56 protein-coding genes and 3 pseudogenes (2 of these 59 running past the window's edge) are annotated in these 57,671 nt (G+C 26.7%); 12 read left to right on the top strand and 47 right to left on the bottom strand.

Going from position 1 to position 57,671, the window contains the following annotated elements; genetic code table 11:
* The 3 genes from ACUN06_RS04240 to ACUN06_RS04230 all read right to left on the bottom strand — a co-directional run.
* Nucleotides 1–1,183, bottom strand: partial view of an ABC transporter permease subunit gene (locus ACUN06_RS04240; protein WP_301953577.1) — the 5' portion only. It extends 905 nt beyond the left edge of the window; only the first 1,183 of its 2,088 coding nucleotides appear in the window; its start codon is at nucleotides 1,181–1,183; its stop codon lies off the left edge, out of view.
* Nucleotides 1,184–1,223: 40 nt separating this feature from the next.
* Nucleotides 1,224–1,685: a hypothetical protein gene (locus ACUN06_RS04235; RefSeq protein ID WP_302541963.1), complete on the bottom strand. Its 462-nt coding sequence runs from the start codon at nucleotides 1,683–1,685 to the stop codon at nucleotides 1,224–1,226.
* Between the two features lie 208 nt (nucleotides 1,686–1,893).
* On the bottom strand, nucleotides 1,894–3,207 hold the full coding sequence (locus ACUN06_RS04230) for a sugar ABC transporter substrate-binding protein (protein WP_294161111.1): 1,314 nt from the start codon (nucleotides 3,205–3,207) through the stop codon (nucleotides 1,894–1,896).
* A 584-nt stretch (nucleotides 3,208–3,791) separates the two neighbouring features.
* On the opposite strand from ACUN06_RS04230, the gene ACUN06_RS04225 reads away from it, so the two are divergent.
* Nucleotides 3,792–3,953, top strand: coding sequence for a hypothetical protein (locus ACUN06_RS04225; protein WP_449390132.1), 162 nt, complete (start codon nucleotides 3,792–3,794; stop codon nucleotides 3,951–3,953).
* A 408-nt stretch (nucleotides 3,954–4,361) separates the two neighbouring features.
* On the top strand, nucleotides 4,362–4,793 hold the full coding sequence (locus ACUN06_RS04220) for a hypothetical protein (protein ID WP_294368754.1): 432 nt from the start codon (nucleotides 4,362–4,364) through the stop codon (nucleotides 4,791–4,793).
* Between the two features lie 33 nt (nucleotides 4,794–4,826).
* Here the strand turns inward: ACUN06_RS04220 and ACUN06_RS04215 are convergent, their stop codons facing one another.
* Nucleotides 4,827–5,078 (bottom strand): hypothetical protein, encoded by a 252-nt coding sequence (locus tag ACUN06_RS04215; protein WP_294368756.1) that lies wholly within the window; start codon nucleotides 5,076–5,078, stop codon nucleotides 4,827–4,829.
* 334 nt (nucleotides 5,079–5,412) lie between these two features.
* Here ACUN06_RS04215 and ACUN06_RS04210 point away from each other — a divergent pair, with 334 nt between their 5' ends.
* Both ACUN06_RS04210 and ACUN06_RS04205 read left to right on the top strand, forming a co-directional pair.
* Nucleotides 5,413–5,907, top strand: coding sequence for an HdeD family acid-resistance protein (locus tag ACUN06_RS04210; RefSeq protein ID WP_291733544.1), 495 nt, complete (start codon nucleotides 5,413–5,415; stop codon nucleotides 5,905–5,907).
* A 168-nt stretch (nucleotides 5,908–6,075) separates the two neighbouring features.
* Nucleotides 6,076–7,302, top strand: coding sequence for a glycosyltransferase family 2 protein (locus tag ACUN06_RS04205; protein WP_294383135.1), 1,227 nt, complete (start codon nucleotides 6,076–6,078; stop codon nucleotides 7,300–7,302).
* Nucleotides 7,303–7,364: 62 nt separating this feature from the next.
* Here ACUN06_RS04205 and ACUN06_RS04200 read toward each other — a convergent pair whose 3' ends face one another.
* Nucleotides 7,365–7,631, bottom strand: a complete 267-nt coding sequence (locus ACUN06_RS04200) for a hypothetical protein (RefSeq protein WP_412345019.1) — start codon at nucleotides 7,629–7,631, stop codon at nucleotides 7,365–7,367.
* 179 nt (nucleotides 7,632–7,810) lie between these two features.
* Between ACUN06_RS04200 and ACUN06_RS04195 the strand changes: the two genes are divergently transcribed.
* Nucleotides 7,811–8,188: a hypothetical protein gene (locus ACUN06_RS04195; protein ID WP_294383132.1), complete on the top strand. Its 378-nt coding sequence runs from the start codon at nucleotides 7,811–7,813 to the stop codon at nucleotides 8,186–8,188.
* 85 nt (nucleotides 8,189–8,273) lie between these two features.
* Here the strand turns inward: ACUN06_RS04195 and ACUN06_RS04190 are convergent, their stop codons facing one another.
* The 9 genes from ACUN06_RS04190 to ACUN06_RS04150 all read right to left on the bottom strand — a co-directional run bounded on the left by ACUN06_RS04190 (nucleotide 8,274) and on the right by ACUN06_RS04150 (nucleotide 18,053).
* Entirely contained in the window at nucleotides 8,274–8,927 is a 654-nt protein-coding gene (locus ACUN06_RS04190) for a zinc-ribbon domain containing protein (RefSeq protein WP_294383130.1), read from the bottom strand.
* A gap of 268 nt (nucleotides 8,928–9,195) precedes the next feature.
* Nucleotides 9,196–9,501 carry a multicopper oxidase domain-containing protein gene (locus ACUN06_RS04185; RefSeq protein WP_449390131.1) on the bottom strand — a complete coding sequence of 102 codons (306 nt, stop codon included), beginning with the start codon at nucleotides 9,499–9,501 and terminating at the stop codon, nucleotides 9,196–9,198.
* 134 nt (nucleotides 9,502–9,635) lie between these two features.
* Nucleotides 9,636–11,192, bottom strand: coding sequence for an ABC-F family ATP-binding cassette domain-containing protein (locus ACUN06_RS04180; RefSeq protein ID WP_294124762.1), 1,557 nt, complete (start codon nucleotides 11,190–11,192; stop codon nucleotides 9,636–9,638).
* Between the two features lie 214 nt (nucleotides 11,193–11,406).
* Nucleotides 11,407–11,964 carry a DUF3867 domain-containing protein gene (locus tag ACUN06_RS04175; protein WP_291734454.1) on the bottom strand — a complete coding sequence of 186 codons (558 nt, stop codon included), beginning with the start codon at nucleotides 11,962–11,964 and terminating at the stop codon, nucleotides 11,407–11,409.
* 157 nt (nucleotides 11,965–12,121) lie between these two features.
* Nucleotides 12,122–13,594, bottom strand: a complete 1,473-nt coding sequence (locus ACUN06_RS04170; RefSeq protein ID WP_449390130.1) for a glycoside hydrolase family 32 protein — start codon at nucleotides 13,592–13,594, stop codon at nucleotides 12,122–12,124.
* Between the two features lie 96 nt (nucleotides 13,595–13,690).
* Nucleotides 13,691–15,148 (bottom strand): sucrose-specific PTS transporter subunit IIBC, encoded by a 1,458-nt coding sequence (locus ACUN06_RS04165; protein WP_294398919.1) that lies wholly within the window; start codon nucleotides 15,146–15,148, stop codon nucleotides 13,691–13,693.
* Nucleotides 15,149–15,322: 174 nt separating this feature from the next.
* Nucleotides 15,323–16,303 carry a LacI family DNA-binding transcriptional regulator gene (locus tag ACUN06_RS04160; RefSeq protein ID WP_294124770.1) on the bottom strand — a complete coding sequence of 327 codons (981 nt, stop codon included), beginning with the start codon at nucleotides 16,301–16,303 and terminating at the stop codon, nucleotides 15,323–15,325.
* Between the two features lie 161 nt (nucleotides 16,304–16,464).
* A complete protein-coding gene (locus ACUN06_RS04155) occupies nucleotides 16,465–17,520 on the bottom strand; it encodes an ABC transporter substrate-binding protein (RefSeq protein WP_291734464.1) in 1,056 nt (351 codons plus the stop codon).
* Between the two features lie 155 nt (nucleotides 17,521–17,675).
* Nucleotides 17,676–18,053 carry a RidA family protein gene (locus ACUN06_RS04150; protein ID WP_291734467.1) on the bottom strand — a complete coding sequence of 126 codons (378 nt, stop codon included), beginning with the start codon at nucleotides 18,051–18,053 and terminating at the stop codon, nucleotides 17,676–17,678.
* Between the two features lie 225 nt (nucleotides 18,054–18,278).
* Here ACUN06_RS04150 and ACUN06_RS04145 point away from each other — a divergent pair, with 225 nt between their 5' ends.
* Nucleotides 18,279–19,304, top strand: a complete 1,026-nt coding sequence (locus ACUN06_RS04145) for a branched-chain amino acid aminotransferase (protein WP_302738890.1) — start codon at nucleotides 18,279–18,281, stop codon at nucleotides 19,302–19,304.
* Nucleotides 19,305–19,352: 48 nt separating this feature from the next.
* Here ACUN06_RS04145 and ACUN06_RS04140 read toward each other — a convergent pair whose 3' ends face one another.
* The 3 genes from ACUN06_RS04140 to ACUN06_RS04130 form a co-directional block, all read right to left on the bottom strand.
* Nucleotides 19,353–19,526 carry a (2Fe-2S)-binding protein gene (locus ACUN06_RS04140; RefSeq protein WP_291734471.1) on the bottom strand — a complete coding sequence of 58 codons (174 nt, stop codon included), beginning with the start codon at nucleotides 19,524–19,526 and terminating at the stop codon, nucleotides 19,353–19,355.
* A gap of 32 nt (nucleotides 19,527–19,558) precedes the next feature.
* Entirely contained in the window at nucleotides 19,559–19,744 is a 186-nt protein-coding gene (locus tag ACUN06_RS04135; protein ID WP_291734473.1) for a ferredoxin, read from the bottom strand.
* 162 nt (nucleotides 19,745–19,906) lie between these two features.
* On the bottom strand, nucleotides 19,907–20,683 hold the full coding sequence (locus ACUN06_RS04130; protein WP_291734479.1) for a formate/nitrite transporter family protein: 777 nt from the start codon (nucleotides 20,681–20,683) through the stop codon (nucleotides 19,907–19,909).
* 486 nt (nucleotides 20,684–21,169) lie between these two features.
* On the opposite strand from ACUN06_RS04130, the gene ACUN06_RS04125 reads away from it, so the two are divergent.
* Together ACUN06_RS04125 and ACUN06_RS04120 are read left to right on the top strand one after the other, a co-directional pair.
* Entirely contained in the window at nucleotides 21,170–21,448 is a 279-nt protein-coding gene (locus ACUN06_RS04125; RefSeq protein ID WP_294398933.1) for a CD3324 family protein, read from the top strand.
* A gap of 189 nt (nucleotides 21,449–21,637) precedes the next feature.
* Nucleotides 21,638–22,291 (top strand): FusB/FusC family EF-G-binding protein, encoded by a 654-nt coding sequence (locus ACUN06_RS04120; RefSeq protein ID WP_294368800.1) that lies wholly within the window; start codon nucleotides 21,638–21,640, stop codon nucleotides 22,289–22,291.
* Between the two features lie 173 nt (nucleotides 22,292–22,464).
* On the opposite strand, the gene ACUN06_RS04115 is transcribed toward ACUN06_RS04120, so the two are convergent.
* From ACUN06_RS04115 to metA, 18 genes and pseudogenes are all read right to left on the bottom strand, one after another.
* A complete protein-coding gene (locus tag ACUN06_RS04115; protein ID WP_291733696.1) occupies nucleotides 22,465–23,235 on the bottom strand; it encodes an ABC transporter ATP-binding protein in 771 nt (256 codons plus the stop codon).
* A 79-nt stretch (nucleotides 23,236–23,314) separates the two neighbouring features.
* On the bottom strand, nucleotides 23,315–24,298 hold the full coding sequence (locus tag ACUN06_RS04110; RefSeq protein WP_294124779.1) for a FecCD family ABC transporter permease: 984 nt from the start codon (nucleotides 24,296–24,298) through the stop codon (nucleotides 23,315–23,317).
* Nucleotides 24,288–25,301, bottom strand: coding sequence for a FecCD family ABC transporter permease (locus ACUN06_RS04105; protein WP_291733700.1), 1,014 nt, complete (start codon nucleotides 25,299–25,301; stop codon nucleotides 24,288–24,290). The genes ACUN06_RS04110 and ACUN06_RS04105 overlap by 11 nt, the downstream gene beginning before the upstream one ends.
* A gap of 28 nt (nucleotides 25,302–25,329) precedes the next feature.
* The gene (locus tag ACUN06_RS04100) at nucleotides 25,330–26,283 is read right to left on the bottom strand and encodes an ABC transporter substrate-binding protein (RefSeq protein WP_291733701.1); all 954 of its coding nucleotides are present in this window, start codon (nucleotides 26,281–26,283) and stop codon (nucleotides 25,330–25,332) included.
* Nucleotides 26,284–26,457: 174 nt separating this feature from the next.
* Nucleotides 26,458–27,246 (bottom strand): sirohydrochlorin cobaltochelatase, encoded by a 789-nt coding sequence (locus ACUN06_RS04095; RefSeq protein ID WP_412192510.1) that lies wholly within the window; start codon nucleotides 27,244–27,246, stop codon nucleotides 26,458–26,460.
* A gap of 153 nt (nucleotides 27,247–27,399) precedes the next feature.
* The gene (hemL, locus tag ACUN06_RS04090) at nucleotides 27,400–28,674 is read right to left on the bottom strand and encodes a glutamate-1-semialdehyde 2,1-aminomutase (protein WP_449390129.1); all 1,275 of its coding nucleotides are present in this window, start codon (nucleotides 28,672–28,674) and stop codon (nucleotides 27,400–27,402) included.
* The gene (hemB, locus tag ACUN06_RS04085; protein WP_294368811.1) at nucleotides 28,674–29,648 is read right to left on the bottom strand and encodes a porphobilinogen synthase; all 975 of its coding nucleotides are present in this window, start codon (nucleotides 29,646–29,648) and stop codon (nucleotides 28,674–28,676) included. The genes hemL and hemB overlap by 1 nt, the downstream gene beginning before the upstream one ends.
* The gene (cobA, locus tag ACUN06_RS04080; protein ID WP_291733706.1) at nucleotides 29,641–31,122 is read right to left on the bottom strand and encodes a uroporphyrinogen-III C-methyltransferase; all 1,482 of its coding nucleotides are present in this window, start codon (nucleotides 31,120–31,122) and stop codon (nucleotides 29,641–29,643) included. The genes hemB and cobA overlap by 8 nt, the downstream gene beginning before the upstream one ends.
* Before the next feature lie 28 nt (nucleotides 31,123–31,150).
* On the bottom strand, nucleotides 31,151–32,023 hold the full coding sequence (gene hemC / locus ACUN06_RS04075; protein WP_294368813.1) for a hydroxymethylbilane synthase: 873 nt from the start codon (nucleotides 32,021–32,023) through the stop codon (nucleotides 31,151–31,153).
* A gap of 5 nt (nucleotides 32,024–32,028) precedes the next feature.
* The gene (locus ACUN06_RS04070; RefSeq protein ID WP_291733710.1) at nucleotides 32,029–32,709 is read right to left on the bottom strand and encodes an NAD(P)-dependent oxidoreductase; all 681 of its coding nucleotides are present in this window, start codon (nucleotides 32,707–32,709) and stop codon (nucleotides 32,029–32,031) included.
* Complete coding sequence (hemA, locus tag ACUN06_RS04065; RefSeq protein ID WP_291733712.1) at nucleotides 32,670–33,872, bottom strand: glutamyl-tRNA reductase; 1,203 nt, start codon at nucleotides 33,870–33,872, stop codon at nucleotides 32,670–32,672. Before hemA ends, ACUN06_RS04070 begins: the two co-directional genes overlap by 40 nt.
* 169 nt (nucleotides 33,873–34,041) lie before the next feature.
* Nucleotides 34,042–34,803 carry a hypothetical protein gene (locus ACUN06_RS04060; protein ID WP_302738873.1) on the bottom strand — a complete coding sequence of 254 codons (762 nt, stop codon included), beginning with the start codon at nucleotides 34,801–34,803 and terminating at the stop codon, nucleotides 34,042–34,044.
* 66 nt (nucleotides 34,804–34,869) lie between these two features.
* Nucleotides 34,870–35,367, bottom strand: a complete 498-nt coding sequence (nrdG, locus tag ACUN06_RS04055) for an anaerobic ribonucleoside-triphosphate reductase activating protein (RefSeq protein WP_291733720.1) — start codon at nucleotides 35,365–35,367, stop codon at nucleotides 34,870–34,872.
* 141 nt (nucleotides 35,368–35,508) lie between these two features.
* Nucleotides 35,509–35,766 (bottom strand): annotated as a pseudogene (locus tag ACUN06_RS04050) (zinc ribbon domain-containing protein); the annotation flags it as partial.
* A 327-nt stretch (nucleotides 35,767–36,093) separates the two neighbouring features.
* Complete coding sequence (nrdD, locus tag ACUN06_RS04045) at nucleotides 36,094–36,372, bottom strand: anaerobic ribonucleoside-triphosphate reductase (RefSeq protein ID WP_366002318.1); 279 nt, start codon at nucleotides 36,370–36,372, stop codon at nucleotides 36,094–36,096.
* A gap of 116 nt (nucleotides 36,373–36,488) precedes the next feature.
* A complete protein-coding gene (ltrA, locus tag ACUN06_RS04040; RefSeq protein WP_294398945.1) occupies nucleotides 36,489–38,321 on the bottom strand; it encodes a group II intron reverse transcriptase/maturase in 1,833 nt (610 codons plus the stop codon).
* A 670-nt stretch (nucleotides 38,322–38,991) separates the two neighbouring features.
* Nucleotides 38,992–40,860 (bottom strand): anaerobic ribonucleoside-triphosphate reductase, encoded by a 1,869-nt coding sequence (gene nrdD / locus ACUN06_RS04035; protein WP_331892036.1) that lies wholly within the window; start codon nucleotides 40,858–40,860, stop codon nucleotides 38,992–38,994.
* 432 nt (nucleotides 40,861–41,292) lie between these two features.
* The gene (metA, locus tag ACUN06_RS04030; protein ID WP_291734034.1) at nucleotides 41,293–42,207 is read right to left on the bottom strand and encodes a homoserine O-acetyltransferase MetA; all 915 of its coding nucleotides are present in this window, start codon (nucleotides 42,205–42,207) and stop codon (nucleotides 41,293–41,295) included.
* Nucleotides 42,208–42,430: 223 nt separating this feature from the next.
* On the opposite strand from metA, the pseudogene ACUN06_RS04025 reads away from it, so the two are divergent.
* Nucleotides 42,431–42,661 (top strand): annotated as a pseudogene (locus ACUN06_RS04025) (adenine deaminase C-terminal domain-containing protein); the annotation flags it as partial.
* Nucleotides 42,662–42,785: 124 nt separating this feature from the next.
* Here ACUN06_RS04025 and yidA read toward each other — a convergent pair.
* Nucleotides 42,786–43,592: a sugar-phosphatase gene (yidA, locus tag ACUN06_RS04020; RefSeq protein WP_449390128.1), complete on the bottom strand. Its 807-nt coding sequence runs from the start codon at nucleotides 43,590–43,592 to the stop codon at nucleotides 42,786–42,788.
* A gap of 174 nt (nucleotides 43,593–43,766) precedes the next feature.
* Entirely contained in the window at nucleotides 43,767–44,060 is a 294-nt protein-coding gene (locus ACUN06_RS04015) for an ATP cone domain-containing protein (protein WP_291734040.1), read from the bottom strand.
* 172 nt (nucleotides 44,061–44,232) lie between these two features.
* On the opposite strand from ACUN06_RS04015, the gene ACUN06_RS04010 reads away from it, so the two are divergent.
* The gene (locus ACUN06_RS04010; protein ID WP_449390127.1) at nucleotides 44,233–44,745 is read left to right on the top strand and encodes a L,D-transpeptidase; all 513 of its coding nucleotides are present in this window, start codon (nucleotides 44,233–44,235) and stop codon (nucleotides 44,743–44,745) included.
* A gap of 98 nt (nucleotides 44,746–44,843) precedes the next feature.
* Here ACUN06_RS04010 and ACUN06_RS04005 read toward each other — a convergent pair whose 3' ends face one another.
* The 3 genes and pseudogenes from ACUN06_RS04005 to ACUN06_RS03995 form a co-directional block, all read right to left on the bottom strand.
* Nucleotides 44,844–45,509, bottom strand: coding sequence for a peptidylprolyl isomerase (locus ACUN06_RS04005; RefSeq protein ID WP_294368834.1), 666 nt, complete (start codon nucleotides 45,507–45,509; stop codon nucleotides 44,844–44,846).
* 109 nt (nucleotides 45,510–45,618) lie between these two features.
* Nucleotides 45,619–45,705, bottom strand: a pseudogene (locus ACUN06_RS04000) (clostri-philic family protein); the annotation flags it as partial.
* A 141-nt stretch (nucleotides 45,706–45,846) separates the two neighbouring features.
* On the bottom strand, nucleotides 45,847–46,263 hold the full coding sequence (locus tag ACUN06_RS03995; RefSeq protein ID WP_449390126.1) for a DUF3785 family protein: 417 nt from the start codon (nucleotides 46,261–46,263) through the stop codon (nucleotides 45,847–45,849).
* 229 nt (nucleotides 46,264–46,492) lie between these two features.
* On the opposite strand from ACUN06_RS03995, the gene ACUN06_RS03990 reads away from it, so the two are divergent.
* Both ACUN06_RS03990 and ACUN06_RS03985 read left to right on the top strand, forming a co-directional pair.
* Complete coding sequence (locus ACUN06_RS03990) at nucleotides 46,493–47,101, top strand: hypothetical protein (RefSeq protein WP_291734050.1); 609 nt, start codon at nucleotides 46,493–46,495, stop codon at nucleotides 47,099–47,101.
* Nucleotides 47,102–47,263: 162 nt separating this feature from the next.
* Nucleotides 47,264–47,764, top strand: a complete 501-nt coding sequence (locus ACUN06_RS03985; protein WP_291734051.1) for a ferritin-like domain-containing protein — start codon at nucleotides 47,264–47,266, stop codon at nucleotides 47,762–47,764.
* Nucleotides 47,765–47,856: 92 nt separating this feature from the next.
* On the opposite strand, the gene ACUN06_RS03980 is transcribed toward ACUN06_RS03985, so the two are convergent.
* From ACUN06_RS03980 to ACUN06_RS03950, 7 genes are all read right to left on the bottom strand, one after another.
* A complete protein-coding gene (locus tag ACUN06_RS03980; protein ID WP_449390125.1) occupies nucleotides 47,857–49,158 on the bottom strand; it encodes a homoserine dehydrogenase in 1,302 nt (433 codons plus the stop codon).
* Nucleotides 49,159–49,358: 200 nt separating this feature from the next.
* Nucleotides 49,359–51,200: an asparagine synthase (glutamine-hydrolyzing) gene (gene asnB / locus ACUN06_RS03975; RefSeq protein WP_449390124.1), complete on the bottom strand. Its 1,842-nt coding sequence runs from the start codon at nucleotides 51,198–51,200 to the stop codon at nucleotides 49,359–49,361.
* Nucleotides 51,201–51,356: 156 nt separating this feature from the next.
* Nucleotides 51,357–51,455 (bottom strand): MetS family NSS transporter small subunit, encoded by a 99-nt coding sequence (locus tag ACUN06_RS03970; protein ID WP_291734058.1) that lies wholly within the window; start codon nucleotides 51,453–51,455, stop codon nucleotides 51,357–51,359.
* 2 nt (nucleotides 51,456–51,457) lie between these two features.
* A complete protein-coding gene (locus ACUN06_RS03965; protein WP_331892947.1) occupies nucleotides 51,458–52,969 on the bottom strand; it encodes a sodium-dependent transporter in 1,512 nt (503 codons plus the stop codon).
* Between the two features lie 370 nt (nucleotides 52,970–53,339).
* On the bottom strand, nucleotides 53,340–54,164 hold the full coding sequence (locus tag ACUN06_RS03960) for an HAD family hydrolase (protein WP_291734061.1): 825 nt from the start codon (nucleotides 54,162–54,164) through the stop codon (nucleotides 53,340–53,342).
* Nucleotides 54,165–54,329: 165 nt separating this feature from the next.
* On the bottom strand, nucleotides 54,330–56,507 hold the full coding sequence (locus ACUN06_RS03955) for an SH3 domain-containing protein (protein ID WP_449390123.1): 2,178 nt from the start codon (nucleotides 56,505–56,507) through the stop codon (nucleotides 54,330–54,332).
* A 205-nt stretch (nucleotides 56,508–56,712) separates the two neighbouring features.
* Nucleotides 56,713–57,671, bottom strand: the 3' portion of a protein-coding gene (locus ACUN06_RS03950) for an aminotransferase class I/II-fold pyridoxal phosphate-dependent enzyme (RefSeq protein WP_412656064.1). 454 nt of this gene lie beyond the right edge of the window; the window shows 959 of its 1,413 coding nt (coding positions 455–1,413); its start codon lies beyond the right edge, outside the window; its stop codon occupies nucleotides 56,713–56,715.

Genomic DNA, 57,671 nt, shown 5'->3' with positions numbered 1-57,671 from the left:
ATAAAATTTGCTTAGTTTCTGTCCAACTTCTGTATCTAGTCCCCTTAATTGTATCTTTTTCAACTTTATTTGCATCCTTGAAACATAAATAGATTAAAAATATTCCTATTAATACTAAGAATATTGCAAGTATACCTTCAATCATAAAGATAATTGATCTGTCAAGTCTTCCTTTACCAGCTGCTAATGATACAAGCCCTGCAATACCTTCCCCTTTATAGTTTCCATATCCTAAGGCATATGGAATAGCCACGGCATATATATATATTGTTGCAAAGAACATTATAATCGCTTTTACATATTGTTTATTTATACATTGGGCTAAACCTGGAATTAAGAATGTAACCCAAGATACCCATGGTAAAGTTTTTTCACTTTCAACTGGATAAACTCTTCTTAAATCTGCAACATTAATATTTACAGTATTAATTTTTTGTTTAATAGCTTTTGAAAGTTCATACTTCTTATTTTTTATAATTTCTTCATTATAAATTTTTTCATTTTCAAATGATTTAACTAATATTGCTTCTTTATATCTTCTTTTTAACTCTTTAATTGTATTATCTTTTGCTTGTCTTGAAATTAATCCTTCTTTACACTTAGATTTAACCTCTTTAATTCTATCTTGTAACTTTTTATTTTCCTCTTCTTTAAATGATTTAAATTCAACTTCAAATTTTTCATTTTCTTTTTGATTTATCTTAGTTAACTTATCTTGTGCCTTTACTAATTCGCTTGATGCAGATTTTGCAAATTCAATTACTGGTGGTATTTGTGCAATTTCAATTTTGCTTTGTTCATATATCAATTCTGCATCATAAGTAAGTTTAGTATAATTTTTATAAAATTTAACTAATTCCTTAGCTTTAAATAATCTTATTTCTAGTTTTTGAACTTTAGGTGATAAATTTTTATCTACCTTTGATTTATAATTAGATATATTTTTATTTACTTCTGAAAGAAATGCCTTTTCCTTATTTTTATACTCCGCTAATTGCTTATTATAAGGGTGATCTTTCTTATTTTTAACTAGCTGATTTAATTTATTTTCTAAATCTTGTTTTTCCTTACCAGTTGCAGCTTCAATTTTTTCCTGTAAAACCGAAACTTCATATAGGTATAAATTTTTTCTATCATATTCTCGATTAATATTATCATATAAGCGCTTATTGAATTTTCTCAACCCTTTTACCTCCTTTTATACCTTCTGAATAACTCTATGCTTAAATACTATTAACATTTTTGATACACTTCCCTAAGTAACCCATTATAAAAATTAAAGCTAAATAACCTATTATACATCCGATAAAGAATATTGAATAAAACTGTTCTCCTAAAAATGTTAATACAAATGCCCCTACTATAATTACAGACCATATTATTACAAACATCTTATTAACTCTAAGTTTTGTAAAAGTAAAATAACTGTGAATTGCCACAGCCATTGGTGTTATTGCTCTAATAAAAAATGTTGCCATACATATATTTAAATATGTAGAATATAACTCATCTGTTGTCTTAGTTAATAAATCTTCTCCTAAATTACTGCTAAATAACCACATATTAAATAATTCTGCATCTTTTGCTTTAATCAATATTTCAAGTGATGTTAGCATTATAATTAATGAACATATTGTTACTATTGTATAAAATATACCTTTTGGCATTTCTATACTTTCTCTCATGTGGAATTCCTCCCATTAATTAAAAGCCAATTTAAGTTAATAGCTTTTATTATATTATAAATTTGAATATACTAATAATTTTCAGGGAAATATAGTGATTTAAATATTTCAGAAACACTTAATAAAGTGTTTCTGATTAATATATAATACACTATTAACTTAAATTAGCGTATTTAACTTTTTAACTCATTTAATATCTGTAAAACTTTTATTGATTAAGATTTGCCATCATACCGTCAAATGATGCTTTAACTTCCTTATATGCTTCTTCTGCATTTGCAGGTTTTTTAGCAGACCATGATAATAAAGCATTTTGCCATGTATCCCAAACTTGTCCATATTCACTAAACAAAGGTCTATTTTCAGCAACTTTATAACTATCGTAAGTAGCTTCAATAACTTTTAATTGTAATTTATCTATTCCTTGATAATTATCAATTGTAGCATTTTCTAATATCTTACCTGTTGCATAAAATAATTCTTTTGCATTTTCAGGATTTATAAGCTCTTTAATAAATGCCTCTGCAATTTCCATTTGTTCTTCATTATCTTCACATCTTGCATTTATTCCAAGACCCCATCCACCTTTCCAGTGTTTTAATGGTTGTCCATTAAATGTGATTTGACTTAATGGAATTATTTGTAGGTTGTCATCACTTCCAACTAACTCACTAACTGAAGAAGTAGCCCAAGGACCATCAATCTTTACAGCATCGCTTTCACCTGTTTTAAATTGTTCATCAATATATCCTCCAGCAGCCTCTTTATCCCATAAAGATGTATTGTTTTCCTTATGAGCTTTCCAGTAATTATATAATCCTTCAAATAATTTTTTTTGTTGTTCTGTTAATTCTGACCATTCTTTTGTAGCATCACTTTTTAAATCTTTTGATAGTAAATCAAAATCAGCTGAATTAGTAAATGCAACTCCATACCATGCATCATGAACAGTTGTTAAAATTTGATTGTATTCTAAGCTTGTAAATTCAATTTCTTTGCTTGTATCAATATTTGCTGCCTTAGCATTTTCAACATTAACATATCCAATTAAAGTTTCTATATTGTAAGGGAATGCTAAATATTCACCATCAATTTTAAAGTTTCCACCTAATCCATTTTCAAAATCATTAAATCCACCAACTTCTTTTGCCATTTCATCAGCGGGCATTGCAGCTAAAACTTGATTCTTAGCTAAGCTATATAATCTATCTGCTGGTAAAGCAAATACATCAGCAATATCTGAGTTTGTTGCATCTGTTTTATCTAATACATCTAAGTGGTCAAATGATCCTGTTTCAAGAATTTCAATTGTTGCATTTGGATATTTTTCTACTATTGTATCCTTAACCTTTTCATAATAACTTACCCATTCTTTTTCTGCTTGAACCTTTAAAGTTACCTTCTTATCACTATTTCCTGATGAAGTAGTAGTTTTATCATCATTTCCCTTATTACTTGATCCACAAGCTACAAAGTTTACAGATGTTGCTGCTACAAGTAATGTTACTAATAATTTTTTCATAATAATTCTCCTCCACTTTTACACAAAATCAATTTATTTTTAAAGTTGATAACAACTTAAAATACATAATAAATATTATTTAACCTTTTTAGAAACGGTTCCACTAAAAAAAATAATAAAGTTTATTTATAATTAACATTATAAATATTTATCTAAAGTTAATAACTTTCATATTAGGTATCGTTTCCAAAATGTATCAAAAATTAAAACCCACCCTTTTGTAACTTTTTTCAATTTTTAATATTTTTTCCTTTGTTTATGTTTACATTATATCTAATTCATTAATAGTAGTCAATGAGTTTCAAAAAATATATTGTGTTAAATTCATCTCTAATTTTATACATTTAAGTTATTTATTTTTATATCATTTCTCATAATCAATTTAAATTTTGTATAAAATCATCAAATAAAATTTCACTTTAATCCATTTCCAATACTTATTTTTCCAATTATTATTAAGTTAATTGTGCTATTTAATTATTATTTAGTATTATAATTAAAAATTTACTTTCTTATTTTAAGGAGATGAATCTATTTATATAAATGAACTATTTTATACCTTAGAAAAGGATGAAGATAAATATATGACTGCTCCAATAGTTATTGATTATTTATTAGCAAAATTATCTATATATTCATCAACTCCAAATAGAGATAAATTTAAATACTCTAAAAACTTAATTTTATCTTCTTTTGATTTATTAACTAATAATCAAAATTTATATATAATTTTTATGTTGGTATAGATATACTAATACTATCTAAAGATAATCTTTTTGGAAAAAAACTTATTCAAGAAGCATTGTCGTATAAAGAAACAGGTCATTGCTATTTTGAGTTGTCTTATGCATATAGAATTGAAAATAATACAATAAAAGCATATTATTCAATAAAAAAAGAATTAGACTTATATGTTGCTGAAGGTAATATAATAATTATAATGTCTTGCTATTAAAAAATTTCTGAAGTATATTTTATGTTTGATAATTATAGTGATGCTATTCATTATTTAGAAATGTCTCTTCATATAGCAAAAAAACTTAAAAAGTTTAATTATTTAGATTCAATTCAAATTTGTGCAACATTATATTAAATTTCATATAATATTATAATATAATCCCCTTCATAAAATCAATTGTATGGAGTTTATTAAATTGCACTATGAAAACAATAAAATTAATAATGATGAATTTGAAGAGTACTTTAAACAATTAGATATTCAACTTGCAAATATTGAAAAACTCGGTTCCTCTTTATTAGTTATAGGTTATTTTTTCTTTATCCATGGATCTAACTTAGATATTTTAGAAATTTTAGACATTAATAATACTGGTGAAACTTCAACTTCAGTTACTTTGCTTGGTGCTGAATTTATATTGGTTGGATATATATTTTTATTTATTGAATCTACCAATAGATTAGAGGAAAGACGATTTCAAAAAGAAGTTTTATCTCAAGATATAGATTTATCACCTTATGAAAATTTATATCATGCATATCTTTTTTCAATTTTAATTAATATAATTAGAGTACATGCTTTATCTGAAATTGAAAAAACTAGTCAAACTGGTGAAGTATTTGTATAGGTTATTTATAAATTATATAACCTATACAACTTCTTAATTTACTTTTCCAAAAATAAGGTTCATATATTTTTTTAAGCTTTTTACAATTTCATTAGAATCATTTCCACTAATCACTATGCTATTTTCTTCTTTAACAATTTCAAATCTAATTATTTTATCAACATTAATAATTGACTTTATTTCATTTATCATATTTTCCTTATTAGCATTTTTATTATATACTTTTATGTATGAATATCCTGGAAAATCTTCTGATTCATATTTTAAAACTTTAAAATTTTCCACATAACCTATTTAAATCATTTCTATGTATACTTTATTTATTTTTTCACTTTATTCTATACACATTAAATAAGTTGCTCCATATCTTTCTGGAACTTCTTCTTAATAAATCCTAACAGTACCCTATTGCTGATTTAATAATTCGCATCCCGATTGATGGAAGTGCTTCATATTTTAACTTCATTAATATCCCCACTTTTTTAATTAAACTATATAATTTCTCTTAAATTTATACAATAATTCAATAAATTAATATTTTTTAAATTTTATTATATTATAAAAAAATTAACATATACTAATGTTAATAATAGGTTATTTCTTAAGGATGTGATGAGTTATGAAAGATTTTTTTGAAAAATTCTTTATAGTTGAAGGGATTTTATTTGGAATAATAGGTATTTTATTTTTTTTAAGACCTTTTAGCACTCTTGTAAATTTAGTTAATGTATGTGGTGTTTTAATTATTGTTACAGGAATATTTACATTACTTAGATCATTTTCATCTTCAACTAAAATATTTTTAATTATTAATGGTATAATTTCAATCTTATTTGGAATAATTTTGTGCATTTCTCCTATAGATACAGTTGATACAGTAGCTATTTTATGTGGTATATGGGCTCTTATTAGAGGAGTTTATCTTTTTATAATTTCCTTAAAATATAAAAGTTTAGGTTTTAACTTTAACACGATTTATAGTATTCTCTTAGTACTTTTAGGATTAATAATTCTTGCTAATCCTGTTATTGCAATAGCTGCAACACCTTATATCCTTGGAACTTATTTTGTTGTAATGGCAATTTGTGAAATATTCTTGGGATTTCAAATTTAGTTTTAAAAACTTTATAAAAAATAAAATCTCTAAGTTATTTATACATAGAGATTTTATTTTTGTAATATATCCCCAATTTAAAATTGCTATTATAAACATATATTATTCATCATATATGTGTATTTTCATATTATAATTATTATTTCTATTTTATAAGGAAGTTTATATATGACTGATAATTTAATAAAAAATCATGGAACAAGTATAATAATTTTAAGTTATAATAATTTAAATTATACTAAACAATGCCTAGAAAGTATTAGAAAATATACTCATAATGAAAATTACGAAATCATTGTTATAGATAATAATTCTAATGAAGAAACAAAAAATTGGTTAAAAACTCAATATGATATAAAACTTCAATTAAACACTTATAATAGGGGTTTTCCCGGTGGATGTAATGATGGTATAAAACTAGCCAATCCCCTTAATGATATTTTACTTTTAAACAATGATATTGTTGTTACTTATAATTGGCTTACAAATTTAAAAATTGCTTTATATAGTAATGACAATATAGGTGCTGTTAGCCCGGTAACAAACTCATCTTCTTATTGGCAAAGCATTCCTACTACTTATAAAACACTAAATGAAATGCAGGAATTTGCTTATAAAATAAATATAAGTGATAAAACTAAATGGGAAGAAAGAATTATGTTAGTTGGCTACAGCATGCTTATAAAAAAAGAAGTTCTTGATAAAGTTGGATTGCTTGATGAAATTTATTTTCCTGGAAACTTTGAAGATGATGATTATTGCTTTAGAATAATTAATGCTGAATATAAACTTTTATTATGCCATGATACATTTGTTCATCACTATGGCAGTGCTTCTTTTAGCACAGATAGTTCCTATAACGAAATACTTCAAAAAAATAAAAGAAAATTTGAAGAAAAATGGAATATAGATATTTCAGATGTTTATTTTAACTTAGCTTATTTAGCAATAATTCCTGAAATAAATGATTTAAAAGTATTAGACATATATGGTAATTGTGGTGTTAATGGATTAATGCTTAAATTTCATAGAAAAAATATAGATTTTTATATTGGAAATAATAATACTGGTTCTTATAAAATAGCTAGTAAATTACTTAAAACATTTTCTATGGATAGTAGTGATATTAATTTTGATTATATTTTAATAAATAATGATGCTAAATTTTTAAAAGATATTTTAGCTAAAAGTTTATTATTTAAGGCTTTAAAATCTTCTAAAAATATTGCTTTATTTATTAATCCCTCATTATATACTAATTATACTTCTGAAAATTCTAAAAACCTATCACTTTTAATTTATTATTTAAAAACTAAGTTTAATTTTATCTTAAATAATGAAATTTCTTATGGAAATAATAGAATTAACATTTTCACAAATAAATTTATTAATTAAAGTTTTATCACATAATATAAATTGTACTATAGTTTAGACTAGCTAAACTATAGTATTGCTAATTAAGCTCTTGTTAATATATCATTCCAAGCATCAACTATTGTTCTTTCTTGCTCTTCAATTGAATAGTTCTCTAAAATAAATTTTCTTGATGTTTTAGCTTTAAACAAATATTCTTCCTCTTTATTTTCTATTAAATCAATAACTAATTCTACATTTTTACATAGCTCAATTATATTACCTTGATTTATAGTATAAGAAAACTCATTTTTAAAATATTCTAATCCTCCTTGCTCATGATATTCTATAACAATACAAATACATCCCATTGCCATTGCCTCAGCTATTTATAAGCCAAATCCCTCTTCATCAGATAAACTTATAAAAATTTTACTCTTTTCTAAGCATAAGTGAATTATATTTTAATTTTAGCTATCTTTCTATAATTCCTTCTCTAGAAAACTTAAATATTTTAGATATATACTGTCATTCTGGAAGTAATGGTTTCATGCTTAAATCAAATAGAAAAAACTTAAATTTTTATATGGCTGAAAATGCTTCTCCTTCTTTTAAAATAGCATCTAAACTTCATAAATCCTATATTCCTTACAATAGTCCAATAAATTTTGATTATGTTATTATTGATTATTATGAAAAGTTTTCAAATGATATTAATGCCCAAAATATAACTTATAAAGCATTAGAAACTACTAATAATCTCATTGTTTATATTATTAAAGATTTGTATATAAATCATGATAGTGAATATTATAAAAAGCTATTACTATTTACCAATAATTTAATTAGTAACTTTAAATTAAATAATTTATTGCAATATACTTATGGTAATCAAATTATATTGCAATTTTCCAAGCCCAATAATTAACAAATATAAAAATGTCAATCATATAATTTATTATAAAAAAATCTACAGTATATTTAAAAGTACTTAAAATATACTGTAGATTTTTTTATTGTCTATTATAATAATTAATTCCCTCACTAGGCTTAAAATAAGTTCTTATATATCCATCAGATGATACAAAAACTATTTCATTTTTATCTTCATCATAATATATTTCATCATTATCTTCTGCTTCTAACTTATGTAAAGAATATTGAGAATTAATAACTTCATTTGCACCCTTTAAATATTCCTCCTTAGTAGAATATCCAAATTCATTTCCATGCTTTAAGAAATGCTCTTCCCATAGCTTATCATTTCTAAATTCAAGTGATTTAGTATTTTGTTGTTGCGTACTTTGCTGATTGTTAAATATAGTATTCCAATCAAGGTCTATATTGAAAAATTTACTTATAATTAAAAATAAAACTATTAATCCAGCTGCAACAATACTTCCTAATGTTGTTTTATTTTTATTATTCTTGTTTTCATTATTTTTTAATGAATTATATATATCTTTACTATTATTATCAATATTACTGTTATTAGATTTTAAATTTTTATTATATGTATTATTTAAATCATCTTTATTATTTTTATTTTCTTTTCTACACTCACTACATCTTTTAGGTAAATCTAAATTTTTTTCTTTATAAAATTTTATTTCTGAATCATTAAGTGTAAATTCTTTTCCACATTGCTTACAAATTCTTTTTATCAAATCTTTTCTCCTTTTAAGTAGCAAATAAAATTTATATTTGCATTACTATGTTTTAATATAATTATATATAGATATTTTACTTATGTCTACCTTTACATATTTATCTTATAAATAAATCAAAGAGCTCCATAAAGTTGAATTAATAAATTTCCTCTATGCGTAGCTCCTCATTTTTAAATTATTTATTATATAAATTTAATTTTAACATTTTAAGTATACTAATCTTATTTTTAATATTTATTTATATATAATTTACTGTAGTAAACATTCATCCAATACCTATTATTCTATTATTTGTTACATGATGTAGCATATGACAATGCACTGGCCATATTCCTGGATTTCTTGCTTCAAATTCTATATCCCAAGTTTCTTCCGAAGATACTAAGATTGTATTCTTATAAATTTGATTCTTTTTTCTTATTGGAAATCCATCTGCTCCTACGATTTTAAATTCATGTCCATGCAAATGAATTGGATGATGATGCATTTGAATATTTCCAAATCTAATATTAACAATATCACCATAGCTTACTGGAAGAGGCTTAGTATTAATATAATATTTTCTATTCACCGTAAAAAAATTAAATAAAATTTTGATAATAAATAAGAACTAGCTTCTACTCACAATAAATAAAATCTAGTTCTTCTTTGTCTATATAAAATAATTAATCTTCTAATAATTACTTAATAAACTTTGATTATTTACTATACTACTTTTGTTGTCCATTCTTCACAGCTCCAAATATCTGTTACAACATCCTTATAGAACTCTGGTTCATGGCATACTAGTAATATACTTCCCTTATATTCCTTTAAAGCTCTCTTAAGCTCATCTTTAGCTTCAACATCTAAATGGTTAGTAGGCTCGTCTAGGATTAAGATATTTGTTTCTTCATTAATAAGCTTACATAATCTAACCTTAGCTTGTTCTCCTCCACTTAATACACATACCTTACTTTCAATATGCTTAGTAGTTAAACCACATTTAGCAAGAGCTGATCTTACTTCATATTGAGTTTTAGAAGGGAACTTTTCCCATACCTCTTCAATACAAGTATTATAATTAGCTTCCTTAATTTCCTGTTCAAAGTAACCAATTTGTTGATATTCACCTAAATTAGCTTCTCCACTTAATGAAGGAATTAATCCCATTAAACTCTTTAAAAGAGTAGTCTTACCAAGACCATTTGCTCCAACTAAAGCAATCTTTTGTCCTCTTTCCATATAAAGATTAAGAGGCTTAGTTAATGGCTCATTATATCCAATTACTAAATCCTTAGTTTCAAATATAACCTTACCTGAAGTTCTTCCTTTTAAGAAATTAAATTCTGGCTTTGGTTTTTCTGCTGCAAGCTCAATCATTTCCATCTTATCTAGCTTCTTTTGTCTAGCCTTTGCCATCCCACTAGTTGCAACTCTTGCTTTATTTCTAGCAACGAAATCCTTAAGTTGAGCAACTTCTGCTTGTTGTCTTTCATATGCTGCTTCTAATTGTGCCTTGTTTGCTTCATAAATTCTTTGGAATTCATAATAATCTCCAACATATCTAGTAAGCTTTTTATTTTCAACATGATAAATTAAATTAATAACTGAATTTAAAAATGGAATATCATGTGATATTAATATAAATGCATTTTCATAAGCTTGTAAGAATCTCTTTAACCATTCAATATGAGCTTCATCTAAATAGTTAGTAGGCTCGTCTAATAATAATATGTCAGGATTTTCAAGTAAAAGTTTTCCTAACAATACTTTTGTTCTTTGCCCACCACTAAGCTCAGTTACATCTCTATCAAGTCCTACATCTAAAAGACCTAACCCCTTAGCAACTTCTTCTGCCTTAGCATCTATAACATAAAAACCATTATTATCTAACATGTCTTGAATAACAGATGTTCTTTCTAAAGCCTTATTCATTTCATCTTCATTCATTTCGCCCATTCTATTATAAAGATCATTCATTTCAGCTTCCATGTCAAATAAATATTTGAATGCACTTCTTAATACATCTCTAATAGTTAGACCTTTTTCTAATTCAGCATGCTGATCCATATATCCAACTCTAACTCTGTTGCTCCAAATTACCTTACCTTCATCTGGCATTAACTTACTTGTTATTATATTCATAAATGTAGACTTACCTTCACCATTTGCTCCAATAAGACCTACATGCTCTCCCTTAAGTAATCTAAATGATACATCTTCAAATATTGCTCTATCACCAAATCCATGGCTAATATTCTTAACTGTTAAAACGCTCATTTTTGTCCTCCATCATTGTAATATTTATGTACAAATTTATTTATATACAATAAAATAAGGGCATATCCAGTTTGTGATTTAAAATTTTCTAACAATAAATTATTAACTTAATTTTGCCTTAATCTTAATTAATAACTTATTGTTCTTAACTGGCTATTCCCTTATTAATTATACATAATTTTTGTTCAAAATAAATAGAAATTTGTTTCTATTTTTAGTAATCATATTCTCTTGTATCTTCACAAATTGAAATCTTAAGTAATTCTTCTTCTACTGTCTTTTTATATGAACATAAAAACTCATTTAATTCATTATCACTTAAATCAATCTTTTCTGAACTCTTTAAAATAACATTATTTTGATCTAAAAGAATAGTAAGATTATTTTTATCATTTTTTATACTATATTCAGTTGCACCTTTTACTTTAAGTCTATCTTTATACTTTTCTTGAAATCCCACTGTTCTTCTATATTTTTCATAATCTTGAGGATCAGTTGAAATATTATCTAAACCTAATCTTTTTAATTGCTCTTCAAACCCAGTAGTGTCTATACCATATCTCTCCATAAGTTTAGTTTGCATCTTTAAAAACTTATCTTGTGAAATATTATTTTTCATCATATATTCCGTTAATTGACTTGAAAATTCAGCCATTGATAGTTTTCCTTCAGCCACTTTATAATATAAACTATAAATATATGATTCAAATTGATCTACATCTTTATCATTAACTCTATTTTTAAGCTCATTAAAGTCAATTATTTTATCCATGTTATCTCCTCCCAAGCTCATTGTTCCTTTACAAATATTATATACCATATGGATTGCTTTTTCTACAAAATAAAGCTTCATTAATAAATTCTTTTAAAGTAAAATAAAGCCAAACCTTATATTTTTCCATAAAGTTTGGCTTTTATAAATATTTATCTTATTTAATTTTCCATACCTTCATTTCAGCTTTTGCACTTCCATCAGCAAAAATGCTTAATTCATTACTTTCATCACCTGTAAATATTCTTGAGGTAAATACTTCTTCTCCATCATTAACAAATACCTCTATAGATGAAATATCCACAAATATTTGAAGCTTTAATTCATCCTTATCATATTTACACTTTCTTTGTGTTCCATATTCTAATGCAAATTTTTCTTTTGACTTACTTCTATCTAATACAAGCTTTTTATTTTCTATATCATAATAAAATACAGTTTCTTCATTTATGCTTTTTCTTAATTTTAGTCCTATATATTTACCATTAAAATTATTGAAATTACATATTAATTCATAAAATTTTTCATTAAATCCCTCTATTGCTTTTTCTTCATTATTTAGCTCATATGAAAATTCTAATTTTTCTCCTCTAAGCTGCTCTAATTCTTTTACCGGTTTTTGAATTAATCTTCCATTAACTAATTGTAATTCTCTAGGTAAAGTTAAACAATGAGCCCATTGATTTTTGTCACTAGGGTAATCAATTTCAGGTAATCCCATCCATCCAATTAATATTCTTCTATTTTTATCATCTGTCATAGTTTGAGGTGCATAAAAATCAAATCCTCTATCTAATTCAGTAAATTCTCCATGTTTAAATTCTCCATTAGAAAAATCAATATTTTCTCCTATTAAATATCCAGATTGAAATATATTTTTATATTTATCTCCCTCTGCTTTTAATCCTTGTGGTGAAAATATAAGAACTCCTTTATCATCAAACTTTAGGTAATCTGGACACTCCCACATAAATCCATTGCCAAAGAAACTTGTTTTTATTTCTCCTTTAAATGTCCAATCTTTTAAATTATCTGATTCATAATATACTATAGTGCCTAAATTTTCTTTTCTTTCTGCTCCAATTAAGCAATAATATTTATTATTATCTTTAAATACTTTAGGATCTCTAAAATTATCTGTATACTCTTTTGGCACGTCCTTAATTATCGCTTCATTGTTCTTAGTTATTTTTCCCTCCTTATCCATTATGGCTAAACATTGATACGGATTTCTAACCCATTCCTTATTTCTTGTATTTCCTGTATAAAATAAATATAACTTATCATCTTCAGCTATACCACTACCAGAAAATGCTCCATGACTTTCAAAATGTTCTGTTGGAATTATACCAACACCACAATCTTTCCAATTAACTAAGTCTTTTGAAGAAACATGATACCAATGCTTTACTCCATGTACAGGACCTAAAGGAAACCATTGATAAAACAAATGATATTCATTATTATAATAAGAAAATCCATTTGGGTCATTTAATAATCCTGTTGTAGGCTGAATATGAAACTTTTGTCTATATGGACACCTGTTTACTATATCTCTTAATTCAGTTAGTTCTTCATTTGATGCTTCTAATATTGTTCTATATCTTTCTTCTCTTGTCCATTCTTTCATATTAATTTCTCCTAATCTTCCATTTTAAAATTATTTACTTATCAGAAAATAGAAGGCATTAGCATATGCTAATTCCTCCTATTTTTCTAAAATATTTTATGCTGCAAGCTCTTGATTTTCAACAGCTTGTTTTTTATTCATAACCTTAGCTATAACAATAGTTGAAATAACTGCTACTGCCATTGAAAGTATCATAGCAATTATATAGTTAACTATAGATGTAGGTCTTATTGATATAATTCCTGGTAAACCTGCTGCCCCTGGAGATATTGCAAGTACTTTTGTAAGCATTACATACCCTGATCCAACTGCAGAACCTATCATTGCTCCAAAGAAAGGATAACGTAACTTTAAGTTTACACCAAATATTGCTGGTTCAGTTATTCCTAATAAAGCTGAAATACCAGATGCTGAAGCTATTCCCTTCATCTTATTATCTTTTCTTAATATTAAAAGTACTGATAGTGCAGCTGCACCTTGTGCTACATTTGACATTGCTGCTACTGGGAATATAAATGACCCTCCTGTAGTTGCTATATCTGCTAATAATTGAGTTTCTATAGCAACAAAACTATGATGCATACCAGTAATAACTATTGGTGCATATAAGAATCCAAATATTGCTCCACCTATTGGCCCTAGTGTATTAATTAACCATAATAAACCTGATGTTATTCCATCTCCAAAAACTCTCATTACAGGTCCTATAACAACAAATGTTAATATACCAGTTATAAATACTGTAAATAATGGTGTTAATAAATTATTTAATACTGAAGGTATTATTTTGTGTAAAGTTTTTTCTACTTTAGCTAGTACAAATGCTGCTGCTAAAACTGGAAGTACAGTTCCTTGGTATCCAACCTTGGCTATTGTAAAACCAAATATATTCCATACTGGTACAGTTCCTTCTAAAACTGCTGCACCATAACTATATCCATTTAATAAATCTGAATGAATCATAAGTGCACCTATACAAGCACCTAAATATGGGTTTCCACCAAAAGCTTTAGCTGCTGAGAACCCTAAGAATATTGGTAAAAATGCAAACCCAGTATTAGCAAAAGTATTTATTAATTCTGCTAAGTCTTTAAATTGTGGATATGCTTCAACTAATGATTTTCCTTCAATAAATAATCCTTGTGATGTAAGGATATTATTTATTCCCATTAATAAACCTGCTGCTACTAATATAGGTAATATTGGAACAAAAACATCTGCTAACGATTTTAATAATCTTTGTGCAGGATTTAACTTTTTATCAGCCTCTTTTTTAAGCTCATCTTTACTCCCTTCTTTAATATTAGCCATTTTTATAAATTCTTTATAAACTTCATCAACAACACCAGACCCTAAAATAATTTGGAATTGTCCTGATGTATTAAAACTTCCTTTAACTGCTGGAATTTCTTCAATTACTTTAACATCTGCTTTTTTATCATCTTTAAGAACTAATCTTAAACGAGTTGCACAATGTGCCGCACTAACTACATTTTCTTTTCCGCCTATGCCTTGTAAAATGCTTTCACTAATTTCTTTATAATTCTTACTCATCTTAATATTCCCCCCTGGGATAGTTTTTTGATTTTTGAAACGTTTCATTTTTATGTTTATAATCTTAATACGTTTTCATAATTACGTCAATATGTTTTTATAAAAAAAATTATGATTTTACATAAAATAAGTTTTATAATTTATTTTATGTAAAACCATATAATTAAATATTAATTATCTTTTAGTTGTACTTCCATTTATATATGTAATAGGCAGAATTATTTCTTTTTCTGTATTTTTATTATTTATAATATCTATTAAAGAATTAACCGCTTTTTCTGCTATAAGTTCAATAGGCTGTCTAATAGTTGATATTTTTATTGTATCATTTACTGATGATTTACTTCCATCAAATCCTATCACTTGGACTTCTTGTGGAACCTTTATATTATATTTATCTAATTTATTTATAAAATCTATTGCTTGTTCATCAGTTACAGCAAAAATACCTTGTATCTTTATATCATCTTTAAAATTATCAATTATAAATTTATCTAATATCTTATTAAATTCCTCAGCAGAACCTAAAAGTTCACAAATTTCATAATTTATACCATTTTTTTCACAATAACTTATAAATCCATCTTTTCTTTTTCGTGTTGCATTATTTATTTTTGAACCTCTTCCTATATATGCAATTTTTTCACAACCTAATTCACTAAGTTTTTCTGCTGCAAGCCTTCCCCCTTCAAAGTTGTTGCTTGATACATATGTTATATTTTTAGAAAAATATCTATCAATACTTACAAATGGAATTTTTTCAGAAACATACTTATCTATATCGCTATATGTTATTGCTATTATTCCATCCATTTTATTTTGTTTTGCCATAGATATATATTCTATTTCAGATTTACTATCTTTATCTGAATTACAAAGTATCATTTTCATTCCTAACTTTTTAATATTCTTTTCTATATTGTAAGCTAGTTCACTAAAAAATGGGTTCCATATTGTAGGTAAAATAAGTGCTATAGTGTTAGTTTTATTTATTTTAAATCCTCTTGCATATACATTAGGTTCATAATTTAATTTTTTAATTGCTGCTTCTACTTTTTCTTTTGTACTTGCTTTAACCTGTATATTGTTTATTACATTAGAAACTGTTCCTACTGATACTCCTGCTTCCTTTGCAACAGCTTTAATTGTTACCATTTAATCTCTCCTTACTAGTATATTTTCATTATTAAATCTTAATATACATTTTATAACATAATTTATATTCTTACTTTATCTATATTATATCTTAAATTCATAAAAAAAAGTTAGTGTCTTAAACAAGGAAACACTAACTTTTAAAGTTTATTATTTTATTTTTAACCTTTTACTTGCATCCATATATTATCATATAATTCAAGTTCGTCTTGAGTTAAATACTTATATCCTTCACATTTATCCATTACCTCTGCTGGCATATATGCACCTGGATTATTTTTAACACTATCATCTTGTTCTTCTTTAGCTTCTTTATTTGGAGTTGTATAACCTATTTCATCAGCTATTCTATATGCACTATCTTTGTCACATAAATAATTAATAAAAACTTCAGCTGCTTCTTTATTTTTTGTTCCCTTTGGTATTGCTAAAGAATCTATCCAGAAGTTTGCTCCTTCCTTAGGAACGATATATTTTAAATAATCATATTCATCAGCTAAATTTAATCCTTCACCTGACCATATCATTGCTATAGCTCTTTCTCCAGAAATCATTAAATCCTTAACATTATCAGCACCATAAATTGTTCCTAGTTCTTTTTGTTCAATTAATGCCTCTTTTGCTTTTTCTAATTGTTCGGGATCTGTACTATTTAAAGGATAACCCAACATTTTTAATGCCATTCCAATAGCATCTCTTTGTGAATCTAGCACAAATATTTCATCTCTATATTCAGGGTTCCACATATCCTTCCAACTATCAACTGGTTCTTTGATTATATCTGTATTATAAACTATTCCAATTGTTCCATTCATATAAGGTAATGAATAAACATTGCCTGGATCAAATGGTTTATTTAAATTATCTTCAGAAAGCTGAGAAGCATTTGGTATATTATCCTTATCTAATTTTTCTAATCTACCCTCTGCAATAAGTCTTTCAACTAAATAATCACCTGGAACAACTACATCATATTGAGTTTTTCCTGATATAAGTTCTTGATACATTTCTTCATTGTCATCAACAAATATTTGATTAACTCCAATATTATACTTTTCTTGGAACTCCTCAATTAATCCATCAGCAATATTTTCTCCCCAATTTAAAAAGTTAATAGTTGTATCATATTTATTCTTATTATTACATCCCACAAATGAACTCATAATAAATAAAGAAATAATAGCTAATGATAAAACTTTTATCTTATTCTTTTTCATAAAAAACTCCTTTCTTTAATGAATTTTCTCTTTTGTATTAATAGTATTATTTTATACAATAATACTATTCTTCAATTATATAATTTACTATAATTAATAAAAATAAAAAAGGCTTTTAATACCTTTTTTTAATATTTATATTTATTTTATATATTTTATTTCACAGCTATTGCTTCTATTTCTATTACTGCATCTTTAGGTAGCTTAGCTACTTGCACACAACTTCTTGCTGGCTTATTTTCTATAAAATAAGTTCCATAAACCTCATTAACAGCCTCAAAATCATTTAAATCCTTTAAAAATATACTTGTTTTTACTACGTTGTTTAATGAAGTTCCTGCTTCTTCTAAAATTGCCTTTATATTTTCCATAGATTGCTTAGTTGCTAATTTAATATCTGTAACCAATTCTCCTGTTACTGGATTTAAAGGGATTTGACCAGATGTATAAACAAAATCTCCAACTATAACTCCTTGTGAATATGGACCTATTGCTTCTGGTGCATTATTAGTATTTATTACTTCTTTTGTCATACCCAACCTCCTATATACTGTTAATTTAAAGTACTATTATTTACTATTTCAACAAATATTATACCACAAAATTTATACTTTTTATACAAACTAATAATTTCCCCATAATTTCACTATAATCTATTTAAGATTTTTTGTATTAGTGGTAAAATTAATAATTAAGATATATATTAATTATTTCAATTTAATTTATTTAATATTACTAAATAAAAAGGGGCGATTTACATGACTAAAAAAGTAAATATCGATTGGAATAACTTGGGGTTTGAATACATTAAAACTGACTTCCGTTATATTTCTAACTGGAAAGACGGAAAATGGGATGATGGACACTTAACTGAAGATAATATGCTTAAAATAAGTGAAGCATCATGTGCTCTTCATTATGGTCAAGCATGCTTTGAAGGATTAAAAGCTTATAAAACAAAGGACGGTAAAATTCAACTTTTTAGACCTAATAAAAATGCTCAAAGACTTAATTCAAGCCTTAGAAAATTATTAATGCCTGAAATTTCTGAAGAAAAATTTATAGATGCTTGTATTCAAGTAGTTAAAGCTAATGAAGCTTATGTTCCTCCATATGGAACTGGTGGTACATTATATATAAGACCATTTGTAATTGGTGTTGGAGATAATATTGGTGTTAAACCTGCACCTGAGTATATATTTAGTATATTTTGCGTACCTGTAGGTGCTTATTTTAAAGATGGACTTACTCCTTGTAATTTTACAGTTGCTGATTATGATAGAGCTGCACCTCATGGTACTGGCGGTCAAAAGGTTGGAGGTAACTATGCTGCTTCAATGCAACCACATAAAATAGCTGCTGATAGAGGCTTTGCTGATTGTATTTACCTTGATCCTGCAACTAGAACTAATATAGAAGAAGTTGGTGCTGCTAATTTCTTTGGTATAACTAAAAATAATGAATTTGTTACACCACTATCACCTTCTGTGCTACCTAGTATCACAAAATATTCATTAATGGAAATTTCAGAAAAGTACCTTCATATGCCTATATATGAAAGGGAAATTCCTATAGATTATCTTGATCAATTTAAAGAAGCTGCTGCTTGTGGAACAGCTGCTGTTATCACTCCAATTGGTGGAATAGAATATAAAGGTAAACTTCATGTATTTTATAGTGAAACAGAGGTAGGACCTATAACTAAAGAACTTTATAGAATATTATGTGGAATTCAATTTGGTGATCTTGAAGCACCTGAAGGATGGATTTATACAGTTGAATAATTTATATAAAAGATGGACACCTTCTAATAGAATTTGTCCATCTCTTAATTATTTATTATTTTCAATTAATAATTCTATATTACATTTGCATCTTCCGCCACGACATCCACCGGCTCCAGCACCAGTTTCTTCCTTAACTTCTTCAAAAGAAGATGCTCCATTTTTTATAGCTTCAACAATTTGCTCTTCAGTTATTCCTCTACATAGACATACTTTTGACATAGCCTTATTTCTCCTTGCATTTTAATTATATATTATTCTTCTATTGAAATAGCTTCTACTGGACATCCATCGCAAGCTTCTCTTACTAAATCTTCATTTTCAGCTGAAACTTCTTCAGTTGCAACTGCAACACCTGTGTCTAGTGAAAATACATCTGAACATACTCCTTCACATAATCCACAACTAATACATACATTTTCATCAACAAATGCTTTCATTTTTTCATCCTCCGTTAATTATAATAATTTATCTTCATCTTTATTATTATTTAATAATTATTGTTTGTCAATACCATATATTAATTTTGAATTATCTAAACTTATTTTCAATATAAAAATGACAGCTACTTTAATACCTGTCATTTTTATACAAATAAATTTTTATTTTTCTTTTGTTATAAAGTAATAAGGTAAACCTACAAATAATACTCCACCTACAAAGTTACCTAATGAAACCCAAAGTAAGTTATGAGCCATTCCCATAATACTAACATCAGCACCATGAGGTAATAATAATCCCATAGTTAAAAAACTCATATTAGCTACACTATGTTCAAATCCAGCAGTTATAAATGCAAATAAACACCACCAAATCATTATTAACTTTGAAGTTTCTTCTTTAAGCTTATAGCACATCCATGTTGCAAGACAAACTAAAACGTTACATAATAATCCTCTTAAAAATAATTCCATTCCTGGTGTATTCATTTTAGTTGCTACATTATTTACTATAAATTCTCCAATGTATTCACTCTTACCACTTGCAACTCCAGCATTAACATATAGTAATGCTCCTACAACACCACCTAATAAGTTACCAATCCAAACTGCAACCCAAATTTTAAGTGCATCTAACCATGATACTTTCTTTTCTAATGCACCAATAGTCATTATCATTGCATTACTTGTAAATAAATCTCCACCACACATAAATACTAAACTTAAAGCAACTCCAAAGCATGCTCCCATTAGTATTTTATAAGTTTCAGCTCCTGCATGATGCATTATTCCACCAATTGAATAAATTAACATTATTCCTAAACTTACAAAAAAGCTTCCTAGGAATGCAGATGTTAAATATTTAGGTACACTCTTATTAAATAAGCCAATTTTAACTTCTGCTGAATGCACTAAATTATCAATTTCTTTTCTATACATTTCCTCACCTCATTCTCCTTAAATTTTATCACAATTATATATGATACAACTTTTTAAACTCTTTTTCAATTGAAAATATCACTTTATCGCAAATTAACAACAAAAATTTTACTTTTTGTTATAATCAATTCATTTTAATATTAAAATTAACACTTAACTAAAATTATAGTAAATTAAAATTAATTCTAATTTACTTTTATAATTATTTTATTAATAAATAAACTTACTTTGATAAATTATAATATAAATTATTTTTGAAAAAAAATTAAACATAGATTAAAATATATTTAGGAGGTGATCTTAATGGATTTTAAATTCATTTTTAAATCAACTTGCTCCTTGCAAAGACTATATAAAAATTCAGCTAAGCTTTGTTTGGAGCCTAATCAGTTAATAATTTAGCTGAATAATCTTAGGTTCTGTAACACATGAATTTTTTAATATTCTTTGCCTTTAATTTTATTTTTTAAAATAAGGAGTAAAGATATGAAATATGTTAAAGCTATAGATGTGTTACCACAAGAAATTATTGAAATAATTCAAAATTATGTAGATGGAGAATACCTTTATATCCCTAGAAAAAATGATAATAAAAAATCTTGGGGTGAAAAAAGTGGTATAAAAAATATACTTAAGGAAAGAAATATTGAAATATATGAAAAATATATCAAAGGCTTATCTATAAGTGAATTATCTAAGAAATATTTTTTATCAGAAAAAAGCATTCGAAGAATAATTTTTAATCAAAAACAAATATGCTCATAATCATTACAGATATATTTATTAGTTTGAATACTTTAGTTCAAATATGATATTCTACTTATTGTTAATTACAATTATTAACATGATGGTTACGTTAAAATTTATGTGAATATTAATTCAATTTATTAATATTCACATTTTTATTTGTAAATACTTAAAATATTATAATACTTATAAATGAGGTGAATATTAATGAAATCCTTTATAAAAAAACAACAATTTAATTATATAAAAAGATGCCTATTTGATTTAAATAATGCTTTTATAAATTGCTCAGATCCTAATATAATAAATGTTAGTAAATTAATTGCTCAAGATAAAATCTTATCTTGCTTTGATAAATTATCTGAAGGCGAAAAAGAAATACTTAATATTTCAAAAATAACAACTCCTCTCCATATAGATATATATTTAAATGATTTAAACATATATGTTTTTGGCATGGAAAACATAACAAAAAATCAACTTGTTAAAATATTCAAAAAGGAAAAGAAACTTAAAATTCCTAACTTAGATATTAAAGATAAAAAGCTTGTATATTTAGGTTGGATTGATGAAGCAACAAAAAAACTTCTTATTACTTATAATTTGAATGGAAATCTATTAGGAATGTCTTGCAGACTTACTGAATCAAAGCCTAATAGTAGCAACATATGTACTCTTTGTAATCATATTGGAACTAGTGCTGAAGTAGGTTTTGTTTCTCCAATTTGTAAACCTAAAAATCAAGATGATTATAAGTCTTTAGGATTTTATATATGTTTAAATAGTGATGAATGTAATGAAAGAATAACTTCAACAGAAAAACTTGAAACCCTTATTAAAATTGTTAATAGGTTAGACTAATTTATTATATATTGTATAAATAATAAGTGTTCCATTTTTAAAATATATGAATAAAAAGTGAGTATTATCGAAAAAATTTCGTTAATACTCACTTTTACTTTAAAAGCAATAGTAATCTATTTCTTTAATGCAACACTAAAAACCTATTAGTAACTCTTATATAATTTTAAATACTACATTGGTATGCACATAGGTCTATTACTTATTGGATCATCAATAATTATTGCATTTACTCCAAAAACCTCTTTTAACATTTTTTCATTAAACACATTATCTACAGTTCCAGTAGAGTACACCTGACCACTTTTCATACATATTAAATTATCGCCATACTTAGCTGCTTGATTTAATTCATGATGTACAATTACTATAGTTTTACCAAACTTTCTATTTAATTCTTTAAGCAATTCTAAAACTTCAATTTGATGTGATAAATCTAAATAAGTAGTTGGTTCATCTAGCAAAAGTATATCTGTCCCTTGTGTAAGTGCCATAGCAATCCAAGCACGTTGTCTTTGTCCTCCAGATAAAGAATCCAACATTCTTCCTTCAAATTCCTTCATCCCAGTAGCCTCTATTGCCCAATCCACCATATCATCATCTTCAACTGTTCTACTTCCAAAGATTGTTTTATAGGGATTTCTTCCAAAATAACAAAGCTCTCTTACAGTTATTCCTTCTGGTGCAATAGGCCCTTGTGCTAATATTGCTAACTTTTTAGCAAATTCTTTAGGTTTATATTCATGTACCGATACACCATTTAAACTAACCTCTCCACTTATAGGCTTAAGTAGCCTACTCATTCCATGTAATAAAGTTGATTTACCACATCCATTAGCTCCAATAAGCATAGTGATTTTACCTTTTGGTATAGATATAGTAATATCATTTATAATTATCTTTTCTTCATATCCTAATTTTAGATTCTTAATATCTAAACTCATAGTAAGATTACACTTCCTTTTTATTATCATTAATAACTTTCAACTTATATATTCTTTCTTTTATCTAGGTCTTATATAATTACTTAATTGCTTTTCTTCTTATCAATAAATATAAAAAATAAGGTGCTCCAACTATTGATGTAACTATTCCTATAGGAACTTCTACAGGTGCAAACATTGTTCTTCCTATTAAATCAGCAGTAACTAATATTATTCCACCTATAATTCCACTTAAAGGTATTACTAACTTATGCTTATATCCAACTAAATTCTTTGCAATATGTGGAGAAATTAATCCTACAAAACCTATAGTTCCTACTACGCTTACAGTGCTAGCAGTAAGTACTATTGCTATAAATAACAAAAATAATTTCAACTCATTAACTTTTTCTCCTAAATTAGTTGCAACATTATCTCCTAATGATAAAATATCTATTTTATCTGACATAAAAATAGCTAATGGTATAAATATTATTATAAATGGCATTAGTATTTTAACTTCATCCCAGCCTCTTCCCCATACACTTCCTGTAAGCCATAAAAGAACTGTTTGAATATTGCCTTTACTATTTATATTTAAGTATTGTATTCCAGCATCAAATAATGCACTAATTGCAACACCCATTATTATTATATTTGTACCTTTAAAAGCAACCCTTTTAGTTAATAAATACAATATTACCCCTACTAATAATCCACCTAATATAGCAGCAAAAGGCAACGATATATATTTACCTATTGGTATTGTTAATACAATGCAAGCAAAAAATCCAGCTCCTTTTCCAATACCAAGTATATCTGTGGATGCCAAAGGATTTCTAAGTACTCCTTGAAATATAGCCCCTGCAATTGATAAAGCTACTCCTGCCATTACTGAAATTAGTATTCTTGGAATTCTATACTCATAAACTATAAATCCATATTTTGAAGTTTCACTATTAAATAATGCTTCTTTTAATTCAATAATATTTAATATTTTACTTCCAAACGCTAAACTTATAATAGATATAGCAATAATCAAAGTTGTTGCTGTTATCATTATAATATTATTTTTATTTTTCAACAGCTCCACCCCTCTTAATTTCTCTACTTGCAATAAATATATAAAATACAGCCCCTAAAAATGAAGTAACTATGCCAACCGGTGATTCATACGGATATTTTATTAACTTAGAAACTATATCTGATAATAGTAATAAATTTGCTCCATATATTCCACATAAAATAAAACTACCTCTAAAATTATTTACCTTCATTTTACTTACTATATGTGGTGTAATTAATCCTAAAAAGGATATTGGTCCTGCTACAGCCACAGATGATCCTGCTAAAATAATCACAACCAATAAACCTATAAACTTAGTTCTCTTAATATTCTCTCCCAGGCTAATTGCTATTCTATCCCCCATTTTTAATACATCCATAGACTTTGCTATTATTAGCCCTAAAATTATTGCTATCACAAACCAAGGTAATATGGCAATAACATGTGTAAATTGAGCCTGATGTACTGCCCCTACCATCCAAAATACTAACTCTGATGTTTTACTATCATTAAACAACATTATTGCTTTAGTTACTGAAGCTAAAAACATTTGAATTGTTATCCCAACAAGTGTTATTTTAAGAGGCGATAAATTTCTTACTCTACCTATTAACTGTACTGCTATACTAATTACTCCAGCCCCTAAAAATGCCACTAAAATCCTTATATTATATTTATCCTCTGGGAAAAATACCATAATAATTACTACTGCTAATGTTGCTCCAGCATTTACTCCCAATACCTTAGGAGATGCAATTGGATTCCTTGTTATATTTTGTATAAAAAGTCCTGCTAGAGCCATTGATGCACCAACTAAAATACAAAGTAATCCACGTGGAAATCTTATTGTTTTAATTATTAAAGCTTCCTTACTTCCATCAAAACTTATAAAAGTTTTCAGTATATCTTTTAGTCCCACATCACTCATTCCAACCAACATATCTATTAACAGGAGGGTTATTAATAAAGTTACACCTACTCCAATAAATATCGAAAGCTTATTTTTTTCTAGTCTTTCCACATGCCTCACTTCCTTAACTATCTATTATCTATTTGTTTAATAACCAACCCTCAACTTCATTTACTATTGTCTTAACTGATATAAATCCTCTATATTGAGTCCAAGGACCTCTTGCCACAGTAGTAAATACTTGATCATTTTTAACCGCATCTAATGAATTATATAATTCTGTATCTTTCCATTGGCTATATATTGTCTTATCTTTATCATCTCTCATATATATAATAATATCTGGATTAATTTCTACTAATTGCTCTAATGAAAGTGATTGTTCAAATTCTTCTGATTGTACTGCATTTACAAATCCTGCTTTTTCTAAAACTTGACCAACAAACGAACTAGAAGTATGTGCTGTATAGGCATCATTTTTAGGTGACACTGTTAATACTGTTTTTCCTTCAACAACTTCTTGTGACAATTTACTTACTTCTGATAAAAACTCTTTTATTTCTTCTACTTTTTCAGTCGCCTCATTTTCTTTACCAACAGCCTTTGCTATAGTTTTAAAATTTTCTTTATACTCTTCATAACTTGAGTCTATACTTTTTAATACTATGGTTGGTGCTATTTTATTTAAATCTTCATATATTTCACTATGTCTGCTTACATCTGCAATTATTAAATCTAAATCCATCATACTTAGTTCTTCTAAACTAGGTTCCATACGCTTTCCTACTGAAGTATAATCTACTAATTCACCTTCAGTAACATCACTTACTTTTTTTGGATCATTATCATCCGCAATTGCTATTGGATCTATATCTAAGTTATATAATGAATCTAAAAATGACAATTCTAATACTGCTATATTTTCTGGTGTTTCTTCTAAAATAGTAGTTCCTAATTCATGATTTATTACAATTTCATCATTTCCATTATTCTCTTCTGTTTTTGTGGTAACATTCCCACATCCAATAGATGCTATTGTTCCAACTAAAAGTCCCATAACAATTAGCTTTTTTATAATTTTACTTTTCTTCATTTTGTATGCTCCTCTTCTTTTGGTTTAATTGATTTTTTATTTCAATTGATATTTTTTTTCAATTTTTTCTTTAGTTATATTACTAAATTCCCATTATATTTGTCAACATTTTTAACTTTATTTATAAGAAAAGCTCTAGATAAATTAACATACTTTATCTAGAGCTCATTATTTTTATTTAATATTTCTAATAACGTTATTTATTTTTGTAATATACATTTCTCTTATTTTTTCATATTGTAACAATGACCTTTTACCAATAGTTATTTCTATACCCTTAGATTTTATTTTTTCGCTCCACGAATCATTACTATTTAATATGTCATCAATTACATGCTTTCCTGGAATTATAAATAAAGACTTTAAAGTTAATTTTTTAGTGTCATCTTTTAATATTTCTTCAATTGCCAAATCTAAAGTTTTTTCACCCTCTAAAGTTGCTAAATAAACTTTTTTATTAGACTTATTTCTCACAGCTTCTGTAATAACATCATATATTTTATTTGAGTTTTTCTTAGATCCATGTCCAACTAACAATATATCATTTTTCTCTGAATCATCCCAAATTATATTTGCTATTTCATTACTTTCTTTTATTAGAACTTCTTCTTCATCAGAAAATAAAGTATTACAAATCACTATTCTCTTCATAGAATATTTATATTCATCAACTACTTCTTCGATACGTTTTATATCACTAGTACTCATTATGTGTAATGGCTGTATTATAACTTCCTCATACCCTTGGTTAACTAAGTTAAATAATGCCTTACTTAAATGAGGAATAACATAATCATGTCTTTCTTTTAAAAGCTCAATTATTTTATTTGATGTAAATGCCTTAAGTACTGTATACTCTCCAGCAAAATATTCATTTAAATCCTGCTCTAATAATCCTATACTTTGTTTAATTCCATCTAAATTCGCACTTCCAAATGCAACTAAAACTATTGCTTTACTCATAAAATCCCCCACCTTTTTTTAGTTTAATAGTTATAGTTAATGAATAAATTCTGCTTAGTCTGAATTTATAATATTTTTTTGAAACTCCATAAGGAGTTTCCTCCTCAACTATTAACTCTTAACTATCTAAAGACTACTAACTATTTACTTACATTATGGTTGAAATCTTTTAAATATTTCTAAGAATTTATCTATATGTTCTTCAGTATGAACTGCACTTAGGAACATTGATTCAAATTGTGATTGTGGAATATTAAACCCATTTTTGTTCATGTGTAAGAAATATTTTTTAAACATTTCTAAATCACAGCTTTTTGCATCATCATAACTTCTTACTGGATTTCTGTCAGTAAAGAATACTGTCATCATTCCTCCAACTCTATTAACTGTTAATTTAACATTTTTTTCTCTTGCAATTTCTTCAATTCCATTTTGAAGTTTTCCACCTAATTTATTTATATGCTCATAAATATCTTGATTTGCTTTTAATATATTTAAAGTTGCCATTCCAGCTGCCATAACTACTGGATTACCTGACATTGTTCCTGCTTGATATACTCCACCAACAGGAGATAGTTTTTCCATTATGTCACGTCTTCCACCATAAAGACCACAAGGAAGTCCTCCCCCTATTATTTTTGCATAAGTAATTAAATCTGGTTTAACGTTAAATAAACTTTGAGCTCCTTTATATGCAACTCTAAATCCACTCATAACCTCATCAAATATTAATAATGAACCATATTCATCACATAATACTCTTAATGTTTCCATAAACTCATTTTCAGCTTTAACAACTCCCATATTTCCTGCAACAGGCTCAATAATTACAGCTGCAACATCATCTCCATATGCTTCAAATAAAGATCTAACTTGTTCCATATCATTATATACACCAACTAATGTATTTTTAATACTATCATTTGGTATACCTAAACATCCAGCTATTCCTTCTGTTAATACTCCTGAACCAGCCTCAACTAAAAAGCCATCAAAATGACCATGATAACATCCAGCAAATTTAATTATTTTATTTTTCCCTGTATATCCCCTAGCTAGCTTTATAGCACTCATAGTAGCTTCTGTACCAGAGTTTACAAACCTAACCATATCAACATTATCCATTTCTTCACATATAAATTTACTCATTTTAAGTTCTAAATCTGTTGGTGTACCAAAAGCAATTGCACTTTCAGATATTTCTTTAATTGCAGTTACTACCTCTTCATTAGAATGACCTAAAATCATAGGTCCCCACGCAAGAACAAAATCTATATATTCTTTTCCATCTTCATCTGTTAATATTACACCTTTTCCTGACTTCATTACTGGAGGATCTATTCCCATATCTCTATATGCTCTTACTGGAGAATTAACTCCCCCTGGCATATATTTTTTTGATTCTTCAAATATTTCTCTATTAGACATTATATTTCATCCTCCTTAAGCCATTTAGCTGCCTCTAAAGCATAATAAGTGATTATCATCTTTGCACCAGCTCTCTTCATTGATAAAAGCATTTCTAATGCAACTAACTTTTCATTAATTAATCCTACTTCTCCTGCATTTTTAACCATTGCATATTCACCACTAACATTATAAACACATATAGGTGCATTAATTTTTTCTCTAGCTTCCTTTACTATATCCAAGTATGACATTGCTGGTTTAACCATTATTATATCTGCACCTTCATTTAAATCTGCCTCTATTTCAGCTATTGCTTCTCTAGAATTTGCTGGATCCATTTGATATCCCTTTCTATTTCCAAAACTCGGTGCAGAACCTGCAGCTTCTCTAAAAGGCCCATAAAATGCTGATGAATATTTAGCTGCATAACTCATTATAGGTATATTTTCAAATCCATTTTTATCTAAGACTTCTCTTATATATCCTATTCTTCCATCCATCATATCTGAAGGAGCCACCATATCTGCTCCTGCTTTTACATGTGATAAAGCAATTTCACCTAAATATACTAATGTTTTATCATTATCAACATTGTTATTACTTAATATTCCACAATGGCCATGATTAGTATATTCACACATACAAACATCAGTTATAATGTATAAATTGCTATCTAGTTCCTTTAATTTTCTAATTGCTTTTTGAACTATTCCATCCTCATTATAAGCTTCACTTCCAACACAATCCTTATGTTCTGGAATTCCAAATAAAATTACTGACTTAACTTTAGCTTCATTTAATTCCTTAACCAATTCTTCTAATTTATCAACAGACCAATGATAATTCCCTTTTAAAGACCTTATTTCTCTTTTTATATTATTACCTTCAACTATAAATACAGGGTAAATAAAGTCCTCTGTACTTAAAGAATTTTCTCTTACTAAACTTCTTATTACAGAATTTGTTCTTAATCTTCTTCCTCTTCTAAACATTTTCTAATCTCTCCTTAAACTCCACTATTTCACTAAGGAATCCTTGTTGAGAATGCTTTTTACATATAAAACACTCCATATTTCTATCCTTAATCGCTTTTGCTGTTTGCGGTCCTATTGCAATAAGTTTCTTTTTTCTTATAGCTTCAATCCCTAACATATCAATCATATTATTTACAGTACTAGGACTTGTAAATAATACATAATCTACTTCGTCAAACACTTTCTTATTTTTTACACTTCCACAAACAGTATCATAAGTATGAACTCTATCTACATGTAATCCTAATGAGCTTATTTCATCATATAAATAAGTTCTGCTACTTGATGAACAAGGTAAAAGTACCTTTTCCCCTGATGATAAATATGGTGATAATGCTTTAAATAATCCTTCGCCTACAAATTCTCTTGCCATAATAAATGGTTGAATTCCCTTGCTTATTAATGCATTTTTAGTTGCCTTTCCTACAACTGAAAATTTAGCTTTTATATTTCTAACATCATATCCTGTTTCAATTAAAAAATCAAAGAAATTATTTACACCGTTTACTGATGTTAAAATTATATGATCATATTCTGGTATTTTATTTAAATATTCTTTTAAATTTTCCTTTGTTGATTTAATTTTAATAGAATTAATTTCTGTTACTTCAGCCCCTAAATCTCTTAATGAACTTTTCAATTCAGAACTTTGTTCTCTTGACCTTGTTATGCAAATATTAGTACCAAACAAAGGTTTTTCCTCATACCATGATAATTCTTTATTTAAATTTACAACATCACCTATAACAATTATACATGGTGATTTTAAATTAGCTTCTCTTACTTTTTGGATAATATTTTCCAAATTCCCTATTACCTTTCTTTGCTTAGAAGATGTTCCTCTCATTACTACAGCAGCAGGAGTTTTTACATGCTTTTTATTATCAATTAAATTTGCTACTATTCTTTCTATATTTTCAAGGCCCATCATAAATACTAATGTTCCTTTTTCTTGAGCTAAAGCCTTCCAATTAATTTTTTCATTTGTCCCAGTCATTCCAGTTACAATATGAAAGCTTTGTGCAATTCCTCTATGAGTTACTGGTATACCAGCATAATTTAATACTGCTATTGGTGATGTAATCCCTGGAATAACCTCAAACTTTAGTTTTTCCTTTTCAAGGGCAATAACTTCCTCTCCCCCTCTTCCAAAAACATAAGGGTCTCCTCCCTTAACTCTACCAACTATATGTCCTTCTTTAACAAGTTTAACTATCATTTCATTTATTTCTTCTTGTGTTTTGTAATGAGCACCTGGTTCTTTTCCACAATAATATATTAAACAATCATCATTTAAGTAATTTAAAATATTATTAGAAACTAATCTATCATAAAGTACTGCTGTACATCTATTTAATACTTTTATAGCTTTTACTGTTAATAATTCTTCATCTCCTGGTCCAGTTCCTATAATATATGCTTTTCCATTCATATTTAATTCCTACCTTCTTTTGTTTTTATTATCCCATTAATATTTTTTGAGCTAATTTTTTTCCTAATTCAATATTATCTTCCTTATTTCCTAAAATATCTTTTTTAACTATTACACCATTAACTTCATATGTTCCAATAATGTATAAATCATTTCCTTCAAGAGTTGCATATGCACCTATTAAACTATGACATCCTCCATTTAATTCCCTCATAAAGCTTCTTTCAGCTTCAACTGTAACCCTTACATCTTTATTGTCTAAAGATTTAAAATAGTCGTTATATTCTCCATTTTTTAAGCACTCAATTCCAAGTGCTCCTTGTGAAACAGCTGGAACAAATATTTCTGGATTTAAATACTCTGTGATTATATCTTCCATTCCTAATCTTTTTAATCCAGCGGCAGCTAAGATAATTCCATCCATATTTTCATTTTTCATTTTTTCTAATCTTGTTCCAACATTTCCTCTTATAGGAACTATATTTAAATCATTTCTTATATTTTTTATCTGTGCAGCTCTTCTTATGCTACTTGTACCAATAATAGCTCCTTTTTTTAACTCTTCAAGCCTTAATCCATTTCTACAAACTAAGACATCTCTAACATCTTCTCTTTCAGGCATTGCTATTAATTCAAAATGTTTTCCCATTTCATATGGAACATCCTTCATTGAATGAATTGCTGCATGTGCTTTATTTTCTAATAAAGCAATTTCTATCTCCTTTGTAAATAATCCCTTTCCACCTATTTTATTTAATGATACATCAAGCCTCTTATCTCCTTCAGTTACTACTAAAAACTTTTTGCTATCAACACCACTTTTTTCTTTTAATAACTTCATTACCCTTTGAGTTTGAGTTTGAGCTAAAGCACTTTTTCTTGTAGCTAAAATTAATTCCATATTTATTACTCTTCCTTTCTTAAGGAGCTTATTTTATTAACTATATTATCATCATAAAATAATTTAAGCACATTTATTATCTTATTTTTATCATAAAAGAACTTAAAATCTTTACTATTAATAAATTTTAATAAGCTATCTTTTGTTTTTTCTTCAAACTTTAAATTATTTCGTATTTCACCACTTAATTTAATAAATTCATCTAATTCAAAAATATACTCTGTTATTAAATTTGCTACTAACACAGCTCCCCTTGGGTTTCCTACCTTTGTATTTATTGCAGCTGAAATATATTTACTTTCCCTACTTACAGGTATTACCCCCATTCCTTCATTGAATTTGGCAGAATTAATATAAATTTTATGGTGATTTTCACAATCTAATTTTATCTTATTTATTAATTCACTTTCACTAACAGCAATTATTATAATATGTTTATTTTTTATAAATTGCGTTTTATAACACCCTTTTATAAGCTTTACGCGATTTGTATCAAGTTCATAAAAATCATCTAAAAATTCTAATGCTAATACTTCAATATTACTTCCCTTATTATAAAAATTTCTTGTTTTTATTAATGCACCTCTTCCAGCACCTATAATACCAACATTAAGCTTATTTCCAAATAGTGTTATAGGGGCATAGTTTAAGTCTCCATAAATATCTTTTGTAATATCTCTAGACATTCTTCCTCACGCCCTTTTAACTTTTCTTCTTTTAATACTGAAATTGCCTTATTTACATAATAATCAGCTGTACTTTTTATTAATTTATTTGCTAACATTATATCTTCTTTATTTTTACACTTATGTTCAAATGATTTACTTCGTTCTTTAATAATAACTTCTTCTGTATTTCTAATTTTTTTTATATAATATGTAATTTCTCTAAGTTTCATCCAATTTATAAAATCATTTAAATATTCATTAACTATGTATTTATTTTTATTCATTTCTAATTTTCTTAAATTTTTATTACCTAAATCTAATTTACTTATTTCATCAATATCTAGCAGTGTTACTCTTGAAATTTTACTTGTCTGTTCATCAATATCCCTTGGAAGTGCTAAGTCAATTAACAATATATCATTTCCATAATCATTAATATAATTTTTTTTAATTACAATATGTGGTGATGAAGTACAACTAATAATTGAATCTACCTCATTTATAAAATTTTTATATTCATTAAAATCCAATACTGTAACCCTACTATCCTTTATATCATTAACCTTTTCTTTATTTCTAACAACTATATATAATTTTTCTAACTTAGATGACAATGCATATTTAACCACTAAGTTTCCTATAGTTCCATATCCTAATACCATTAAACTTTTTGAACCAAAACTAATTACTTTGCTAACAGCAATAGATGATGATGATACTGGTATTTTATATAGCTCACTTTCTGACCTAAATCTTTTACCACATGCTATTGCCTCTTCAAATAATTTTAAAAGCTTTTGCTTTAAAGCCTTATGCTCTAAACTTAACTCATAGGCATCCTTTACCTGCCCTAAAATTTGATCCTCACCTAAAATCTTTGAATGAAACCCACATACTACTTCCATTAAATGTTTTGCTACTTCTGAATCTTTCAAATAAAATATATGTTCAGCAAGTGATAAATCCCATTCTAAAATTTCAAATATTCTTAATACATCCTCTTTTTCACCTAAAGATCCTGATATATAAATTTCAGTTCTATTGCAGGTACTTATAATTACTACTTCTTCATATATATCTTTTAAGCTTTCTAAAGTCTTTTTTTGTTTATTAAATCCTAAAGAAAACATTTCCCTAATTTCAATATTTACATTTTTCCTTATCCCTATAAGAGCTAACACATAATCACCACATTTCTTTGCTATGACTTTATATACTACGACATACTTTTAATAAAAAAGTTAAGGAAGTAATACTCCTTAACCCTTTTATTATAATACTAAATCTTCTTTTAATCATTAATATTAATAATTATACCAACATTGCAAATTTACTTAAATCAATATATAGTTACTTTTTTCTTTTTCTTTTCTTACTATAAATTAATAATCCAAAAATTGCTATAACAATTATCACTATTATAAAAATAATATTTTGTATATTAGGAACATTAAATCCCATAACTATGCTATTATTTTCGTTTAAATCATTTATTGTATATGAATATTTTATTATCTTACCATTAACTATTTCATTGGAATTTGTATCTGTTATTTTAACTGGCATAGATATTGATAAATTTACTGGAATATTCCCTATTAAGTTAGCCATATTTTTATTTATTAAATTTCCTAAATTTAAACCAATATTATTATTTATACTGCTATTTATATAATTGCTAATAATATCAGTTACACTATGTTTTAATTTAATTGTTATAATATATTTATTGGTAATAAAGCCTTTATTTTTTACTTCTTTTACAGTAAAATAATCATTACTTAAATTGTCTAGTTCATCTATTTTAACTTTATCAGTTTTTATTTCAACTTCTTCTACATTTAAGTTTTCTTCTTTTGATTTAACTATATCTCCAAAATGAACTTCACTTGGGATACTATTATTAATTTTACTAATAACCTTTGATAATAAATCATTATCTACTAATTTATTTATAGTATCATCATAATATATTTTCAACCTAGTACTACTAGTTCCATCAATACTAATAGAAACTTCACTATTTATTTTTACTTGACCACAACCAATTAACATTAAGGATATAGTAATAATTAAAGCTATTACCCCTATATATCTTTTTATTTTTTTCATTTATTATAACTCCTTTCTTCATATTTTTTACTACTCATTAGTATAATTAATTTTTATACATTACTTTTAAAGTATTTCAATTATCTTTCCTTCTTCTAATGACTTTTTTACATCTATAACCCTTTGATTGGCTGATCCCCTATATTTAAGCATTATATCTCTTTTATCTAATTCAAATTTTCCATCTATTAATATATCAACTTCTTTTAACAATTCTAATCTTTTAGGATTTGTTATTATTTCTTCAAACTTATATCCTGACCATAACCATATTGGTTTATTTGTCTCTGCTTTTATTCTTTTTAAAAGATTTAGTAAAGAATCATCCATAATTTGTTGCATTGGCTCTCCACCTAATATATTTACACCTTTTATCTGCCTACTTTTAGTTAATTCTATAAATTCATCTTCTATTTCTTTAGTAAATTCATTTCCATAATTAAAATCTTGTTGCTCTTTATTAAAACACCCTTCACAGTTATGTGTACATCCACTTACAAAAAGTGTTGTACGTACTCCAGGACCATTTGTTACATCTAACTTTCTAATCTTAGCATATTTCATCTAAACTTCCTCCCCAATAATTAATACAATACAGTGAACTACTCTCCACTTATGGAAGTGGGAGCTTCTTGGTCAATATTCCTAGTAGAACGAGTTTACCCAAGCTTACAAGGTCATTCCAACCTCATTATTACTAATAGCCTATGCTATCAATTTTTCTAAGTTTTTACTTGCATTTACATCTCTATCATGATTTGCACCACAGTTCGGACAAATCCAGTTTCTCAACGCTAAATTTTTTACATCAATATTCTTATATCCACATTCTGAACATAATTGACTACTTGCATAATTAGTTAGAGCAACTACAATATTTCTTCCATACCAACCAGCTTTGTGTTCTAACATTGATCTAAATTCACCCCATGCTACTTCGCTAATCACTTTTGATAATTTATTAGTATAACTATAGTAATTAGTTTTCTTGGATTTGAATTTAGGAAATCCTATAGACTTATCTCTGAAAAAGTTTTTATAAGCTTTAAGCATTATTTTACCCCTTGATTCTCAATGTATTTTCTCCCACTTCAATAGGTGCTCCACCAGTAGTTAATTACTATTGATTACAACATACTACTCTTGTTGACTATCGTCAAGTGCTATCCATCTCCCATTTATAGAAGATGGGAGAATTTCGCACATTAAGGTTAAATTATATAATCATCATATAAAGTATTGCCTTATATATATTATTATAAAAAAATGAGAGGTAATCCTCTCATTTTTTTATAAGTGAAGAACTCTATCCCCAATTTCAGCTGTTCTTCCTTTGTTCCAGTATGAACTTCCTATATATCCACAAGTTCTTCTCATAACTTGTAATTCACTTTCATCGTCATTTCCACATGATGGACAATGCCAAGTTAAGCTTTCTCTATCTAATTCCATTTCACCATTAAATCCACATTTATAACAAACATCAGATTTTGTATTAATTTCAGCATATTGAATATTATGATATATAAAGTTAATTATATCTTCAACAGCTTCAACATTTTTATTCATATCAGGTACTTATAGTGATAGGTAAGATTTTGATATTATCTCCGTCTTTTCCCCCACTCCAAACCGTACGTGACCCTTTCAGTGTCATACGGCTTTCCATCGTTTTATAATCTATTTTATTTAATTTCGTTATTACCAACTAATTTTCTTAATTTATTGATTTTCTTTATTCCTGTTTGCCCTATTTTTAAATTTTGCAGAATTTTATTAATGGTTTCTTCACGTGTTGCATGGATTAAAATATGAACTTCTCTTGTTACCAAAATTAAATTTTGGTATTCATCCGTTCCTCCTAGATATTTAGGAATTTTATGATGACAGTCCATATTTTCAATATCTAAAGGCTCTTTAGTTATTGCACATAATCCATTTTGACCAACATATAACGATATTCTATTGTCATTGTATTCTATACTTTCATTCACTTTTGGATTTTCCATTAGGTATTGTAAATCTCTCCAACTAATCTTTTTCAAATTTTGATGAATCAATTCTCTACCTTTTTCTGTATAGTTACAAGTTTCTTGTTTAAAGTTATAAATAGTCTTCGTTGTTACGCCGTATATAGGATACAAGGCTATTCCTTGTATTCCTATAAATTTACCATTATAGTTTCCATAAAATTTCATAAAGCTTTGTGAATACTTACTTATCTTCGTTTTAATGTTTTTAGTTTGGTTAAATAGGTTCTTCGAGACTTGGTGATTAATTTTTCTGAAATCTCTATTAACATGTGTTGCCACTTTATAGTAGTTATGAACTCCTAAAATAGTAGCATTATACTTGTTAGCACTTATAGATGTATTTTCATTCAATCCATCAATCTTCTCTTTAATTTTCTCTTTAACCTTTTTAATTGACTTTTCTGACATTCTACTTTTAATAACTTTCCCCTTATTTTTCTTCATTAATTTCATTCTGAAACCTAGAAACTCAGAGTAGTTTTTGTTTAAGTTTACTATTTTGCTTTTCTCTGTGCTAATTTCCAGTTGTAGCCTTTCACTTAGCCAGTTTTTTGTAGCTATATATATTTTCTTAGCCATTTCATAATTTTTGCAAAATATTTTGAAATCATCTGCATATCTAACGATATAGATTTCTTTCATTTTACTTTTTCTTAATGCCCTATATTTATGACTTTTAATTATTGTATTATTTCTACTATCAATTCTATCGTAATTATGATTAGTTTCAAAACTTTCCCACTGGTCTGCTATCCACCAATCTAATTCGTTTAGTACTATATTAGATAATAAAGGAGAAAGAATTCCTCCTTGCGGAGTACCTTTATTAGGTACACCTATACCTTCTATAGGAGCCTTTAACATTTTACCTATAATACATATTAAATTTTTATCTTGAATTCTCATACTCCACATTTGTTTCAGCAGTTTACTATGATTAACATTATCAAAGAAACCTTTAATGTCTATATCTACTACATACTCTAGTTTAGCTTTATTCGCTAAATACATAGCTCTACCAACTGCATTATGAGCACTTCTGTTTGGTCTAAATCCATAATTATGGTTATAAAATTTAGCTTCACATATTGGTTCTAAAACTTGTAGTATACATTGTTGAATCAATCTATCTTCTATAGTTGGGATTCCTAAAGGTCTTTTTGAACCATTGGCTTTGGGTATTTCAACCCTTCTAACTTTTTGAGGTTGATAGTTTATTAATCTTTTACGAACATAATTAACTACTTCCTCTGTCTCCATAGTAGATATATCTACTATGGTTTTTGAATTAGTACCTTTGGTTTTACTACCCTTATTTTTCTTTATATTTCTATAGGCTAATTCAATATTTCTTTCGTCTAAAACATATTGCATTAAGTTTTTAAACTTCAACTTTTTATTCTTCGATTTATCATATAAGTCATCAAACATTTCTTGAATATTATAATATTCATTGTTTCTTATCTTTTGTTTCTTAGTTGTCATTAGTCGGTTAATTTTCCTTTTGTTGAATTTCACCTCTATTAGTCTTACAAGAACCTAATGTTATTTCGAAATTAAATTTTTACTATTATTCAACGACTAAGGTCTATCCCTCCACTACTTATTATCATAGCTTCTTAGGTACTGTGACCTCGCTCTCACTAAGATTAAGTATGTTACCATACACTGTTTCGACGGTGGTAAAACCTCCACATTCTTAGCTTTCCACGTTCCCATAATTCTATCTTTACATATATCCTTAGGTTTCTCCTATAAGCCTGTTAGCTTGATAGTGCCTTTAACACTATAAGGTATTTCATAACATCGAATCTTACTTTACCTCACTAACGTCACTTCTGTGACTGAAGCATTTCTGCAACTACTCCTTGTAGACCCGTACATTCAGGGATTCGCCAGTTAGTTTTGTTTACTAACATTCTAACCATAGATATTTTATAGACTACCGACCTATCACCACTCGACCACCTCTGGTTCGCATTTCGTTTAAGTTTTACCTTAATTACGGTAGCTCTCAGCCGACTTTACCGAGCTTATGACAATTGTTTATTTACCTAAACTTTTGCCATTCGGAGATTATAGAAAGCCCTTCAGGGCGTTACCCCTTCATTTGACTTTTCAAATTATGAGTTCTTAATTAAACTCATGCGTTTAATTAGGCAACGCTTTTCACGTTGCAACGTGTCGCACCAATATAAGAAATACAACCACCATTACTAATACTATGGAATTGAGATTCAAATTTTAGCTTACTAAATGCATCAATTTCTTCACAAACATGAACATGATATGAATTTGTATAATATAATTTATCAGTTACATTTTGTATTTCTCCAAATCTTGCTTTATCGATTCTACAGAATCTATATATTAAGCTTTCTGCTGGTGTTCCATAAAGGCCAAAACCTAAACCAGTTTCTGCTTTCCATTTATCACATTTCTCTTTCATATAATTCATTACTTCTAATGCAAATTTTTCTCCTTCTTTAGAAGTGTGAGTTACTCCAAGCATTGCTTGAACCATTTCTGCTATACCAACATATCCAAGAGAAATAGTTGAATATCCACCTTTTAATAGCTTATCAATTTTTTCACCTTTTTTAAGCCTTGCTATAGCTCCATGTTGCCAATGTATTGGACTTGAATCAGATGTTACTCCTAATAACATTTTATGTCTTGTCATTAATGCATCTTTACAAAGTTCTAATCTTCTATCTAGCATTTCCCAAAACATTTCCATATCTTTATCAGCCATTATAGCTATTTGTGGTAAATTTAAAGATACAACTCCTTGATTAAATCTACCATAAAATTTATAATTTCCTTTTTCATCCTTCCAAGGACTTAAGTGTGATCTGCACCCCATTGGTGGGAAAGTATTCCCTTCATAATTTTCTCTCATTATCTTAGCACTTTGATAATCTGGCACTAATCTCTTAGCTGTACATTTAGCTGCAAGCTTAGTTATATAATCATATTTACCACCTTCAAGACAATTATGCTCATCAAGTAAATAAACTAACTTAGGGAATGCTTCTCCAATTTCTTGCCCTTTATAATTTTTCATTCCTTCAAGTCTTTGTCTTATCATTTCCTCACAAATCATTGCCATTTCTTCTTCATATGGATTACCGTCTTCTATCTCTAGGTAAATTGTACTAAATGGAGCTTGACCATTTGTAGTTTGTAATGTAGATAATTGATATCTTATAGTTTGAACCCCATCTTTAAGCTCTTTCATCTTAATATCTTTAGCTAATTTAGTAGCAATAGATTCATCATTAAACATTTCCATATAATGATTAAATGCTTTTTCTTCAGTCACTTTTAAATATTTAGATAAATGTTTAATTGTTATACTTTGTCCACCATATTGATTTGATGAAACTTGAGCAATTATTTGTGTTGCTACTGTACATGCTGTACCAAAACTCTTTGGTTCTTCAACTAATTTTTCATTAATTACTGTTCCATTAGTAAACATATCTTCTAAATTAATTAAACAACAATTAAACATAGGTGATATTGTATAATCCATGTCATGCCAATGGATTGCTCCTTCATCATGAGCTTGCACTATATGAGCAGGAATAAGTTTTCTTCTTGCAATATCCTTAGATACTTCTCCTGCAATTAAATCTCTTTGAGTAGCAGAAACTACTGGATTCTTATTTGAATTTTCCTTCATTACATCTTCATTTTTTTTACTTAATAGCTCTAATATACTATCATCTGTAGTATTAGTGTTTCTTTTAAATTCTTGTACAGCTCTATAACCCTCATAAGCTCTTGCAGTTTCAGCTTGACCATAATGAACTAATCTATCATATACATATTTCTCTATTTTATAGATTGTTGCAACATCCTCTTCCTTTGCAAAATACTTTTCTGCGTCATTTGCTATTAATCTTGCAATGTCAGGTAATAATATTCCACTACCATTTTTCATTGATTTAGTAATAGCTTCTCTTATTTTGCTTTTATTAAATTCTACTGTACTTCCATCTCTTTTAATAACTTTCAATAATACCACTCCTTAAATTAAGTATATTCAAATTATGTAACGTATAAAATCACATAAAAATAGTGCTTATTTTTATACCGCCATCTTAAATACACAACATATTGTACTATTATTTCTTTTTTAATACAATATATAGTAGTTAGTGTATTTTTGAATTTTAAGTATTTTTACTTATAAGCACTTCACTTTTCTCTTTATATCTATAACTTATATATTTTTTTAGATAAACTTATTTACTTTTTTTTCTAATTAACTTAACAATATTTTTCATTATACTACATAAATTTTTATAAAACAGTACTTGAAATTTATCTCATTCTATGCTTTTTTATACGAGACTTTCCTCAAATGTGATTATTGCTTGATTTATAAAAAAATTTTTTTATAAGAAATAAAAAGGCATATCAATGCCTTTTTAATAAATTATAAATATTATAAATTGTTTAAATCATATGGTGTATTTTGATAAACACAGTAATTAAGCCAATTACTAAAAACTATATTTGCAGTACCTCTCCACGTAACAATTGGCATAAGATTAGGATTATCTTTTGGAAAATAATTTTTAGGCTTATTAATTTCTAACCCCTTATTAACATCCCTAAAATACTCATCACTTAATGTATTTCTTTCATATTCTAAATGACCTGTAATAAATATTTGTCTTCTATTTTTATTGGCAACTATAAATATTCCTGCTTCATCAGATTCCGATAAAATTTCTAGTTCTGGTACTTTTTCAATATCTTTTCTCTTTACTTCAGTATGTCTAGAATGCGGTGCATAAAATTTATCATCCAATCCTCTCGTTAATTCAGCATTTTTATCATTAATATAATGTTGAAAAACTCCAAACATTTTTTCTTTTAATTGATATTTTGGAATTCCATAATGGTAACTTAACCCTGCCTGTGCTCCCCAACAAATATGTAATGTTGAAAATACATTACTTTTACTCCATTCCATTATTTCCTTTAATTCTTCCCAATACATTACCTCTTCAAATTCTAACTGTTCAACTGGTGCCCCTGTTATTACTAACGCATCAAACTTTTCATCCCTTACATCATTAAAAAAACTATAAAACTTATCCATATGTTTAAATGATGTATGAGTTGATTTATAACTTTCCGTTTGTAATAACGTAATTTCAACTTGAAGTGGTGTATTAGATAAATATCTAAGTAATTGATTTTCAGTTTGAATTTTTTTAGGCATTAAGTTTAATATTGCTATTTTTAATGGCCTTATATCTTGTTTTCCTGCTCTTTCATTATTCATTACAAATATATTTTCATCAGATAAAACCTTAAATGCAGGTAAATCTCTTGGAATTTTTATTGGCATAGCCCCCTCCTCCTTATATACCTATTAAATCATATTTTTTACATTTTTAGAACATTTATTATCAATATTAAAATATTAATCAATTCAGTTTATAAAAATGGTAAGTTAGTTATGCAAAATAATAAACTTTTACTTAAAACTAATAATTTAAATTTACAAAACGATTTATCTAAAAAAATAAACTTACCTAATCTTAATAAAGATAGTTTTAAAATAAGTTCTAAAAATAAATGGTGGCATAATTGTTGTTAAGGAAGGTAAAACCTTAGCTTCTATTTCTCTAGAAATAGGTGGAATTATTATCTCTCGTTCATCAAAAGAAGTAATTTCTGATTTAAATAATTTACATTCTTCACTAAAAGCAATTTCATCTAAAATTGACTTTAATCCTTTTTTAACATTATCATTTTTATCATTACCTGTTATTCCTGAAATAAAAATAACTGATAAATGATTATTTGATGTAACAAACTTTAAATTTATTCCTATTTGTGAATAAAAATATAACATAAAAGACTTGTCCGCTTTAAAATGTACTCTTAATCAAGACATTTTATTCAAAGACAAGTCTTTTATAATTAACTTAAAACAAATTTTTCTATTGCTTTTGCAACACCATCTTCTTCATTTGAATCTGTAATATAATTTGCAGCTTCTTTAACTTCTTCAAAACCATTAGCCATTGCTACACCCATTCCAGCATAAACAATCATATCAAGGTCATTTTCAGCATCTCCAAAAGTCATTACTTCTTCTTGCTTAACTCCTAAATGATCAGCTAAAAGTTTAACTCCTGTTCCCTTATTTACTTCCTTATTTAAAAATTCTAAGAAATATGGTGTACTTCTTACAACTGTATACTTTTCATATACTTCTTTTGGTAAATTATCTACAGCCTTTTGTAAAACTTCTGGCTCATCAATCATCATTACCTTTATTATGCTATGATCATCTTCTATTTTATAATAATCATTAATTCCTATCTTTATATTATTTATATTAGCTTCAACTTCTGTATATTTACTATTTTTAGGAGTTATTAACCCATATACTTCTGAAAAAGCATGAATATTAACACCTAACTCTTTACTTAATTTATGTAAATAATGTAAGTCTGCACCAGTTAATGCTATTTTAGAAATAATTTCTCTAGATTTTGTTTTTAAAACTAATCCACCATTATAACTTAAAACGTAGTCATTTTCACCAAGCATGTCTAGTTCTTCTAAATATCTACTAACACCATCAATTGGTCTCCCAGTAGCAATTACAACATTAACACCTTTTTCTCTTGCTTCCTTTAATGTTTTCTTAGTTCTATCTGAAACAGTTTTATCATTTTTAAGAAGCGTTCCATCCATATCTATTGCTATTAACTTATACATAAATTCCTTCACCATTCCTTAATACAAAATTCCGTTTTATTATATCATAAAAAAAGTTTTTGTACATATTTTATAATTTCACTAACTTTTAAAACATAATACAATCATTTTATCAAAAAGGCTGTAATTTATAAAAATTTTACTTTATAAACCACAGCCCTTTTCTATCTATAATTATTTACATTTTCTTCTCATTCTTTTACTCTTATATCCTAAATAAGAATTTGCTATATCCTCAAATCCATCTTTATTAAGACATTCTATAATAATTGCAAAAATTTCATATGTTGATGAAAGACCATCTTCTCCTCTTAATCCTTTTAATTCCTTCAATACCCTAGCGCTTATATTTTTTAAATCTGATTCATTTATAATAGTGTTACTATCAATAGATGCACTTAATATACTACTTCTAACCTTAATAATATCAAAACTTTGAATTCGCCCATCTTTTTTTATTACCTTCACTATAAATACACCCCCGTATTAAAATTACATACTATAATAAAATCATTAAACGTTTTCTAAAATGTTTTGAATAATTTATCTTCACTATATTATATATAAATTCAGTTATATTTAACATTTATTTAATACATTCGTAAAATATATTATAAATATTTTTAGGAGTATTATTTTTATGATCCTATTAAATAAACTTAAAAATATTTATCGTCTATTTAAATATGAATCAAGTATTCTATCTTATTCCTTAAGAAGTACACAATCATATGAAACTAACATTACTAAATTTATAAACAATAGCTCACTTTCTAGTAAAACAAAATATCTTATATGGGTTGATACTATTAACTTTAAAACAAATATATTTAAAGGACAACAACATAATTGGATATTAATTAATTCTTATATTTGTACAATAGGAAAACCTACTTCTCCTACTATAAAGGGAATCTTTTATGCTGGTCCTAAAGGCTATTCATTTGGTGAAGCAAGAGGATTTCGTTGTTTATATTACACTCAAATAAAAGATAATTATTTATTTCACTCTATTCCTTATAACTTAGATGGAAGTATAAGAGACCCGAGACTTGGACTGCAATTAACAGATGGTTGTGTTCGTCTTGCAACTAAAGATTCCAAATGGATTTATTATAATGTTCCATCTGGAAGTACAATATATATATCTTAATATATTATATGATATACACCAAAATACTTCTTTGCTAAAAAAAGCACCATATAGTAAAATAAATACTACTATAGTGCTTTTTAAGTTATTTTTAATAATTATTCATTTATCTTTTCTGGTTCTGAATAATTTATTCCTTTTGTATCTACTCTTATTTCTTCAATAACAACATCATTTAATGGCTTATCATTAGAATTAGTTTCCACTGAATTTATTTCTTTTACAATGTTTAAACCATCTATTACTTGCCCAAATGCTGCATATTTATCATTTAAATGTGGAGCTTCATCTGCCATAATAAAGAATTGACTTCCAGCTGAATCTGGATTATTAGTTCTTGCCATAGATAATATACCTTCTGTATGTTTTAAATCATTAAACTTATATCCATTTTCAGAAAACTCCCCTTTAATTGAATATCCTGGTCCACCTGTACCATTACCATTTGGACATCCACCTTGAATCATAAACCCTTTAATTACTCTATGAAAAGTTAATCCATCATAAAATCTTGAATTTGCTAAAGATATAAAATTATTTACGGTATTTGGTGCTTTATCAGGATATAATTTTGCTGTAATTACACCATAATCTTTAATCTTTATTGTTGCTATTGGTAATTCTGCTGGTGCTTCAACTTTCTTATTCCAAGAATCACTTGTAACATTATTTTTAGAATTATTTATTGATGAGCATCCTATAAGAGCAATTACAGCTGCACTTGCTCCTATTAATGCAACTCCACATTTTAAAATTTTATTCATTTTAACTAACTCTCCCTTTTTTCATGTTTTCATAATATCAAATAATATCAAAAAAAAACTCAGCTATCAAGCTAAGTTTTCATATACAATGTATTATTATCAAAGCTAGTTAAAGATTTTCTCCTTCAAAACTTTTATATTCACTATGATTTTTATCATTGCCTATATTATTTTGATTTTGATGAAGCTTTTGTCTTCCTTCTCCCCTTTTTACATTTTTTACCTTTTATATTATCATTCATAAAAATGCACTCCCTTCGAAATTATTTTTTCACAAAAGGTTGCATATAATACATTATTTATAATTATGAATAATAAATTATGTTTATAATTAAAATTATATTTCAAACTCTTCTATTTCTATAGAATAATTTCCACAGTTCTTACAAACATCAATTATTACAATATAACTTTGATTAACTTTACCACTCTTTTGTAACTTATTATAACTTAATCCTTCATATTTTTTATCTAAAGTACTAATAACAAATTTTCCATCCTTTGCATATATATAAAAATTAAGCTCTAAAAAATCAAAAAATTTCTTTTTTTCTTCTACTCCTGATTTACATTTTGAACATGGTAAATCAAAATAAGCTTTTGAAAACTCCACGTTTTCAGCATTGTTTAATATCTCAATTACTTTTTCTTCATTAATATCATCCAATGGGTTAACTTCATCATTTTCAAAATACTCTAAATTATCATTATTTAATATGTATTCTTTTTCATAATATTTAAATGTAAATTCCATTTAATTATCATCCCTTCAAATTTTATATTACTTATTTAAACTAAATAATAACATACCAAATTTAATTAATAAAGCAATCTATTTAGAAATAACATGAATTTTGTAAAATAATTATTAACAGTTATTTGATTATAGTGTACAATATAAACTAAGATTTTTAAAAATTAAGTAAATGATGAATTTGATTCTAAATAATTATTCATTGTTTACCATAAGGATGGGTGGTATTTTGAACAATAAACACATATATATAGTACTGTCTAGAACTGGTACAACATTTTCAAATGTAATAGCACTTTTTACTCAAAAAGAATACTCTCATGTTTCTATTTCATTAGATCCTTCATTTACTAAGATGTTTTCATTTGGACGTAAAATACCCTCAAAGGTTTTACCAGCAGGTTTAGTTGAAGAAAATCTTTATGATGGTGTTTTTACTTTATATCCTAAAAGCAAATGCTTAATTTATAAAGTTAATGTAACAAAAGAACAATATGAATATTTAAACAGTTCAATAAATACTTTCTTTGAAAATAAGGATAATTATAAATACAGTGTTTTAGGTACTGTAACTGCATACTTTAATATTCCTGTTAAAAGAGAATATTATTATTTTTGCTCACAATTTATAGCTGAACTACTTATAAATAGTGGAATATATAAAACGGACAAGCCTCCTGAAATAATTAAACCTATGGATTTACTAGAAATAAAAAATAAAACTCTTGTATATGAAGGAATTATAGATGAAGAAAATTATCAAAATTATATTGACAACAACTTCTCAGTTTTTAATTCACCAAGATTAAATAAAGTAATTTCAAAATTAATACGATAATTTTTAATATACATAACTCGTATAAAAATAAGCATAATTATTTTTTATAATTCATGCTTATTTTTTTATGAATCAATATAATTAATATGTTGAATTATTAACAAATTTACATTTACCCTCATATTATATAACAATTATCCTATTAATAAGGAGGCTTATAAAATGTATTCAGTAAATCTTCCATATCCTAAAGTTAATGTAAAAGATAAAAACTCAAAATACATTGATTTAATCTTACTTAATTTTTCAAGTTCTATTTCTGAATTTAGTGCTATAACTCAATATACTTATCATGAAATATCTTATATTTATAAAAACCCAGAAGTTTCAAAAATATTAAATGGAATATCAATTGTAGAAATGTATCATTTAAAATTGCTTGGTGAAATATTAATACAGCTTGGAGCTGAACCTGGATATTGGATTGATAATAAAAAGAAAAATTATTGGTCTAGTAAGCTTTTAGATTATGACCTATCATCGCTAAAACATATCTTAGAAATTGATATTAACTCTGAAAAAGAAGCAATAAAACAATATAAGGAAACCATATCAAAAATAAGTGATGAAAATATTAATGATATATTAAAGAGAATAATTTTAGATGAAGAAATTCATATTCAATTATTTTTAGATCTTTATAAAAAGTATGCAATACAATAATTTATCATATTATACGTAATTTATATAAAAAAACAACTCCTTATTTTAACAATTTTCTATTTTAACTGTTATAAATAAGGAGTTATTTTATTTTAATTAAAACCTTCAATTCTAATTAAGTTTTCTACAACTTTTACAGTTCTTAAATCATATAGCTTATCTATTGAATCCTTTATTAAATACTCCTTTGTTTTATGTGTAATTAATACTAATGTAACTTCTACATTTTCATTTCTTTTTCTTCCCTTTTGAATAACAGATTTTAAGCTAACTCTATTTGCCCCAAATATAGTTGTTATTTGCCCTAGCACCCCTGGTTTATCATCAACACTAATTCTAATATAATATCTACTTTCCACTTCATTAATATTTTTAATTTTCTTTTCCCATAAATTATTTCTTATAATAGGAACTTCATTATCTTGATCTATATTGCCTCTTAAGATTGCAATTATATCACTTACTACTGCACTTCCTGTAGGTAAATCTCCTGCTCCTCTTCCATAAAACATTAAATCCCCTACTGCATTACCATTAATAAAAATTGCATTAAATGAATCATATACATTAGCTAATGGATGTGTTTCTGGAATCATTGTAGGATGAACTCTTAATTCTAAACTTTCATTATCATCTTTAGCTATTGCTAATAATTTTATAGCCATTCCAAAATCACTAGCATACTTCATATCTATTGGCTTTATTTTTGTTATTCCTTCTCTATATACATCATTAATACTTACTTTTGTTCCAAATGCTAAAGATGCTAATATTGCAAGTTTATATTGAGCATCAAATCCTTCAATATCTGAAGTTGGATCTGCTTCTGCATATCCTTTTTCCTTGGCTTCTTCTAAAACATCATTAAATTCTAAATTTTCTAATTCCATTTTGCTTAAAATATAATTAGTTGTACCATTAACTATACCATATAACTCATTAATTTTATTAGCAGTAAGATTTTCATTAATTCCATTTATAATTGGAATTCCACCTGCAACACTTGCCTCATATTGAAACATAACTCCCATTTCTTCTGCCTTTTCAAATACTTCGTCCCCAGCTGTTGCTAAAAGCATTTTATTAGCTGTTACTATATGTTTTTTAGCTTCCATTGCCTTTATCATATATTCTTTAGCTGGCTCTACTCCCCCCATTACTTCTACTACAATTTTAATAGAATCATCATTTAATATATCTTCAAAATTTGTAGTTAATTTATCGTCTGAAATATCTACTCCTCTACTTTTATTAATATCTCTAACTAATACTTTTGCTATTTCAATTTCATAACCTGATCTTTTCATTATTTCTTCTTTATTTTTTTGTAGAATTATAAATACTCCTCTTCCTACATTCCCCAATCCTAACAAGGCTATTTTTACCTTTTTCATTAAATATAATCCCCCTTTTTCTTTCCATCCCCAATTTTATGTATTAAAACCAAAAAATATTATATTATTAATTATAATACACTTCTTAAATTTTCCATATAATATTTTTTAAAATTCTTTTAAAAATAAAAGAAGCTTTAAAAAAGCCCCTTTAAATCACAAGATATAATTTGGTAAAGAAGATTTAATCTTTTATTTTATTAAATTAATATATTAACATTATATTCTCTTAACCAAGTATCAACTTGAATTAAATATGCTATCATTTGTGGCCCAGTCATAAGTTGTCCAAACCAAGGAGTCTTATATGCTACTCCTTTTGTATCTACTATTTCCTTAATCTTATCTTTATTTATTATTTGAAGTATAGGTGAAGTTTTATCATCTAATATTCCATTCATCATACTACAAACAATATTAGTATATATAGGATTGTGAGTCTTAGGATATGGACTCTTTTTTCTATATACTATCTCCTCTGGAAGTATACCCACCAAAGCTTTCCTCAATAATCCTTTTTCTCTTCCTTCTAAAAGTTTTACATCTACAGGCAAATTAAAAGCATAATCAACAATTCTATAATCTGCAAAAGGCACTCTAACTTCCAAGCTATTATACATACTTGACCTATCTTTTCTATTTAACAAATTAACCATGAACCACTTTAAATTTAAATAAAATAATTCTCTCATTCTATAAGTTTTTTTATCTTCATTATCTAAATGAGGTACTTCTTTTAAGGTTTTCAAATATTCTTCATTAGTAAGCTCTTCAATCTTTATATTTTTCAAATTATCATTTAAAATTGTCTTTCTTTCACCAACAGATCTTGACCATGGAAAAGTATTAGCATTTATCATTTCTTCATGAGTAAACCATGGATAGCCTGCAAATAATTCATCTGCACACTCTCCTGATAGCCCAACAACAAAATCTTTTCTAATTTCCTTGCAAAATAGTAATAATGAAGAATCTACATCTGCCATACCTGGTAAATCTCTACTTAAAGTAGCTTCTCTTAATGAATAAGCTAAATCTTCTTGTTTTAATAAAACAGTTCTATGATCACTATCTATAAATTTAGCCATTTTTTCTGCAAAATATTGATCTGAAGTGGGTTGGAATAATGATGATTTAAAATACTTATCATTACCTTCATAATCTATTGAATAAGTTGTTAACCTTTTTCCTTTTTCTTTAAAGTCAGCTGCTGCTATTGCTGATATTGCTGATGAATCTAATCCTCCAGATAAAAATGTACATACTGGAACATCCCCTACTAATTGCCTTTTAATAGCATCAATTAATAATTCTCTAACATGACTTACTGATTCATCAATTGTTTCATTTAACTCCTTAGCTTCAACTTTCCAATACTCCCATATCTTCATACTATCCTTTGTTAGTAACATACAGTTTGCTGGAGCTATTTCATTTATCCCTTTATATACAGCACTTCCTGGAGCTACTGCTGGCCCTAATGCGAAAAGTTCTGTTAATCCATCTCTATCAATTTCTGCTCTTACCTCTGGATGTGCAAGTATTGTCTTAATTTCTGAACCAAAAATTAGTTTGCTACCCTTTTTAGAATAAAATAATGGTTTAACTCCCATAGGATCTCTTGCTAAAAAGACTTGTTTTTTATCTTCATCATAAATAGCAAACGCAAATATTCCATTTAATTTATTAACAACATTTATTCCCCAAGCAATATATGCCGTTAATAACACTTCAGTATCGCAATATGCTTCAAATGTGTAGTTTTCCTCTAATAGTTCTTTTCTTAAATCTTCTGTATTATAAAGTTCTCCATTATAAACAATAATGTATTTCTTTCCACCCACTACTTTAATCATAGGTTGTCTTCCACCCGCTGGATCTACAACTATCAATCTTCTATGACCTAGCAAAACATTATCAGAATAATATTCTCCCTCACTATCAGGACCTCGTCTCTCTAATGTTTTAATCATTTTAGTAAGTGTCTTTTCTTCATTTTTTATATTTTTATGAAAGTCTACCATACCAACTATTCCACACATAAAAATTCACCTTCTCATTAAATTCATAGTATACACTATGACGAAAACTGTCTTATAGTGAACATTTACTAAAACTAAAATAAAAAAAGTGGAATCATAATTTTATGACTCCACTTTTTGCTAAATGTATATTATTAAATTGGAATTAATAAACAATTATTTTTCGTTTTTTGTTGAGATTATTAAAGTAGTAATTAATCCACCCCATAGTACTGTCGCACCTATTGCAAAATACGTTATTGCTGTTGCTGTCATAATTAAGCTACCTCCTCTTCATCATTAAAGTTTTCAATCTCTTTATTCTTCCATGGTGCTTTTGAGAATAATAGTGCTCCTATAATACCTAATCCAACAACTGACCATCCATATGCAAATAATTCTGGAAGATTATAATCACCATATGGTGCTTTTAATTCAGCTACGAAATTACTAATTAACATTATTAATAACATAGTTGGTGTTATAAATTTAACTACAAAATCCCACCATTTTCCTATTTTAAAATATGAAGTTTTATTTGTGTGATTTCTTATAGTAGCTGGTTTAACAATCCATCCAATTACAATTACTTCTAATAATCCAACAACTACTATTCCATAACAATTTATAAAGTTATCCATTATATCTAATATATATAATCCTGCACCTGTTGCAAATGTTGCACTTAATAAAGCTCCTATTATTGAAATATATGAAACTACTTTTTTACGTTCCCACCCAGTTTTATCTATTATTGCTGATGATACAGCTTCAACTAAAGATACACATGAAGTTAATCCTGCAAATACTAAACAAGCAAAGAATAAACATCCTAATATTGTTCCCCAAGTTCCCATAACTGTAAATACTTTAGGGAATACAATGAACGCTAGTCCAATACCACTTGATACTACTTCTTCAATTCCAACACCTTGGCTTGTTGCCATAACTCCTAAAATTGCAAATACTGCAATTGCACATAAGAACTCAAATCCACAGTTTGCAAATCCAGTCATAAATGCACTGTTATTAATATCTGTTTTCTTAGGTAAGTAACTTGAATAAGTCATCATTATACCCATTGCTAAACTTAAAGAATAAAATACTTGTCCATAAGCTGCAATCCAAACTTTTGGTTCCATTACCTTGCTCCAATCAGGAGTGAATAATTTGTTTAATCCTAATGTAGCACCTTCTAATGTAACACCTCTAATAGCTATTATTACCATTATTGCAACTAATGTAGGTAGTAATATTTTATTTAATTTTTCTATACCACCTTTAACACCTCTATAACATATAAACCAACTTATTCCCCAAACTAATAAAATACCAATTAATATTGGCCATATTACTGATCCAAATTGGAATGGTGAATCTGTTAATCTTAAGAAATCATTGTAGAAATAAGCATTTGTATCATTTCCCCAACCTTTGTTAAAGCTTAATGTAAAATATTTCATTGCCCAGCTTAATATCATTGAATAATATCCAAGGATAAAGAAAGCTGTAATGCTTGGCCACCATCCAAGCCATTCCCATTTTTTATTAGCTCTTGCTAATGCTAATGGTGTTGACCCTCTAAATTTATGTCCCATTCCATATTCTAAAATTAATAATGGAATTCCTGCTGTAAAAATTGCAAAGAAGTATGGTACTAAAAATGCACCTCCTCCATTTTCATATACTAAATAAGGAAATCTCCATATATTTCCTAAGCCAACAGCCGATCCTATTGCTGCTAAAATGAAACCTAATTTCGAGCCCCACTGGTCTCTTTTGTTATCCATTTTTATCTCCCCCGTTCACTATTTATTTCATCAAATTAATCTTGTATTTATATTATATCCTTTTAATATTTTTTTCAACACTTTTATAAAAATTTATTAATTTTTCTCCTACTTCAATTAATAAATTGTTAATTAAAGTAGGGAATTGCTTACCATTTTATATAATAGTGTTCTAAGTATTGATATTTCTTAATTCATATAAAAAAATCATTATTATTTTTGTACAAGTTAACTTAATTTAATTTTTAGAAAACGTTTGCCAGCATCTATCTTTTGCATATTTTCATTATTTTTTATGAATTTATAAATTAAATTACAATTTTTTTGATATTTTCGTAATCATTTTTCCCTTTTTAAACTTTTATTAACTTTAATTTTGAAATCTTTCTTTAAGAAATTCTGCAACACCTTCTTCTTCACAACTTCCTATAACTCCAGTGGCAATTTTCTTAACTTCTTCTGTTGCATTTGCAGTTGCATATGCTTCATTTGCTAATTCAAACATTGGAATATCATTTAAATTATCCCCAAAGCATATTACATTTTTATAATTTATATATTTTGATAAATATTTAATACCATTTGCTTTAGATGCTTCACTGCTATATGCTTCTAAAAAGTAACAATCCTCATATACATCTTTATAATAATTAACATTTATTCCTTCAATTTTTTCAATTTCTTCTGCAATGCTTTTTATTTTTTCATATTCATCAAAAGCAACAAAATTAATAATACTTGATTTAAGCACCGATTCTTTATAATTTGATATTTTAACAAAAGTTTTTAACTCTTTGTCTGCTCTTTCCTTATAAAAATTATATTCATAAGCATGTTCAAATTCTTTATGATATACCCATAAATGATTATCTACAATTCCATATACTAATGGATTTTTATTATACTTTTCAAAAATATCTAATATCTTATATGTAGATTCAATATTTATATCCTTTATATCAATATATTTTAATTCCTTAGTATCATAAATTAATACACCATTCATTAATGCGACTGGTAGCTTCAAATCCAAGTTTTGTAGTATTTCCACAGCAGTTGCAGGTGTTCTTGCTGTAGCAACTGTAAAATTCATTCCTGATTTAATAAGTTCATTTATAATTTCTTCTGATTTTTTCGTTACTTGTCTATCCTTATTTATTAATGTACCATCTAAGTCTGTAACAAATAGTTCCATATTCTATACTCCTTTTTTAATGTTATATTTTATTGATTTTTTCAATTTAACACATATTTAAAATTATTTCTAGTGATAAATTAAAAGAGTTATGTAAATTTTTATTTATGTTATAAATTTATTATATACATAAACTTCGCTTACATAACTCTAATATATTATTTATTATGCTATATTAAAATCTATATATTCATTTAAAATATATCCATCCATTCCTTTATAACTTATTTTACCCCATTCATTATCATCCTCTATAACTGATACCTTTTGTCCCATAGCTATTGTTCCAATTACATTTGAATCAAAATTATTACTTTCCCTTACTTTTAATGCAACAGTAACTACAGTACCTTCTTTTGTAATTGTATTTTCTGCTATACTTCTATTTTGTAATGTTATATAATCCTTGCTTACATATCCATAGCCATTACCATACTTTATCTTATACCAGTTTCCACTTGTTTCTACTATTTCAACACTTGTTCCATTTTTCAGTGAACCTATTACAGAATAGCTTGTACCCGCTCCACTTCTTACATTTAATGAATCACTTACCTTTACAGTTCCCTTTGTTGTACTTGTTGCTGGTGTATTATTTGTACTTCCACTATTACTTGTATTTCCAGTATTACTATTGCTACTTGAATTTAATGTAACATAATCCTTGCTTACATATCCATAGCCATTACCATACTTTATCTTATACCAGTTTCCACTTGTTTCTACTATTTCAACACTTGTTCCATTTTTCAGTGAACCTACTACTGAATAGCTTGTACCTGCTCCACTTCTTACATTTAATGAATCACTTACCTTTACAGTTCCCTTTGTTGTACTTGTTGCTGGTGTATTATTTGTACTTCCACTATTACTTGTATTTCCAGTATTACTATTGCTACTTGAATTTAATGTAACATAATCCTTGCTTACATATCCATAGCCATTACCATACTTTATCTTATACCAGTTTCCACTTGTTTCTACTATTTCAACACTTGTTCCATTTTTCAGTGAACCTACTACTGAATAGCTTGTACCTGCTCCACTTCTTACATTTAATGAATCACTTACCTTTACAGTTCCCTTTGTTGTACTTGTTGCTGGTGTATTATTTGTACTTCCACTATTACTTGTATTTCCAGTATTACTATTGCTACTTGAATTTAATGTAACATAATCCTTGCTTACATATCCATAGCCATTACCATACTTTATCTTATACCAGTTTCCACTTGTTCCTACTATTTCAACACTTGTTCCATTTTTCAATGAGCCTATTACTGAATAGCTTGTACCTGCTCCACTTCTTACATTTAATGAATCACTTACTTTTATTGTTCCTTTTTCTGTAGTTTTACCTAGCGAATTATCTGGATTTTGATTTCCTGAATTGTTGTTTAATATAATATTTTGACTTAAATAATCCATTATTCCATTTACAATACCTTCTGCAACCTTATCTTGGTAACTACTTGAACTTAAATTTTGAGCTTCTGTTGGATTAGAAATAAATCCACATTCTACAAGACTTGAAGACATTTGTGCTGTTTTTATTACTGCAAAATTTGCAGTTTTAATTCCTCTATTATAAGCATCTGTAGCATTTATTATATCATTTTGTATATCATTTGCCAATTCTTTACTATCTGTTCTTGGAGAATAATAAAATGTTTCAATCCCATTTGCACTAGGACTTTCAGCTGAATTTTGATGAATAGAAACAAAAACATCTGAACCTTCGTTATTAGCCATTCTAGTTCTTTCTGTTAATGATAAATATGTATCATTATATCTACTCATCTTAACTTGCACACCTCTAGCCTTTAACTTAGCTTCTATTTTTTTAGATATTTGAAGATTTATTTCATCTTCATAAACACCATTTTTAACCGCTCCATTATCATATCCACCATGTCCTGGATCAATAAACACTTTATAATAATCTCTGTTTACCTCTTTAATATTACTTCTCGCATAACTAGCAGTTGATATACCCTCTTCTGTTATACAAACTTCTAATATATATACAACATCATCAGTTTGCTGAGATACAAATGTACTACCAATCGACTTAGCAATAAGTTCTCCATCAACTATTTCTGCAACATTTTTATTATAAACTGTCCAGCCTTCTGTAACTGGTAAATTTATAGCCTCACCAATTGTTAATACTAATCCATTTTCCATTACAACTTCTTCATTTTTATACTTTTCCAAAAGCTTAATTAAATCTGCTTCAGATACATTATAAATCTCCTCTGCTCTTGTAAGTTGAGTTGGAGTAATTAGTATCCCAGATAATATTAATAAACTTAAAACCTTTAATTTATTAATAATAATCACCTAACCTTCCTTATAGATATTTTCATATTAAGCAACAATAACTTATAATATCAAAAAACATATACACTATATTATACATAATTTTATTATAAAATAAATTATTATAGTGTATTTTTGTATGTAATTTGAACTTTTTTTGATGTATATTGATTTTTTATTATAAAAATTAAGATTTAATATAATAATTATCCATTGATAGTTCTTTTTAATTATCTTTTATAACTTTAATTAAGTTATTATATAATCCTATTACACTTTTATTATTTTTAATATATCCTTTTATAATCTCAATTACTTCAATTGAGATTATTTCTCCCCCACATATTAATGGAATTCCTGGTGGATATGGAATTAATGCTTCTTTTGAAATTTTCCCTATACTTTCATCAATATCAACATATTCAAAACTTTTATCAAATACTTCATATGGCTCTAACACCTTTTTAGGAATTATATTATAATAATTTTGATATTTATTATCTCTTAATGAACTTAAATTTAGTTTATTTATTGAATTATATATTTTCTCAAAATCCTCTTCATTATTAAATGGAGATAAAATCAATACCACACCACCATCAAAACTCATTTCACATTGTATTTTCATACTTCTTAAATAATCTAATAACTTATGTCCACTATATCCCTTAGGTAGTGTAAATATATATCTGCTTAAATCTAAGTTATATCCCATTGGTAAATCTTCTTCCTTTAAAACACTTACCTTATTTAATTTATTTATCTTTACACTCCACTTATTGGCTAAATCAATTAATCTATCATAATCCTCTTCCCCATAAATGTCTAAATAATATCTTGAATAATCTAATGATGACATTATTAAATATGAAGGTGATGTTGTCATAAATGATTTTAAATAAAAATCAATATTATTATCATTGTTAACTAAAAGATATGAACCTTGAGTTAAACTTGGTAATGTTTTATGGGCACTTAAAACTATATAATCAGCATATTTAACTATTGATTTTGGTAATTTTCCACTTATTCCATAATGTGCTCCATGTGCCCCATCAATAATTATAGTTAATCCTTTTTCTTTTAATTTTCTTAAAATATCAAATACCTTATAACCTATTCCAAAATAATTAGGATAAGTTAAAATTATTCCTTTAGGATTATTACACCCTTCCAATGCTTTAT

Source organism: Clostridium sp. ETTB3 (assembly GCF_053571985.1).
Note: the sequence above shows the minus strand (reverse complement) of the source record. Positions and strands in the feature narration are given on the sequence as shown.

Excerpts from the sequence above, each read along its gene's own strand:
- ltrA (WP_294398945.1), bottom strand. The coding sequence starts at position 38,321 with ATGACAACTAAGAAACAAAAGATAAGAAACAATGAATATTATAATATT.
- ACUN06_RS04125 (WP_294398933.1), top strand. The coding sequence starts at position 21,170 with ATGAAATATGTTAAAGCTATAGATGTGTTACCACAAGAAATTATTGAA.
- metA (WP_291734034.1), bottom strand. The coding sequence starts at position 42,207 with ATGCCAATAAAAATTCCAAGAGATTTACCTGCATTTAAGGTTTTATCT.
- cobA (WP_291733706.1), bottom strand. The coding sequence starts at position 31,122 with ATGAATGGAAAAGCATATATTATAGGAACTGGACCAGGAGATGAAGAA.
- ACUN06_RS04195 (WP_294383132.1), top strand. The coding sequence starts at position 7,811 with ATGCTTAAATCAAATAGAAAAAACTTAAATTTTTATATGGCTGAAAAT.
- ACUN06_RS04160 (WP_294124770.1), bottom strand. The coding sequence starts at position 16,303 with ATGGTAACAATTAAAGCTGTTGCAAAGGAAGCAGGAGTATCAGTAGGA.
- ACUN06_RS04130 (WP_291734479.1), bottom strand. The coding sequence starts at position 20,683 with ATGTATAGAAAAGAAATTGATAATTTAGTGCATTCAGCAGAAGTTAAA.
- ACUN06_RS04135 (WP_291734473.1), bottom strand. The coding sequence starts at position 19,744 with ATGAAAGCATTTGTTGATGAAAATGTATGTATTAGTTGTGGATTATGT.
- ACUN06_RS03985 (WP_291734051.1), top strand. The coding sequence starts at position 47,264 with ATGTATTCAGTAAATCTTCCATATCCTAAAGTTAATGTAAAAGATAAA.
- ACUN06_RS04210 (WP_291733544.1), top strand. The coding sequence starts at position 5,413 with ATGAAAGATTTTTTTGAAAAATTCTTTATAGTTGAAGGGATTTTATTT.
- ACUN06_RS04225 (WP_449390132.1), top strand. The coding sequence starts at position 3,792 with ATGACTGCTCCAATAGTTATTGATTATTTATTAGCAAAATTATCTATA.
- ACUN06_RS04115 (WP_291733696.1), bottom strand. The coding sequence starts at position 23,235 with ATGAGTTTAGATATTAAGAATCTAAAATTAGGATATGAAGAAAAGATA.
- ACUN06_RS03960 (WP_291734061.1), bottom strand. The coding sequence starts at position 54,164 with ATGGAACTATTTGTTACAGACTTAGATGGTACATTAATAAATAAGGAT.
- hemL (WP_449390129.1), bottom strand. The coding sequence starts at position 28,674 with ATGTCTAATAGAGAAATATTTGAAGAATCAAAAAAATATATGCCAGGG.
- hemB (WP_294368811.1), bottom strand. The coding sequence starts at position 29,648 with ATGTTTAGAAGAGGAAGAAGATTAAGAACAAATTCTGTAATAAGAAGT.
- ACUN06_RS04180 (WP_294124762.1), bottom strand. The coding sequence starts at position 11,192 with ATGAGCGTTTTAACAGTTAAGAATATTAGCCATGGATTTGGTGATAGA.
- asnB (WP_449390124.1), bottom strand. The coding sequence starts at position 51,200 with ATGTGTGGAATAGTTGGTATGGTAGACTTTCATAAAAATATAAAAAAT.
- ACUN06_RS04060 (WP_302738873.1), bottom strand. The coding sequence starts at position 34,803 with ATGAAAAAAATAAAAAGATATATAGGGGTAATAGCTTTAATTATTACT.
- ACUN06_RS04095 (WP_412192510.1), bottom strand. The coding sequence starts at position 27,246 with ATGAGTAAAGCAATAGTTTTAGTTGCATTTGGAAGTGCGAATTTAGAT.
- nrdG (WP_291733720.1), bottom strand. The coding sequence starts at position 35,367 with ATGAAATATGCTAAGATTAGAAAGTTAGATGTAACAAATGGTCCTGGA.
- ACUN06_RS04235 (WP_302541963.1), bottom strand. The coding sequence starts at position 1,685 with ATGAGAGAAAGTATAGAAATGCCAAAAGGTATATTTTATACAATAGTA.
- ACUN06_RS04005 (WP_294368834.1), bottom strand. The coding sequence starts at position 45,509 with ATGAATAAAATTTTAAAATGTGGAGTTGCATTAATAGGAGCAAGTGCA.
- ACUN06_RS03980 (WP_449390125.1), bottom strand. The coding sequence starts at position 49,158 with ATGAAAAAGGTAAAAATAGCCTTGTTAGGATTGGGGAATGTAGGAAGA.
- ACUN06_RS04140 (WP_291734471.1), bottom strand. The coding sequence starts at position 19,526 with ATGTCAAAAGTATGTCTATGTAGAGGAATAACTGAAGAGCAAATTGTT.
- nrdD (WP_366002318.1), bottom strand. The coding sequence starts at position 36,372 with ATGAATAAAAATGTTGAAGCTGTTGAAGATATAATTAACTTTATATAT.
- ACUN06_RS04205 (WP_294383135.1), top strand. The coding sequence starts at position 6,076 with ATGACTGATAATTTAATAAAAAATCATGGAACAAGTATAATAATTTTA.
- ACUN06_RS04100 (WP_291733701.1), bottom strand. The coding sequence starts at position 26,283 with ATGAAGAAAAGTAAAATTATAAAAAAGCTAATTGTTATGGGACTTTTA.
- ACUN06_RS04175 (WP_291734454.1), bottom strand. The coding sequence starts at position 11,964 with ATGGATAAAATAATTGACTTTAATGAGCTTAAAAATAGAGTTAATGAT.
- ACUN06_RS04170 (WP_449390130.1), bottom strand. The coding sequence starts at position 13,594 with ATGAAAGAATGGACAAGAGAAGAAAGATATAGAACAATATTAGAAGCA.
- ACUN06_RS04010 (WP_449390127.1), top strand. The coding sequence starts at position 44,233 with ATGATCCTATTAAATAAACTTAAAAATATTTATCGTCTATTTAAATAT.
- yidA (WP_449390128.1), bottom strand. The coding sequence starts at position 43,592 with ATGTATAAGTTAATAGCAATAGATATGGATGGAACGCTTCTTAAAAAT.
- ACUN06_RS03970 (WP_291734058.1), bottom strand. The coding sequence starts at position 51,455 with ATGACAGCAACAGCAATAACGTATTTTGCAATAGGTGCGACAGTACTA.
- ACUN06_RS03965 (WP_331892947.1), bottom strand. The coding sequence starts at position 52,969 with ATGGATAACAAAAGAGACCAGTGGGGCTCGAAATTAGGTTTCATTTTA.
- ACUN06_RS04230 (WP_294161111.1), bottom strand. The coding sequence starts at position 3,207 with ATGAAAAAATTATTAGTAACATTACTTGTAGCAGCAACATCTGTAAAC.
- ACUN06_RS04200 (WP_412345019.1), bottom strand. The coding sequence starts at position 7,631 with ATGGGATGTATTTGTATTGTTATAGAATATCATGAGCAAGGAGGATTA.
- ACUN06_RS04155 (WP_291734464.1), bottom strand. The coding sequence starts at position 17,520 with ATGAAAAAGAATAAGATAAAAGTTTTATCATTAGCTATTATTTCTTTA.
- ACUN06_RS03995 (WP_449390126.1), bottom strand. The coding sequence starts at position 46,263 with ATGGAATTTACATTTAAATATTATGAAAAAGAATACATATTAAATAAT.
- ACUN06_RS04145 (WP_302738890.1), top strand. The coding sequence starts at position 18,279 with ATGACTAAAAAAGTAAATATCGATTGGAATAACTTGGGGTTTGAATAC.
- ACUN06_RS04120 (WP_294368800.1), top strand. The coding sequence starts at position 21,638 with ATGAAATCCTTTATAAAAAAACAACAATTTAATTATATAAAAAGATGC.
- ACUN06_RS04150 (WP_291734467.1), bottom strand. The coding sequence starts at position 18,053 with ATGACAAAAGAAGTAATAAATACTAATAATGCACCAGAAGCAATAGGT.
- hemC (WP_294368813.1), bottom strand. The coding sequence starts at position 32,023 with ATGGAATTAATTTTAGCTACAAGAAAAAGTGCTTTAGCTCAAACTCAA.
- ACUN06_RS04070 (WP_291733710.1), bottom strand. The coding sequence starts at position 32,709 with ATGTCTAGAGATATTACAAAAGATATTTATGGAGACTTAAACTATGCC.
- ACUN06_RS04165 (WP_294398919.1), bottom strand. The coding sequence starts at position 15,148 with ATGAGTAAGAATTATAAAGAAATTAGTGAAAGCATTTTACAAGGCATA.